This is a genomic window from Gluconobacter sp. Gdi (assembly GCF_014132155.1).
Lineage (GTDB): Bacteria > Pseudomonadota > Alphaproteobacteria > Acetobacterales > Acetobacteraceae > Gluconobacter.
The window spans coordinates 461,374-519,044 of record NZ_BLJQ01000001.1; the positions used below are offsets into that span (position 1 = coordinate 461,374).

Here is a 57,671-nt window from a genome sequence, read left to right on the forward strand (position 1 = left end):
TTGAAGATCTTCGGGCAGAGATTGCCCGTTTCGCAGATCCTGTTCAGACCTCAGGGGAAGGAGATGTCCGGCCATGAGCAAAAAGACCCACAGTGAAAAATTGCCGGAAATTCCCCCGGCCGTTAATATGGATGATGCCCAGCAGCAGGCTGCTATTCTTGCGAGTGCACTGCCATTTCTGCGCCGTTATGCCGGGGACACGATCGTTGTGAAATACGGCGGTCATGCAATGGGTGAGGGCAAGCTGGCCAGTGCATTTGGATATGACATTGCGCTTCTGAAGCTCGTAGGGATTAATCCGATCGTTGTGCATGGCGGTGGCCCGCAGATCAGCTCCATGCTGGATCGTCTCCACATCCGCTCACAGTTCGTGGATGGTCTGCGCGTTACGGATAGTGCCATGGTCGATGTGATCGAGATGGTTCTGGCTGGAAGTGTGAACAAGCAGGTTGCGCAGCTCATCAACAGTGCTGGTGCTATGGCTGTTGGAATTTCGGGTAAGGATGGAAGTCTTATTCAGGCTCGTAAACTGACCCGCACGCGGCGTGATCCGGATAGCCAGATCGAGAGTATTATCGATCTTGGTTTCGTGGGACAGCCGGAGAAGATTGATCCGCGCGTTCTTTATGCTTTGCTCGGATCAGGCCTTATTCCTGTCATTGCGCCTGTGGGTGCGGGCGAAAATGGCGAAACCTACAATATCAATGCCGATACGGCAGCAGGTGCCATTGCCGGTGCAGTTCATGCATCTCGCCTGCTGATGCTGACGGACGTTCCGGGCGTGCTGGATCGTGACGGCAAGCTGATTGAAGAGCTGAGTGCGGAAGAAGCACGCAATCTCATCAAGGATGGCACGATCTCCGGAGGGATGATCCCGAAGGTCGAAACCTGTCTGGATGCTGTGCAGAGCGGCGCCAAGGCTGCAGTTATTCTTGACGGTCGTGTTCCTCACACCTGCCTTCTGGAACTCTTTACCAGAGCAGGCCCCGGCACTCTTATCAAAGCCTGATCCGGCTTATGGCGCTTCGTGTGAGAAGCGCCATTTTTTTTGCTCTTCTTCTCCGGTCTGGAGAGCCTGACTGGCTCTTTCCAGAAGATTGTCTGCCGTGTTTTCCGGATCGTTCGCTTCTCGGCACATCAGTCCGATGTGTAGTGGAAGGTGCACCGGTGGGTTTATCAGGATCGGAATGCCATGCGCCGTCATCCGTTCGGCACGCTCAGCCATGGCAAAACGATCCCCTCCATCCAGCCAAAGCGCAAACATGTTGCCGCTAAGCCGCGCAATAGCGTCGGTTGGACGCACGGCCTTGCGGAGTAAAGCAATGCATTGTGTGAGCGCCTCTTCTCCTGCCTGAAATCCATGCGTTTGGGTTGTTTCGCTCAGGCCGGGAACGTGCGCGATCATAAGGGTCGCCGCGAGGCAGTCTCGATCCAGGCGCGGAATGCGCCGCTCCATTTCCTGTTTCAAGCCTTCCCAGTTCAGAAGGTTGGACGAGAGATCATAGTGAGCGCCCTTTAGGACGTTTCTGTGAAGCCCTTCAGCATCCTGCAACGTTGCAATGACTGTCAGCAGAGTGCGAAGAAGATCAGTTTCATCTGCTGACCATGATGTTTTTTTCCAGCATAGAAGGCCAAAAGGAGCCTGGCTTCTGATGGGTTCGCAGATCAGGAGCGCATGATGGACCCCTGAGGAAAACTGGATGACGTGTTGCTCGAGCATGAGCCCACATTTCTGTAATTCGCCTTGAAACCCCTCGGGAAGCGGGGCGGACTGATGCAAGGCCACGCTATGATCGGAAGGTGTAAAGGCGCTGAAGAGCAGGCAGTCCGCTTCAAGCGCTTCCTGTACCTTGGTGAGGGCTGCTGCGATGCCAAGTCGGGGAAGAATGGCGCTGCGCATGCAGGCCAGATTCTCTCTCAGGAGCTGAAAGGTTTGATGGGAAGTCGGCTCCGGCACCGGAGGGGGAGGGCTTTTCAGGCCAATGTCATGCATTGCCGCAAAGGATCCATGATTTTGCGGCTGAACGTGCCGCATCGTTGAAGCGATAAATGTGCTGCGTCGTGAATCGATGTGAGAACACGGTCTGGCGCCTTTGGCTTTCCGGATCTTTTCCGGAGACGAAAGAGCTTGGATTTTTCATAGGATCAAAAGGTAAACAAAGCCTTAACGTTGGTCTGGATGATGCTCACAGGGAAAGAGCCGTTGACAGTCGGGACCGGGGACCGCATGGTCCGGCGGTTTTCTGCTCCTTTTCCGGATTGGTCCTGATGCCTCACGATACGCTCCGCACCGCTATTGACGCTCTTTGGGAGCGTCGCGCTACTCTGAACGCCCAGACAGAGGGAGAGGACCGCGAGGTCGTCGAAACCGCTCTCAAAGGGCTGGACGCTGGTACGCTGCGTGTTGCCGAGCCGAGCGAAGATGGCTGGGTTGTTCATGAATGGCTGAAGAAGGCTGTTCTGCTCTCATTCCGTCTGTACGACAGCCGCGTGATGGTGGGTGGATGTGGCGGTCAACCTGCTTTTGATAAGGTCCCGCTGAAGTTTGAAGGCTGGGATCAGTTCCGGTTTGCTGAAGCCGGTTTCCGTGCCGTTCCAGGTGCCATTGTTCGTCGCTCCGCGTTCATTGCGCCGAATGTTGTTCTGATGCCGAGCTTCGTGAACGTCGGTGCCCGTGTAGACAGCGGCACGATGGTCGATACTTGGGCGACAGTCGGTTCCTGCGCCCAGATTGGCAAGAACTGCCATATCAGCGGCGGTGCTGGCATCGGTGGCGTTCTTGAACCGCTTCAGGCTGCTCCCGTCATCATTGAAGATGACTGCTTCATCGGTGCCCGTTCGGAAGTTGCTGAAGGCGTGATCGTGGAGAAGGGCTCCGTCCTGTCCATGGGCGTGTTTATCGGTGCCTCCACGAAGATTGTGGACCGTGCGACGGGTGAAATCTTCATGGGACGTGTGCCAGCCTATTCTGTGGTTATCCCAGGCACGCTGCCGCCTAAGGAGCCAGGTCAGCCGTCCCTCGCATGTGCTGTAATCGTAAAGCGCGTTGACGAGCGTACGCGCTCCAAGACGTCCATCAACGAACTTCTGCGCGACTGATCCATGCCGTCCCCATCTTTTCCGACTGATCCTGTTGCCCTTGCGCAGGATCTGATCCGTTGCCAGTCCGTTACTCCAGCCGATGATGGAGCGCAGGCTCTTCTGGTATCGGTTCTGGAAGGGATGGGGTTCGAGGTGGTCCACCTGCCATTCGGGCCAGCGGACGCTCCTACGCCGAATTTTTACGCTAAAATTGGTATCGGGCGTCCGGTTCTCTGCTTTGCGGGCCATACGGATGTGGTTCCTCCCGGTGAAGGATGGGCACACGATCCTTTCGCAGCGCAGATCCAGGATGGTCGGCTGTATGGCCGTGGGATCGCGGACATGAAAGGCGGCGTGGCCTGTTCCGTGGCAGCCATCGCACGTTTTCTTCAGAACAATACCCTCAAAGGGTCAATTTCCCTGCTCATTACGGGTGATGAGGAAGGCCCGGCTCATTTCGGCACAAAGCCTGTCATTGAATGGCTGGCAGCGCGAAATGATGTGCCGGATTTCTGCCTTCTCGGAGAGCCCACAAATCCTTCGGCTCTGGGGGATACGATCAAGATTGGTCGTCGGGGCAGCATGAATGCAGAGATCGTGGTTCGGGGCGTGCAGGGGCACGTTGCCTATCCGCATCTGGCCGATAACCCCATCCACCGTCTCCTTCCGGCACTCGGTGAACTGACCGGACGCTGCCTAGATGAGGGAACGGAATGGTTCTCCCCGTCGTCATTGCAGGTCACGAGCGTTGACGTCGGCAATCCTGCGACGAACGTCATTCCTGCCGAGGCCAAGGCGCGCCTGAACATCCGGTTCAATGACTGTCATACTGGTGCGGCCCTGTCTGAGTGGATCCGCGAAGTTATCTCTCGTCATGCACCTGACAGCGAAGTTACGGTTTCCATCAGTGGGGAGGCGTTTCTGACGCAGCCGGGACCGGCAGTTCAATGTCTTGAGCGGGCTGTTCAGGATGTGACAGGGCGGCAGCCGAAACTCGATACGGGCGGAGGAACGTCTGATGCGCGCTTCATTTCGCAATACTGTGCTGTAGCAGAGTTCGGTCTGGTCGGAGCGACAATGCATAAGCGGGACGAGCATGTTGATGTCTCGACGCTTGAAGATCTGACGCAGATTTATCTGACGTTCATGGAAAGATTTGGCCTGTGACTCCAGACCGTCCAACCGGTATTCCCCCGATTGGAGGAATGAGTATCCCACTGGGCGTCTGGCTGCTGGGGCGCGGACGTGCGGTGGGGATCAACTGTTTCTCCCCCGGGGTTCAGCCGCTGATGGCGGCTCTGGCGCCCACCATTGCCATAACTCTCATCGAACTGGTCAGTGTCTTCCTGTTGCCCGCGGATCAACGGGAATTGCAGGCCATACGAGCATTGGTTCAGCTGGTTTGTCCCTTGCTTCAGCTCGTCGTCTCGGAACGCTATGCCGTGTTTGTAGGCCGGAAAGGCTTGTGGACCCGCTATGCGACGGCCTCGCTCTGGTGTGCGTGGCTACCGGTGATCATGATGATCATGGCCGAAGGCATCATGAGGATCATCATGCCTGCTGCTGCCTCGTCTTCTGCAGCGCTGGCTGGCGTCGCAGTGGGCGTGTGGCTCTATAGCCTGTGGCTGACCTGGTATGTCACGCGTGTTGGGCTTGTGATGACGGCATGGCAGTCTGTCATCATGACGGTGTTGCAGACTGTCAGCGTATTCCTTCTGATCGGCCTGCTGTTGCTGGTCCCACCGCATTACAACGCAATAGCGGATCTGTTTGGGGCACCCTGAACTTAGGCGAACGGATCTTCCGGATAGCCGACGCCTGTAAGGCAGAGGCCATCTGGTGGAGAAGTCGGTCCCGCAGCGCAGCGGTTCCGGGCTTCCAACACTTCGCGCATCTTTTCCGGTGGCCACTGGCGAGAGCCCACCATGACCAGAGAGCCTACCATATTCCGGACCTGATGGTGCAGGAACGAGCGTGCCTTGGTGTTCACGATCACCAGTTCGCCTTCCCGGTGAATGGTCAGAACATCAAGGGTGCGCACAGCACTTCGGGCCTGACAGGCGATCGCCCGGAATGATGTGAAGTCGTGCGAGCCCAGAAGGTAGTTCGCGCCTTCCTGCATCAGGTCTACATCCAGCACGCGCTTGACGTGCCAGACGTGTGTCTCCTGCAAGGCTGGGCGCGCCTGACGGTTCAGGATCTTGAACTGGTAGCTGCGCCAGATGGCGGAGAAACGTGCGCTCCAGTCCAGGCTGACCTGTGCGGCCTCCAGAACTACAACCCTGTGAGGCTTGAGGTAATAACCCATGCCATCGCGGATCTGGCGCCCGTTGATCTTGGCGTCTCCCGGGAAATCGATGTGAATGACCATGCCGGAGGCATGGACACCGGCATCGGTACGGCCTGCGGTGATGCTGGAGACCGGACGATTTCCAACAAGTCGAGACGCTGCCGCCTCAATGAGGCTCTGGATAGAGACGCCGTCTTGCTGTTTCTGCCATCCCACAAAGCCCGTCCCGTCATATTCGAGACGTAACGCCCAGCGGGAGATATCCATTTCAGTCAAAGCGTGTGCCTGCCGGAATTTCTTGTCCGCGTACGAAATCTGCAGCGTCCATCATGCTGCGTCCTGGCTTCTGAATACGGTCAATGCGCAGTGCGCCGGTGCCGCAGACAATGGTCAGAGCATCATCCAATGCGCTACCGGCAGCGGGCCCTTCAATTTCGGGACGTGGCGTAGCGGCGCCAATTTTAAGGATGACACCGTTTAGCATCGTGAATGCGCCGGGCCATGGTGTCAGCCCCCGAATTTGGCGATCGATTTCTTCGCAGGACTGTGACCAGTCGATACGCCCGTTTTCGCGCTTCAACATATGCGCGTATGTCACGCCGTCTTCAGGCTGTGGCACAGGCTGAGGCTGCTCACTCAGTGCTCGAACAATCAGCCTGCCGCCAATTTCTGCCAGACGATCGTGGAGCGTGCTGGCGGTGTCTGACAGGCTGATTGGCGTGGCTTCCTCCAGCAGGACCGCGCCCGTATCGAGACCCTCGTCCATCTGCATGATGGAAACGCCGCTTCTGGTGTCTCCGGCCACGATGGAGGACTGGATAGGCGAAGCTCCGCGCCAGCGGGGAAGCAGGCTTGCGTGAATATTCAGGCATCCCATACGAGGGGCATCCAGCATGGCTTTCGGTAGGATCAACCCGTAAGCGGCGACTACTGCGGCGTCTGCATTGAGCGCGGCAAAGGCTTTATGCTCCGCTTCGTCCCGGCGAACGCGGGCAGGCGTACGCACTTCAATGCCTGCCGCTTCCGCTGCTTCATGGACAGGGGAGCGCCGTACGGCCTTGCCACGTCCTGCCGGACGAGGGGGCTGCGTATAAACGGCAACGATTTCGTGTCCTGCAGCCATGAGAGCATGCAGGGCCGGAACCGCGAAATCCGGCGTACCCATGAAGATCAGACGCATCAGAGATTAACGCCTTCTCAGCTTCTGCTCTTTGGCCAGACGGCGCATGATCATGTTGCGCTTGAGTGTGGAGAGGTGATCCACGAACAGGATACCCTCCAAATGATCCATTTCATGCTGGATGCATGTCGCCAGCAGGCCATCAGCATCACGCTCGATGATCTCACCCGCAAGGTCGCGGTAACGCACGCGAATCGATTCGGGGCGGATGACTTCCGCATACTGGTTCGGCAGCGAGAGGCAGCCTTCTTCCCGTACGGCCATCTGTTCGGAATCCGTGACGATCTCCGGATTGATGAGAACCATGGGTTCGCGGGGGGCATCTTCTTCAGCGACGTCCACGAGGGCGAAGCGCATATCAAGGCCAACCTGCGGGGCCGCTAGGCCAATGCCGGGAGCCTTGTACATGGCGGAAAACATGCCTGGAAGCTGCTCACGCAGGAACGCCATGTCCTCTGCGCGGACGTCACGGGTGACCTGACGCAGCACGGGCGCAGGGGCAATCAGGATCGGGGTCGGCGGCACCGCGTCGATGCCGGACAGGAAATCGAATTCGCTCATGCCTTGCGATGTAGCGAGCGACGACTGTTTATGCCAGTCCCGAGCAAGCATTTCCCGAGGCAGAACTTGCATAGAAAGCCTGCTCCACCATATCCTAGGGTCACGTCAGATGCCTCATGGAGGGTCTGGTTCCCGCTGTCTCGCTCATGGAGGAGGCTCTAGCCCTATGTCCGGTCGCTTGTTTACATCCCCGATGTTCCTTGGTTTTGATCATCTTGAGCAGATGCTCGAGCGTGCCTCCAAGTCTACGTCAGACGGTTACCCACCTTACAACATCGAGCAGCTAAGTCAGACGGCGCTCCGGATTACCCTGGCTGTAGCCGGGTTCGTGATGGATGACCTTCAGATCACGCAGGAAGACAACCAGCTGGTGATCCGTGGACGTCAGACCGATGATAGCCAGGGACGGATCTTTCTGCATCGTGGTATTGCTGCACGGCAGTTCCATAAGGCGTTTGTTCTGGCTGAAGGCATAGAGATTGGCGGGGCATGGCTTGATAATGGCCTGCTTCATATCGATCTTCTGCGTCCGGAGCCTGAAGTTCGTGTCAAACGGATTGCTATCACGCAAGGACGGCGGACTGGCGGAACCCCGCAGACGGTTCAGCACGAAGTGGTCCCGCCTGTGGTCAAGACAGCCCGGCGCACCCGGCCTGTGCGGGAACTCGACGACGAGTAAGTCACGTATCGACAGTATGAATGTTCCAACCTGACTGCGGCTGAAAAGGCCCTCAGGTGTCAGTAAGGATTATGAATTGAACAACCCGTTCGAAAACAGTGATGGGCACGAAGACGTACTCCCCGCAGATCTGAGGCGGATCACGGGGCCGCAGCTTCGGACGCTGGGGATGTCCCAGCTGGCCTATGTCAAATCAGTGCTGCATGACGGCGAGCTGATGGTGGCAATTCACGCCGCTGACGGCACGCCCATGGCAGTTGCCGAAGATGAGGAGAGCGCCATGGACGCAATCCTCGAACATGAATTGATTCCTACTCTTCTTCAGTAAGGTTCTGGCGTGAGCATCAATACAGATATTACCCGTCACCTCGAAGAGAACCGCTTGGCCGGCGTGGTGACACATAACGGTTTGGCTTATCTTGCCGGACAGGTTGCGGACGATGCCACGCTGGATACCGAAGGCCAGACGGCTGACATCTTGCGCCAGATCGACGCGCTTTTGGCTGATGTGGGGACGGACAAGACCCGTATTCTGTCTGTGCAGATCTTCCTGACCGACATCAACGAGATCGGGAACATGAACAAGGCTTGGGATGTTTGGCTGGATACGGGCCATAAGCCCGCTCGTGCCACGGTTGAGGCCAAGCTGGCCGATCCGGACTGGCGGGTAGAAATTACGGCGATTGCCGCCCTGCGCTGATCTCAACAGAGTTCCATAAAAAAGCGGTATGGCTTTAGTGGCCATACCGCTTTTTTTGTATCTTCCGACTTGTAGGGCTGCTGGCCTTATCTAAAGAACCGTTCGGCAAAGCTTGTGCGAAGATAGGTTCGTACAAGCCTTAAAGTGGGGCCCATCCGGCCTAAAGCATTGCATCGAAGACCACATGCTCGGCCGTTTCGTCGCCGCTTTTCATGCAGTACGCTGCGAACATCGCAATCACGACGAAGCATCCCATCGGCACAATATAGGCAAGCTGCATGTTTCCCCCTGTAGCGTCCGAGATGTAGCCTTGCAGAAGCGGAAGGATACCACCGCCGCTGATGCTCATGACCAGAATTGAGCCGCCATAAGCGCGGTCATGGCCGAGTTCATCGACGGTCAGGCCATAGATGGTTGGCCAGCAGGGGCCGAGCAGTCCACTGACGAGGATGGCCGCGTACACAGCCGTGAAGTCATGCACCATCACCGCATAACCCAGCGCCACGATGCAAAGCAGGCTGTAAACGAACAGAACCCGCGCCGGACGGGCGTGCCGCATAAAGAAATTGGCAACCAGCTTGCCGACGAAGAAGGCACAGAATGAGGCGATCAGGTATACGGAGGCCTGCCGTTCGTTGATGTGCCCTAGTCGCATGGAGAGGCGGATAATGAAGCTCCAGACGCCAACCTGAGCGCCGACATACAGAAACTGTGTCAGGATACCGAGGACAAAGCGCTTATTTGCGAACAGCCGTTTGAGGGCGCCGGCCGTATCCAGTTCGTGACTACGCTGCTGATCGCGCCCTTTGCAGGCCGGATAACGCGTGACGCCAATCGCGATCATGACGACCAGCAGAACCCCGAGAATGTAGACATACGGCTCAAGAGTGGCGTGGATCATGCCGAGCTGATGCTGCCAGGCCTGAGCGGCAGGCATGGCGGAAAGCTGCTCGCGTGACAGGTCGCCATCCTTGAAAATCAGGTAGGCCCCCATGCTGGAGCCGAGAATGGCGCCAATCGGTTGAAATGCACTGGCAAAGTTCAGGCGGTGCGTTCCGCGCCCCGGAGGGCCGAGCAGGGTGCAATAGGTATCGGCCGCAGTTTCGATGAAGACCAATCCCGCCGCGACAACAAAAAGGGCGACGAAAAAGATCTGGTATGTCGCGAAATGGGCAGCAGGGAAGAACAGGCAGCAGCCGATCAGATACAGGAACAGCCCGAGTTGGATCGACCATTTGTAGCTAAAGCGCTTGATGATCATGCCCGCAGGAATACCGAGCACAAAATAGCTGATGTAGAACGAAAATTGCACGAGCGCGGACTGAAAATCCGACAGCATGAATGCCTTGCGGAACTGCCCGATCAGCACATCATTGAGGCTCATCGCGCAGCCCCAGAGGGAAAACAGGCAACACAGAAGCCCGAAGGCCAAAAGGGGCGTGCGGTTCAGGTAAAAGCCGTCCGGGAGTTGGACGATAGGGTCAGACTTGGCCACGGATTGCCTCATGGAATTGGATTTAGCGCTAAAGACAAGAAAGAGGTCTCATGTTGGCTGAAGGGGGAGAGAGGATCTTCCTCGGCGTTATGTTTGTCGCGCATATCACATAAATAACGTTATAAAACGATATTTTTATCATTTCAAATGTTCTTGCAAAGGCAAAAGATCACATTGACTGGAGATGTCACATTCACACTGTCTTCTTGACCTTTACAGCCTCACCCCGCATCGGCACTCTTTGTTTCTAAAAGTAACATGCAAGGGTAGATGATGACACGCCGGGAGAAGTTGCTGAGTCTATTGCTGATGGCGTCTCTCGGTGCTTTGGGGTGTGTGTTGATCACGCCAAGCCTTCAGAAATCAGGACTTTTCGGCACATCTCAAGCTGCCAACACGCCTTCCGTTCTGGATAACGGGTTGAATGTTCCCGTTCGACCAGAGGCAGAGACGGGTTCTGATGTCAGGCAGGATGAACAGGCGCTGCGGAAGGATCTGGAGGTTTTTCCCTACCCTATTCCTCCCCAGCCCCCCAAGCGAATGTCTGTCGAACTGAGGAGTGATGAGTTTTACGCTTCGGACGTCCCTTACTATGCTATTGGTTACAATGACTTTTCACTGAATGGACTTGAAGCTGCGGCGGCTGAACAGAACCACAGACGGCGTGTCTTTCGCCATGACCTGAACTTTGGCGCGTATTCCATCCCGTTGCCTCCCGGGGATTGGACGACACTTGCAACCGTTCTGGAGAGGCCTGCGGCCGATGGAACGGTAAGGCGCGGTGCTTTTCTCGCGCGTATGGATGGTCATGAACCTACTGGCTATGTGCTGGTAAGGTCAGGAGAAAGTCTGACACCTCTTCAGCCAAATTCAAACTGTGCCTACGTGCGGCGTTATGCGCGGGGTGTTTTGCAGGAGCCGGAGGATGGGCAGGAAGAGTGCTGGTTCATCAACAGGGTCGCTTTTGCCTACTCGGATTGGGATCTGGATAAGGCTCCGCTCCCTTTGTTGATTGGGGAAAGAGCCATCAGCCAGAACAAGGATCATTTTCCGTCCACGATCGTCGGTGCAACCTATTTCCGGGCGATGGGTAAAGCCTGGGAGGAAGTCACATATTTCTTTGATACAGGGGCGAACGATGTCCAGATGCTTGGGACATCGGATATTTGGGCGCCGTGGAACATTGGTAACAATCGTACGCTCCAGCATTTTGTTATTCGGGATGCCGACTGGCTGAAGAAAGTCATTCCTGTCATTCGGGACAATTCCGCACATGACCTGTCACCGCAGGCCTATGACGCCATGAACGAAGGCGTGCCTGAGTAAGCTTTTTCTGGGGTTTCGCCCATGCGGGGATAAGGGTAAGTCCCGACAGCCCTTTATTTCCAGCTTCCAGTGCCTCTGAGGACCCATGATTCGTCTCGACAATATCAGCAAGCATAACGGCCAGCGCGTCATTTTTATTGAGGCCTCGGCCGCTCTTCTGAAGGGCGAGAAGGTGGGTCTTGTCGGTCCCAACGGTGCGGGAAAATCCACGCTGTTCCGCATGATCACAAAGCAGGAAGAGCCGGATGAAGGGAATGTCCTGACGGATCGTGGCGTCACTATTGGCTTCTTCAGCCAGGATGTGGGTGAAATGTCCGGCCATAGTGCTGTGGCGGAAGTCATGAACGGGGCAGGTGCCGTTTCGGAAGTGGCGGCTGAACTGGCCGAGTTGGAAGCCGCCATGGCGGACCCAGAGCGGATGGATGAACTGGACAGCATCATTGAGCGCTTTGGTGAAGTGCAGAGCCGCTTTGAGGATCTTGGTGGCTATGCGCTGGATGGCAAGGCGCGTGAGGTTCTACACGGCCTCGGGTTCAGTCAGGAAATGATGGACGGAGACGTCAGTCTGTTGTCTGGTGGTTGGAAGATGCGCGTGGCGCTGGGCCGTATTCTTCTGATGAAACCTGATGTCATGCTGCTCGATGAGCCGAGCAACCATCTTGATCTGGAAAGTCTGATCTGGCTTGAGCAGTTTCTTGCTGGTTACGATGGCGCATTGCTCATGACGTCTCATGACCGCGCCTTCATGAACCGTATCATCAACAAAGTGATCGAAATTGATGGCGGTAACCTGACGACGTTCTCTGGAAACTACGAATTCTATGAAGAACAACGGGCCTTGAACGAGAAGCACCAGCAGGCACAGTTTGAGCGCCAACAAGCCATGCTGGCCAAGGAAATCAACTTCATCGAGCGCTTCAAGGCCCGTGCGTCTCATGCCGCGCAGGTTCAGAGCCGTGTGAAGAAGCTGGACAAGATCGATCGTGTGGAGCCGCCGAAGCGTCGTCAGGCCATGAGCTTCGAATTCGCCCCCGCTCCGCGTTCGGGCGATGTGGTCGTGAATATTCAGGGCGTGGACAAGCGGTATGGAAGCCGCACAATTTATGATGGACTGGATTTGATGATCCGTCGGCGTGAGCGTTGCTGCATCATGGGTGTGAACGGTGCCGGCAAGTCCACATTGCTAAAACTTGTGACCGGTACGACAGAGCCTGATTCCGGAACCGTAACCGTCGGCAGTAATGTAAAGATCGGGTATTTTGCCCAGCACGCCATGGATCTTCTTGATGGCGACCGAACAGTCTTCGGGATGCTGGAATATACGTTCCCCCAGGCCAATCAGGGCGCTCTACGTTCGCTCGCTGGTGGTTTCGGATTTTCGGGTGACGAAGTGGAAAAGAGCTGCCGGGTTCTCTCTGGTGGCGAAAAGGCGCGCCTTGTCATGGCTCTGATGCTCTTTGATCCACCGAACTTCCTTGTACTCGATGAGCCAACCAACCATCTGGACATGGCCACGAAGGAAATGCTGATCACGGCCCTTGCAGACTATGACGGAACCATGCTGTTCGTCTCCCATGATCGTCACTTCCTGGCAGCCCTGTCTAATCGCGTTCTGGAAGTCACGCCGGAAGGTGTGCACCAGTATGGTGGCGGATATACGGAATATGTGGCGCGTACAGGTCAGGAAGCGCCGGGTCTGCATTAAGCTGGCTTGAGACGTCAGGAGGTTTTCCTCAGGCGTCGCCTCTGGCTGGATTTTGCGATCCCCATGCCTTCCCGATATTTTGCCACTGTCCGGCGCTGGATGGCGAACCCTTCTTTTTGAAGTTGGGTCGTCAGGGCATCATCTGACAGGATGTCATCGTCTTCCGAAGCGATCAGCGTTTTGATGCGGTGCTGAATGGCGCTGGCACTTTGCGTAGAGCCGTCGCTGGCCTGAAGAGCCGTAGAGAAAAACATACGAAGCGGAAGGATGCCGCGGGGTGTGTCTATGTACTTCCCGTTCACAACCCGGCTGACCGTGCTTTCATGGACATCTGCGCCGGTGGCGAGGTCGCGCATGGTGAGGGGGCGGAGAGCAGAGAGGCCGTCTTCAAAAAACGCCGCCTGCTGACGGACGATCTCGGCTCCGATCTTCAGAATAGTCTGGCGACGCATTTCCAGCGCGCGGATGACAGCATTGGCCTCGCTTGCATAAGCAAGAAGCTGTCGCCCAGCGTCTGTTGAACTGTCGAGCGCGCTTTGCATCTCTAGATCCACGTGACAGTGCGGCAGCAGACGGTGATTAAATGTCAGGCGGAACCCTGGACCATTTTTGCGGAGGATCAGGTCTGGCTGAATGGGGGAGACTGGCTGGCGCGGATCAAAGCCCGGCCTGGGGTTGAGGACCTGAATTTCCGCGAGCATATCGAGCAGGTCGTCCTGTTCGAGCTGACACTTCTGGCGGAGCAGCCGCCAGTCCCTTCGGGCTAAAAGATCGAGATTAGCCAGAAGAACTTTCATGGCGGGGTCTAGCCGGTTTTTCTGTTCCAGCTGGACCGCCAGACACTCTTCCAAGGAGCGTGTAAAAAGACCAGCAGGCTCCAGTCGCATCAGAACTTGGCGGATAGTTTCAAGAACAGCGGGCTCGACACCAAGTTCGACCGCAAGGCCTGAAACTGCTTCCGGCAATCGTCCGGCCTCATCGAGGCAAGCCAGAAGATAAAGAGCGGCGGCACAGTCCTGCTGAACGGGAAACCGGAGGTGGATCTGGGCAATCAGATCATCATGAAGTGTGGGGCCGGGGGCCGCAGTCTCTGGTCGTTCCGAACCCGAAGTAAACCGTTCAGGGTCATCGTCGTGCAAGTCAGATGCAGGATCTGCGGGCTCTGTGTTGGGAGCAGTGTCCGTGGATTCCAGAATCAGAAGGGGGTTCAGTTCCGCAATCTGCTGAAGTGATTGCGTCAGTTCCTGATGGCCCAGTTGCAGCATTGCAATCGCCTGACGCAACTGTGGCGTCATGACGAGCGACTGCGACTGGCGCTGTATCAGACCGGGACTGAGCATCCCGTCAGATTAGAGCGAGAAGTTCTCTCCAAGATAGACCCGGCGCACATCTTCGTTGGCGACGATGGCCTCCGGTGTCCCTTCCATCAGAACTTGACCGCCATGCATGATGTAGGCGCGGTCAATGACTTCGAGCGTTTCGCGGACGTTATGGTCCGTAATCAGCACGCCGATGCCACGATCCTTGAGGTGAGACACAAGATCGCGAATTTCGCCCACGGCAATAGGATCAATACCGGCCAGAGGCTCATCCAGCAGAATATAGTTCGGCTGGCTTGCCAGGGCGCGGGCAATTTCCAGACGACGGCGTTCACCGCCGGACAGGGCCAGGGACGGCGAGTGGCGCAGATGCGTGATGCCGAACTCGGCGAGAAGCCCGTTCAGCATGGTTTCGCGCTTTTCCGGATCGGATTCGATCACTTCCAGCGCAGCCATGATGTTCTGTTCGACGTTCAGGCCGCGGAAAATGCTGGCTTCCTGTGGCAGATAACCAACGCCCAGACGCGCCCGCCGATACATCGGCAGTTGGGTGATATCTGCTCCATCCAGCGTAATGGTGCCTGTGTCTGGCTGGACCAGTCCGACGATCATGTAGAAGCTTGTCGTCTTGCCTGCGCCGTTCGGTCCGAGGAGGCCAACAGCCTCACCGCGTTGAACCTGAATGGACACGTTCTTGACGACAGCCCGCTTCTTGTAGGTCTTGCCGATCCCGCTGGCGACCAGACCGGTCTGGAGCACGGGAAATGAGGGGGATGTGTCTGTCACTTTGGTGCCTGGCTGCTGTTGGCTTCGTTTGGAACGACTAGTCCCTGAATAGGAGAGTCAGATCCTGGCAGCATCGTGGCAATGCCGGTCTTCATATTGACGATAGCCTGAGACCCGTTGTTCTGGTTCTGGCCCTGCGTCACATGCACGTGGCCGATCAGGCGGGCGATCTGGCTGGCAAAGACATAGACGCCTCTGTCCCCGGTTGCTGTCTGGGTCGGGGTGCGCAGCACGACATGGCCCCAGCCATAAGCACGATCCAGTTTTGAAGAACCACCCCCAAGAGGGCTGCCGTCGCTTTTCGCAGGCTGGGCCTGTCCTGCGGGTGCAGGGGAGTCCGGTGCACTGAAGGAGACCAGCACGTCAGCCTTGATCTGGCGCCCGTCATTGGTGGTGACAGTTGCGTTTCCACGACCGACCGACATGCGGGTTTTGGAGTGATATTCCATGACGTCACGCGCAGTGAGCACATCCTGCGGCGTCGTAAGTTTCAGGTTCTTGCCAGTCATGACCATGACGGCCTGATCCATGTCATACAGGGCACGGTCGCCCCAGCCCTGGTCCGTCTGGTTATAGATATGGACGTGACCGCGAGCTTCGATGCGGTACAGCTCAAGGGAGCCACCCATCGGGTCGGCTTCACCCGTCTGTCCATTTGCCGACGGCGGCGGTGTGGCTGGCTGCCCCTGTGGAGCCGCTTTCTTGCGCAGATAGCCAATCAGCGTATCGGCATCGACCGTTACATCCCCTCGTACGGCGCGGGCACCGCCAGTCAAGGTAACTGTCTGGGCGTTCCGGTCGTAGATTTCCTCGCTTTTCCAGAACAGCTTAACGGCCTCGCCATGAGACATATCCAGCCCATCCGCATAAGCGGCAGGTGTGGCGGTAGTGGCGAGGAGAAGTCCTGCAACGGGAAGCAGTCTGGCGATGCGGCTCATCATTTCTCTGTCTTGGCTCCTTCCTGGCGGAGGCGGGCCGCCATGGAAGGGGGGCCGTTATCGTCGTTGCGGACCGTCAGACCCGGCCCTGTAAACTGCATGATACCTGCATGCTGGTCCAGGAAATAGCCCTGCGCGTCCTGCTTGCCAAATGGGCCTTCGGCATGGACCCAGTCGCGGGATGCAATAACGTCCTGCTTCAGGTCCATATCGGCGGAAGGGCCGTTCATGAGCGTCCCGTCATCGCGGTAAAGCACCACGTTGTCGTCCAGATTCAAGGTCTGCTCGTGCTGCATGTAGACGCCACGGTCCGCCTTGATATGCGCCCAGGAATTACCTGCCAGCTCGATATCCGCCACCGGATCAACCAGATCTACACGGTCCGGGCCTTCCTGATGCGTAACGCGTGCCGTGATCATGTACAGGTGGTTATGGGCGTCCAGACCGCGATAGACGGCATTTTCCATATTGCCGCTCTCAACGCGCAGGCGGGCCATTTCTTTCAGAGCGGCGCGGTTCTGATTGACGAGATGAGAGATCTCGGGCCACGCCGCAATTGAGCTCAGCAAAACAAGTGCAAGCCCCGGGAGTGCCCATTTGGCGAACCCCAGAAGAGAACGGCGGCGGGCCAGCTCTTCCGGATTTGGGGCGGTCCGTACCTTCTGGAATGCTGCACGGCGCAGGGCGTCAAGCTTGGCGAGGCTTTCGCTCCGGTTTCCTGAAAAGTCGTCCCGTTTGGGGCGTTTGTCATCCTTGGACGAGTCGGTCATGCCAGGCCCGCCCTCAGGAGATCGTGCAGGTGAATGATGCCCTGTGGGCGTCTGTCCTCTCCAACGACGAAAAGACTCGTGATCGGTTTGGAGCGTGCATTCATAAGGAGAAGGACGTCCTGTGCCAGGGTCGAGGGGGCTGTCGTGGTTGGAGAGAGATTCATGACCTCTTCCGCCGTGGTCGTGTCAAGATCGCTGTGGAGGGCCCGTCGGAGATCCGCATCCGTGATGAGACCGCACAGCACGCCATTTTCGTCTGTCACGCCCATGCAGCCAAAGGCTTTGTGCGTCATTTCCAGAATGACCGAACGAAGCGAGAGAGATTTTTCCCCGAGTGGAAGAGCCTCTCCGGTGTGCATGAGTTCCCGCACCGGGCGCAAACGCGCTCCCAGACGGCCGCCTGGGTGAAACACGCTGAAGTCGTTAGCTGTGAAGCCGCGTTTTTCCAGAAGAGCTATGGCCAGCGCGTCTCCAAGGGCAAGCTGAAGAAGCGTGCTCGTGGTTGGTGCCAGCCCCATGGGGCAGGCTTCTCTGGCGGGAGGGAGAACCAGAGTAATCTTGGCGGCGCGGGCCAGAGCCGAGGTTTCGACGGATGTTATGGCAATCACATCCAGCTGTCTGTGCGACGCATACGACAGAATTGCGGCAAGTTCTGTGGTTTCGCCGGAATTCGAGAGAGCAAGGATGACATCCCCTGCCGCCACCATGCCCAGATCACCATGCGCGGCTTCTGCGGGGTGAACGAAAAGAGAGGGAGTTCCGGTAGAGGCAAGGGTGGCTTGGATCTTGCGGCCAATATGACCGGACTTCCCGATCCCCGTGACAATCAGCCGGCCAGAACAGAGAAGGATCCGCTCAATGGCGTGGCTGAAAGCTTGACCCAGAGAGCCGCCGAGGGCGCTTTCGAGCGCTTCAAGCCCCTGTCGCTCGACAGCAAGAGTGTGCAGGGCCGAGGGAAGGGGCGAGGTAGCCGGGTTTATCATGTCGGGGCGCAGTGTAGGCGATTACGCGCGGTGTGCGAAGATGTCGGGCTCGTCGTAGCCCAGAAGATCCAGACGGGTGCGCGCTGAAAGGAAGTCGAAGCAGGCCTGAGCCAGCTCCCGGCGCTCTTCCCGGATCAGCATGGCCTCAAGCTTGTCCCACAGGGCATGGAGATAGAGCACGTCAGATGCAGCATAGCGCTTCTGGTCGTCCGTCAGGGTTTCAGCGCCCCAGTCCGAGCTCTGCTGGTGCTTGCTGATTTCGACGCCAAGCAGGTCGCGGCACAGATAGGCCAGTCCATGACGGTCCGTGAACGTATAGACGAGGCGGGCAGCGATCTTGGTGCAGATGACGGAAGAGATCGTGATGCCAAAGGCTTTCTGGAGCACGGCCACGTCAAAGCGGGCGAAGTGCATCAGCTTGGTGATCGAGTCATCCGAAAGGAAGGCTTTGAGATTAGGGCAATCATAGCCACGGCCACCCATGGAGACAGGCTTGATCTGCACGAGATGTGCTTCACCGTCACCGGCGGAAAGCTGCACAAGGCAGAGGCGATCTCTGTAGGGATTGAGACCCATGGTCTCGGTATCTATGGCGACAACAGGGCCAATATCAAAATCTTCCGGCAGGTCGCCGTCATGAAGATGGATGGCGTTCTGCTGGCTCATTTTGTTGTCACCGAATTTTTATGAACTCAGAGGGGAAGGTTCTTAATGAACCTGACCGTCTGTGGTGCCCAGAAGAAGACTCGAACTTCCACGTCCTTTCGGACACAGGTACCTGAAACCTGCGCGTCTACCAATTCCGCCATCTGGGCTCAGAAAGCACCGGGTTTTTTCAGTTTCCTGAGGCATCCCGGGTTGGTGAAGAGGCGTTTACATCGACTGAATGAGAGCGTCAACAGTTGGAATGAAAGAAAACAGGGAAATGGAAAAACTTTTTTCGGGTGCCGGGCAGCAGAAGGTCGCTGTCATTGGTGGTGGTGGTTTTATCGGGCGCAGCCTGGTGAGAAAGCTGGTTGCTACAGGGCATGTCGTTCGTGTGGGGAGTCAGGATCCCGAAAAAATTCAGGGGCTTGGAAAGGCGCGTGGAACAGGGCGCGTCGAGTTCCTGAAAACGTCAGTCAATGATGCACCGCAGCTTGATTGTCTGTTTGATGGTGTGGACGCTGTCATCAATCTTGTGTCTGTCATGACGCCAGATGTGCAGACTCTGCATCGCATTAATGTTGAGGGCGCTCGGCTCGCAGCTGTGCGGGCGCATCTGGCAGGTGTGAAGCACTACGTTCATATGTCTGCCATCGGTGCTTCTTTGACGTCTCCAGGGGCATATGGTCGGAGTAAAGCAGCTGCAGAACGTGTCGTACGGGACGTTTTTCCTGATGCGCGTCTGCTTCGCCCGTCTGTGGTGTTCGGGACGGACGACAGTTTCTTTAATCTGTTCGCCTTGATTGGAGCGCTGTCACCCGTCCTGCCAGTTTTTGCTGGTCGCACATATTATCAGCCGGTATTTGTGGAAGATGTTGCAGAAGCAGCGCTACGACTTCTGCAACCGGAGAATGCAGGTCTAACGGTTGAGGCCGGTGGTCCCGATATCCTGAGTATGCGTGAGCTTATGGCGTTCGTACTCGAAGCGTCGGGTCGTAAAAGAATCCTGCTTCCGATCCCGCAAGTGGTAGCCCGCCTTGAAGCGACTGTTCTAGAGAAGTTGCCCGGCCATCTGCTGACACGGGACCAAGTGGCCATGATGTCTGTCGATAATGTCGTTCAGCCGGGAGCTGAGACCTTGCAGACACTCGGAATCCATCCGGCATCAATGGGAATGGTGGTTCCGGGGTATCTGAATGGAAGCGTCTGTAAGCTTTATCGCCAGCTAAAAGCCTGATTGGTCCGTATCGGACCTATAAAATGTGACACTGACGCAAGAAAAGTGACGCTATGAGGCTGGTTTTTTTATATTGGTAAGTGTTGCTGACTATTATCGCGTAAACTGACGGAATAGCTGGTATTCCACAAATTTCGTACGCTTGGCGTGCGTTCTGTTTTTAGGAGGCACGGCGCATGGCCGAACGGATGTTGCAGTTCGTCAATCACCCACAGATCCTTCCGGAGAAGCGTGACGCTGCCGAGCGTCGTGCAGACTTTGGAGAGATTTACCGTGGGTTTGCGATGAGCCGCGCTGAAGAGCAGGCCTCTCGCTGCTCTCAGTGTGGAATTCCGTTCTGCTCCGTGCATTGCCCGCTGGGCAACAACATCCCGGACTGGCTGAAGCTGACGGCGGAAGACCGTTTACAGGAGGCCTATGAGATGTCTTCGGCTACCAACACCTTTCCGGAGATTTGCGGCCGCATCTGCCCGCAGGATCGCCTGTGTGAAGGCAACTGCGTGATCCAGAAGGGCTTCGAGAGCGTCACGATCGGTGCTGTCGAACGCTTTATTACGGAAAATGCTTTTGAGCAGGGCTGGGTGCAGCCGCGTCTGCCGGATCGTGAACTCAAAGTCAGTGTTGGCGTCGTGGGTTCCGGCCCCGCCGGTCTTGCCTGTGCAGAGCGTCTGCGGGCACGCGGGTATGAGGTTCATGTTTATGAACGTCAGGACCGTGTGGGCGGCCTGCTGACGTACGGTATTCCGAGCTTCAAGCTGGAAAAGCATGTCGTGGCCCGTCGTCACAAGCTGCTGGAAGAGCAGGGCATCATCTTCCACCTTTCCACACCAATCGGTGCGGGTGAGGGGGAGACCTCGCTGGATGATTTACGGACGCGTCATAACGCAGTGTTCCTTGGAACGGGCGTGTATCGTTCGCGCTCCGTGGATGTTCCGGGTGCAGACCTGAACGGCGTTGTGGATGCGATTGACTTCCTGACGGCCTCGAACCGTCGCGGATATGACGAAGACCCCGGCGAAGATGCAGCGCTGCATGCCAAGGGCCGTCGTGTTGTTGTCATTGGTGGTGGTGATACGGCCATGGACTGCGTTCGGACGTCTATCCGTCAGGACGCCGAAAAGGTCACCTGTGTCTATCGTCGTGACCGTGCGAACATGCCGGGCTCTCGTCAGGAAGTTTACAACGCTGAAGAAGAAGGCGCGAACTTCGAGTGGCTGGCTGCACCGGAAGAATTCTTGGGCGAAAGCACCGTTGAAGGTGTGAAGGTGCTGAAAATGCGTCTTGGTGCACCGGATGCCACAGGCCGCCGCTCTATCGAAGGCACGGGCCAGCATTCCATTATTGAAGGCGACCTTGTGATCCGCGCGCTGGGTTTCGATCCGGAAGACCTGCCGGGCCAGTGGCAGCAGCCGGAACTTGCCGTGACGCGTTGGGGCACGCTGACGGTTCCGCCGGGCGGCTTCCAGACCAGCCTGCCGGGCGTGTTCGCTGGCGGCGATATTGTACGCGGTGCCAGCCTCGTTGTCTGGGCCATCAAGGACGGCCGTGATGCGGCTGATGCAATTCACCTTTCTCTGACCGAGACCCTGGCGCTGGAGGCCGCGGAATGACACAGAACACCGATTTCATCCGCGAATACACTGAGAACGTCGAGCGCCTGAAAGGTCTGTATGACCCGACGCAGGAGCGCGATTCCTGTGGTGTGGGCCTTGTGGCAGCTCTGGATGGCAAGCCGTCCCGCGCTGTTGTGAAGGCCGGTATCGAAGCGCTGGGCAACATCTGGCATCGTGGTGCTGTCGATGCTGATGGCAAGACGGGCGATGGCGCAGGTATCCATGTCGAAATCCCGCAGGATTTCTTCGCCGAAGCCATCCATAACAGTTCCAGCGATGACACGATCGACGGTCGCATTGCCGTTGGCATGGTGTTCCTGCCGAAGACGGATCTGGCGTCGCAGGAAGCCGGTCGTCAGATCATCGAAACCGAGGTTCTGAACTTCGGCTATGGAATTTATGGTTGGCGTCAGGTGCCGATCGACACGGCCTGCATTGGCGAGAAGGCCAACCAGACGCGCCCCGAGATCGAACAGATCATGATCCGCAATACGCTGGCTCGCTCGGAAGATGAGTTCGAGCGTGACCTGTATGTGCTGCGTCGTCGCATCGAGAAGCAGGCGACAAGCCAGCAGGTGGATCTGTATATCTGTTCGCTGTCCTGCCGCTCTGTCATCTACAAGGGCATGTTCCTTGCCGAGAACCTGACGGACTTCTTTCCGGATCTTCTGGACGAGCGCTTCGTCTCACGGTTCGCGATCTACCATCAGCGTTACTCGACCAATACGTTCCCGACCTGGAAGCTGGCCCAGCCGTTCCGCAAGGTGGCGCATAACGGCGAGATCAACACGATCTCCGGCAACACTAATTGGATGCGGTCGCACGAAACGCGCCTGTCACACGCGGCACTCGATCCTTACATGGAGGATCTGAAGCCGGTCGTGCAGGCTGCCGGCTCGGATACGGCTGCGCTGGATAACGTCTTCGAACTCATGACCTTCGGTGGCCGCAGTGCTCCGATGGCCAAGATGATGCTGATTCCAGCATCCAGCGGTGCGAACTCTGCGATTTCTCCGGCAGCTCGGGCTATGTTCCGCTACTGCAATGCGGTGATCGAACCTTGGGATGGCCCGGCCGCAGTCTGTGCGACGGATGGTCGCTGGGTCATCGCTGGGCTGGATCGTGCGGGTCTGCGTCCGCTGCGGTACTCCATCACGAATGACAACCTGCTGATCGTGGGGTCGGAAGCGGGCATGGTCCGTGTGCCGGAAGCGCGCATTCAGCGTCGCGGGCGCCTTGGTCCGGGGCAGACACTGGCGCTCGACCTCAAGGAAGGTCGCCTCTACCAGCCGGATGAACTGCTTGAAATGCTGGCCTCTCGTCAGGATTTCCAGTCCTGGGTCAAGCGCATCCGCAATATCGAGCCGATCGTGCGTGATGTGGTCGAGCCGGAAGGTATGGCTGCGGACGTGCTGCGTCGCCAGCAGATGGCCGTCAGCCTGACGCATGAAGAGCTCGAAACCATTCTTCACCCGATGGTCGAGACGGCTGCTGAAGCCCTAGGGTCCATGGGTGACGACACGCCGCTTCAGGTTCTGTCCAAGATCTACCGTGGTCTGTCGCATTATTTCCGTCAGGGCTTCAGTCAGGTTACGAACCCGCCGATCGACTCCCTGCGTGAAACGCGGGTGATGAGCCTGATCACGCGTCTGGGCAATCTGGGGAACATTCTCGACGAGCGCCCGGAACAGTGCGATCTGCTTCAGCTTCCCAGCCCGGTTCTGACGGTTGGTGAGTTTGATGAACTGCGGAAAGTCTGCGGTGAGAATGCAGCCTCGATCGACTGTACTTTCCCAGTTGGGGACGGCGAGGAAGGTCTGCGTGCGGCGATCGCGTCCATCCGCGTTCAGGCGGAGGATCATGTCCGTGGCGGTTGCACCCATCTGTTCCTGACGGATGAGAACACTGGGCCGGATCGTGTGGCCGTGCCGATGATCCTTGCGACGGCTGCCGTGCATGTTCACCTTGTGCGTCATTCCCTGCGTACGTTCACGTCCCTGAACGTGCGGACGTCCAGCGCCATCGACGTTCACGCCATTGCCGTGACGATCGGTGTTGGTGCGACGACGGTGAACCCGGCTCTGGCCCAGCACAGCATCGCGGACCGTCTGCGTCGTGGCCTGTTTGGCCAGATGACGATGCGTGAGGCGATGGAGCGTTACCGCAAAGCGGTGGATAAGGGTCTGCTCAAGATCATGTCCAAGTTCGGGATTTCCATCATCTCGGCTTACCGCGGCGGTTACAACTTTGAAGCCATTGGTCTGTCCCGTGCGTTGGTGGCTGAGTTCTTCCCAGGCATGCCGTCGCGTATTTCCGGCATTGGCCTGCCGGGTATCGCCCGCAATATCCTGAAGGCTCATGCGGCTGCATGGGATCAGAAGGTTGAAGCGCTTCCGGTCGGTGGCCGCTATAAGCTGCGCCGTCAGGGCGAGACGCATGCGTTCTCCGGCCAGCTTGTGCATATGCTGCAAAGCGCTGTTTCGGCCAACAGCTACACGCTGTATCGCCGTTACGCGGATGCCGTGCGTCAGATGCCGCCGGTCGCCCTGCGTGACCTGCTGGACTTCAAAGCTCCTCATGCACCGATCCCGGTGGACGAGGTTGAGAGCATCACGCAGATCCGTCGTCGTCTTGTCGCGCCCGGCATCTCACTGGGTGCCCTGAGCCCGGAAGCGCATGAGACGCTGGCGATTGCCATGAACCGGATTGGCGCGAAGTCTGATTCCGGTGAAGGTGGCGAGGACGCCGAGCGTTCCAAGCCGCGCCCGAACGGGGACAATGCGTCTTCCGCGATCAAGCAGGTGGCGTCTGGCCGGTTCGGTGTGACCGCGCAGTATCTGAATGACTGCCGCGAGATCGAAATCAAGATGGCCCAGGGTGCGAAGCCGGGCGAGGGCGGACAGCTTCCGGGCTTCAAGGTCACGGAGCTGATCGGTCGCCTGCGTCATGCGACGCCGGGTGTGACGCTGATCTCCCCGCCGCCGCATCATGACATCTATTCGATCGAGGATCTGGCCCAGCTCATTTACGATCTGAAGCAGGTCAACCCAACGGCAACCGTCACCGTGAAGCTGGTTGCCCGGACGGGTATCGGCACGATTGCGGCAGGTGTGGCGAAGGCGAAGGCTGATGCCATTCTGATCTCCGGTCATTCCGGCGGTACGGGTGCCAGCCCGCAGTCTTCGATCCATTATGCGGGTCTGCCGTGGGAAATGGGTCTGTCCGAAGCGCATCAGGTTCTGATGCTCAACCGTCTGCGTCATCGTTTGGTGCTGCGGACAGATGGCGGCATCAAGACGGGCCGTGACGTTGTCATGGCGGCGATGCTGGGTGCGGAAGAGTTCGGTATTGGTACGGCCGCGCTGGTCGCCATGGGCTGCATCATGGTGCGTCAGTGCCATTCCAACACCTGCCCGGTTGGCGTCTGCGTTCAGGACGAAAAGCTGCGTGCGAAGTTCGAGGGCTCCCCGGAGAAGGTCATCAACCTTTTCACGCTGATTGCTGAAGACATCCGCCATATCCTTGCCGATCTAGGCGTTCGCTCCCTGAAGGACGTCATTGGACGGACGGATATGCTGCGTCAGGTGTCCCGCGGTGCGGACTATCTGGATGATCTGGATCTGAACTCCCTGCTGGTGCAGGCCGATCCGGGTGAACATGCCCGTTACTGCACCCGCGAGGGCCGTAACGAGGTTCCGGAAACGCTGGACGCACAGATCGTGGCCGATGCGATCCCGCTGTTCGAGCGTCGTGAGAAGCTGCACCTGCACTACAACGTGCAGAACACGCATCGTGCGATCGGGACGCGTATTTCCGGTATGATCACCCGTCAGTTCGGGATGCACGAACTGCCGGAAGGCCAGCTTACGCTGTCGCTCCGTGGGTCGGCTGGTCAGTCCCTGGGTGCCTTCGCGGTGCAGGGGCTGAAGATGATCGTGGAAGGCGATTCCAACGATTACGTCGGTAAGGGGCTTTCGGGTGCGACGATCGTTGTCCGTCAGTCTCCGGCGTCCACGTGGCGTTCGGAAGAAAATGCGATCATCGGCAACACGGTTCTGTACGGCGCAACGAGTGGCAAGCTCTTTGCGGCCGGTCAGGCTGGTGAGCGTTTCGCGGTTCGTAACTCCGGTGCGACGGCTGTTGTTGAAGGCTGTGGCTCGAATGGTTGCGAGTACATGACCGGCGGTAAGGTCGTGATCCTCGGTGAAACTGGCGATAACTTCGGTGCTGGCTTTACGGGCGGCATGGCCTATGTGCTCGATCCGAAGGACCGCTTTGAATCCCGCATCAATCCGGACACGGTGATGTGGAACCGCGTGCAGCCTGGCAGCCGCTGGGACGTGGAACTGCGCACGCTGGTCGAGCAGCATGTGGAAGAAACAGGCAGCACTTACGCCGCGGACCTGCTGCATTGTTGGGAACACACGCTGGAGCAGTTCTGGCACATCGTTCCCCGCGAATATGCCAAAGTCATTGGCTATGTGCAGGAAGATTTGTCCAAGCTTTCAGCCTGAGAGTTTCAGGTCTCATGGAAAAGTCTGTACCGGAAATCCGGTGCAGGCTTTTTTTTGTTTGAAGACCTACCGTTTCCTTCTTCTAACAATATCGATATAAAAACGATATTTGTGGGGAAAATAATGAAGAGATGGAGTGTTGTTTCGGCTGCGGCTGGTCTGCTGATGACCTTCTCTCTCGCAAAAGCAGGGAGCGTTTCATTTCCTTCCGAACTTCAGTCGTATGTTCATGACGGCCATTTTGAAGTCGGGGATTTTGCGTGGATGCGCGGCGCATTTCCCGGAGCCAATGATGAACAGAAAAAGCGCTGGGAACACTTGCAGGCTTATTCTACCGCTTGCCTTAAGGAGGCTACGAAGCAGGAAACTGAGGCGCTGCTGAGAGAGGGTGAAAAGGTAAGCGTGTCTTTGGAAGAACGGCCTTATATCCCATATGCGGATGAGAAGTGTTCGGGGCTCTGGTTCTGGTCCTCCTCACCTCAGAACGTCAAGACATGGCCTGAATTCAAAACTCTTGTGACAGAAGAGAGTCCCGTAATTCGTGCTTATCTGACGGCAGTTGAAGAAACGCAAAAAGCTGAAAATCTTATTGATGTAGACGGTAAAGAGCATGAATCTGAGAGATTGCTAATTCGTGGGGTAACGGATCAGACAATTCGTCGTCCTTTGATGAATGGTCTGGATCTAACAGGGGAGGGTCATCCTGCTTCAGTTCAGGTGAATGAATTTCGTACGATGTTTCTCGCAGAGCGGATGGAAGAGATTGACCACGCCAACACCCGTTGGCTGCAGAAAATTGTAGCATCCAAGAGCTGGCCCACTCTGACACAGGCTGGTTCTGTCACCTCGAAGGCTGCGTGGTTGCTGGTGCAGCATGCTGATGACGATATTGCCTTTCAGGCCAGGGCGCTAAAGCTCATGACCCAACTGGCGAAGAAAGGCGAAGTGAACCAATCCAATTATGCCCTGCTGACAGATCGCGTATCGATTGCCCTGACAGGGCATCAAATTTATGGATCACAGATGTCCTGCACCAAAGGGCGTCTTATTCCTTTGCCCATTGAGCAGCCCACTGACGTAAACCAGCGCAGGCATGCACTTGGCATTGGAACAATCGAACAGAAAATTTCCGAGATGAAAGAAGCGGGCATTTGCCGGTGAGCGGAGGCTCGGAGGCCGAGTTTTGTCTCTGCTCATGGCGGATGTTTTAGTGATCAGAACATGAGTTTCCGTGTCAGTTTTGCAAGTGCGTCAATCTGGCCGGTCAGAAATTTGCAGGTTGGTTCGTCCGTCAGTTTCAGCGTTTCCGGATCTACTTTACCCGTCACCATGCTAATCATGACTTCAGGGCGATTGAGAACATATGCGTCCAGAAAGACCATGTTCTGCCGGAGGTTGTATTGCGCTCTGGCACCTCCGATCATGCCGGGAGAGGCCGTCTGGATGGCGAGGGGTTTTCCGCTGAAAGGTTGGGGCGATACGCGGGAGAGCCAGTCGATTGCATTTTTCAATGCGCCAGGAATGGAATAATTGTATTCCGGGGTCACGATGATGACGCCGTCTGCGGCCTGGATCTGCTCGGCCATGGCCAGAACAGGGGCCGGGAAGCCTGCGTCCTGAACATCCTGGTCATAATGGGGAAAATCCCCGATCGATCCGAGCGCGGTAATGGAAATTCCTTCGGGCGCAAGCTCCGGCAAAGCACGAGCAACTGCCGCGTTGAAGGACGCTTTGCGCAGGCTTCCGAGCAGGGTGACGAAATGCAGGGGCGTATCGTTGGGCATGGACAGGTCTCCATCGAAGTGCCGGTCATGTCATGGCCAAAAGCTAGGGCAACCATGACATGACGTCAGAGTGAGTCAGGCTGCGGTTTTCAGCATTCCGTGAGGATCGAGAACGAATTTGCGCGGCGCGCCGTTGTCGAAGTCATGGTAGCCGCGTGGTGCGTCTTCGAGTGAAATCACGGTGGCGTTGACGATATCTGCGATGGGCAGGCGCCCATGCAAAATGGCCTGCATCAGTTGCCGGTTATATCTCAGAACGGGTGTTTGCCCGGTATGGAACGACTGGCTTTTAGCCCAGCCCTGACCCAGCCGGAGTGTCAGATTGCCTTTCTGCGCCGCAGCTTCATGGGCGCCCGGATCTTCCGTCACATACAGGCCCGGAATACCGATGGCTCCGGCCGGGCGGGTGACTTCCATGGCCTGATTGAGAATGACGGCTGGCTGCTCCTTTCCGTCATATCCTTTGGCTTCAAAACCGACGGCATCAATGAAGCTGTCGACTTCCGGTGTCCCGATGACCTGTTCGATGAGGTCTCCGAGCCGGTCATGGTTCTGGAGGTTGATAGGTTCAAACCCGACCGCCTTCGCGTGGGCGAGGCGCTCAGGATTGAAATCGCCGATCATGACGACTGCGGCCCCTAGAATGCGCGCCGACGCGGCTGCGGCCATACCGACTGGCCCGGCGCCCGCGATATAGACCGTTGATCCCACACCCACCTTGGCATTGATGGCGCCATGGAAGCCGGTGGGGAGAATATCGGTCAGCATTGTGAGGTCTTTGATGCGCTCAAGTGCCTGAGCCTTGTCAGGGAAGCGCAGCAGATTGAAATCGGCATAAGGGACCATGACGTAGCGGGCCTGTCCGCCGATCCATCCGCCCATATCAACATAGCCATACGCGCCGCCTGCGCGGCTCGCATTGACTGTCAGACATACGCCCGTGTGTTGTTCCCGGCAGCATCGGCATCGGCCACAGGCGACGTTGAAGGGAACGGAGACCAGATCGCCCTTCCGAACCATCTCGACATCCGATCCGGTTTCGATGACTTCGCCGGTGATTTCGTGGCCCAGGACCAACCCCGATGGGGCGGTCGTGCGGCCTCGGACCATATGCTGGTCGGAGCCGCAGATATTGGTGGAGACGACTTTGAGAATGACGCCGTGGTCAATCTTCCGGCCATCGGGTGTTTCCATTCGGGGGTCGTCGATCCGCTGGACTTCAACATGATTAGGGCCGAGATAAACGACCCCTCTGTTTTCGTCAGACATGGCTTCTCTCCAGGTTCGGGCAGCGGCCATCCCTTGCGGCCGGGGTCGCCCGGCACGACGAAATGTTGTCGTACAGAGGCCTCAACGTTCGCCGCGTGTTCTGGAACCGTGACATAGGGCTACAGACGCGCCTCTCGCCTGAAAGTGATGGGAAACATGTCTGTTGCTTGCCGTCCTCTTTCGAGGGTGGTTTGTGAACCGGGATATAACCGACTTTTCAGGGCAGACTTGAAGCTGGCCATATAACCCCCTTAACCTGTGGTCCATCTGTAGGCACGATGGTGCCAACTGCACGATCAACCGAGGGGTTCATGGAAAATCACGTCAATACGTTATGGGGCCAGTTTTATGGCTGGCTGCCCACGCTACTGAGCTATGTCGGACAGCTTGTTCTGGCGATTATTGTGCTGCTGGTGGGCTGGTCCATCATCAACATGATCACGCGCGGCATGGGCCGCATGATGGCCGCCAGCAACATTGAGCCAACCCTGAGGGGCTTCCTGCTCAGCGTCGTCGGGCTGCTGCTGAAGGCGCTTCTGCTGATCAGCGTTGCTTCGATGGTTGGCATTGCAACGACGTCCTTCGTCGCAGTTCTGGGTGCGGCTGGCCTGGCTGTTGGCATGGCGCTTCAGGGCAGTCTTGCCAACTTTGCGGGTGGCGTGCTGATCCTGCTGTTCCGTCCGTTTAAAGTGGGGGATTCAATTACGGCCGCGGGCAATACCGGCACGGTTGTCTCGATCGAGATGTTCCGGACTGTGCTACAGGATTCCACGAATGACATCGTTTACGTGCCCAACGGAACGCTTTCGAACAATGTCGTCATCAACAGCTCCCAGTCTGAGCGACTGCTGGCATCGGTCAGCCTGCTGATTGATTATAATGACGATATTGACAAGGCTCGTGCCCTGCTTCTGGGGCTGTTTGAAAATGATGCTCTGGTTCTCAAGACGCCCGCGCCATCCGTTTCGTTTCTGCCTCGTCCGGCCAATGTCGCCGTTACGCTGGGCTTCTGGTGTGCTCCGGGCAATGTAACGCCGCTGGTTGCGAAGTATTCTGAAGCATCCATTCAGGCGCTGAAGAAAGAAGGCTTCCGTCTGGGTGTTACGGCCCGTACTGCAGCCTGATCTTGGTGCGGCCTGTCTAGGACTATGCTGGGCTGGCCGCGTTTCAGTTTTTAAGTTTACCCAATTAAAAAACGCAGCATCGTTGGTTTCCGCAAGAAAAACCAAATCAATTAAAACAGCAATTTTTGAGATTGATGGTGGACCCGACGCGATTCGAACGCGTGACCTTTGCCTTCGGAGGGCAACGCTCTATCCAGCTGAGCTACGGGTCCGTCGGGTTTCCAATAGACGGTTCAGGACAGGCTTGCCAAGCCCTTAGTAGAATTTTGTTTGTTCAAGGTTGCGCGGTGGCTTTCCAGAGGGCGGCAGCGACGTCTCCTCCGGATGGAAGGGCGTGGTCGGGCGTCAAAATCCATGAGGTGACGTCCTGTGCTGTGATTCGTTTATCGCGGCTCAGCAGATGATGGGCCGTCGGAAATTCATCTAGTCGTACTGAGTTGGGAAGGCGTTTCAACAGACGTGCGGTGTAAGGCGGAAGAACGAACTGGTCCCGACCACCGAAAATCATAAGCATGGGCGTTCTGACCCGTGGTGCGTCGTCAAAAGCTGTTGCCATGAGGTGGGTCAGGCCAAAAAGCGGATGAATGGTCGAACTATGCTGGGTCAGCGGGTCAAAATACATGCGTCGCAGAGCATGGATGTTATCGCTCGCAACGCGCTCTCCGGGGACGGCTGATCCATCCAGTTTCCAGTGGGGCGCGACTGTATCGATGCCATCCAGAACGGTCTGCCAGAGCTCACCGAGTTTCATGATGGCTGGTGCGAGAAGAATGGTTCCGGACAGTTCTGGTGGCGGGTCGGTCGCAAGGAGCAGGGCGACGGCTCCGCCCATGCTTTCGCCCATGACATAGAGAGGCACGCCGGGATAACGCCTGCGGAGCCACGTAAGCTCTTCCCGCGTGTCCTGAACCATGCGCGTCGTGCTGCTCCAGCCACCTGCGTCCTGTGTTGCGCCGAACCCGCGCTGGTCTGGTGCGACTATTTCGATACCGGCAGCGCTCAGGGGCGGTGCAAAGAATTCCCAGGCATCCCGGCTGTCTCCGAAGCCATGAAGCGCCAGAATAACGGCCTTCAAGGGGTGTGCTGCGGGATAAGTTCTTGAAGGAATGTGAGCACCATCCGCCATGCTAAGCGTCACATCCGGGGGGATGAGGGCTGTTTCTTTCGCTGTCGGATGCAGGTCGGGCATTGGCCGGTGCGTGCAGGCACCGAGAAGCAGCGTGCAGGCCGCAAAGCAGGCCAAGGTGCAGGAAAGACGCCACAGGCGGTTTGAAACGGATGGGAATGAGCCTATCATCGCGAAGATTTTAGAACGTCCGGCCCTTCCGGGCGAGAAGGAGATATTCGTGCCGTCTGAAACGCCTCATCTGGTTCTGGTTGACGGGTCTGGGTTCATTTTCCGTGCATTCCATGCCCTCCCGCCTATGAGCAGCCCGGATGGTGTGCCGGTCAATGCGGTTTACGGCTTCACGAATATGCTGACACGGCTGCTGCGCGATCATGTCGGCACGCATCTGGCCGTTATTTTTGATGCTGGTCGTCACACGTTCCGTAATGAAATTTACCCGCAATACAAGGCGCATCGTCCGGAGCCGCCAGAAGACCTGCGCCCGCAGTTTGGTCTGATCCGGGATGCGACAGCGGCATTCAATGTGCCGTCGATTGAACTGGCTGGCTGGGAAGCGGATGATCTGATCGCCAGTTATGCCAAGGCTGTAGTGGCGCAGGGTGGGCGTTGCACGATCATCTCATCGGACAAGGATCTGATGCAGTTGATCTGCCCTGGTGTCGAACTGATGGACCCGATGAAGCAGAAGCCGATTCGGGAAGCTGAGGTTGAGGCCAAGTTCGGTGTGCGGCCAGATCAGGTTGTCGATGTTCAGGCCCTGATGGGGGACTCTACTGATAACGTGCCGGGTGTGCCGGGCATTGGTGCGAAGGGCGCGGCCCAGCTCATTAATGAATATGGCACGCTGGAAAAGGTTCTGGATGCTGCGGAGGGCATGAAGGCCTCCAAGCGCCGCCAGAACCTGATTGAATTTGCGGATGCCGCCCGGATGTCTCGCAAGCTGGTTCTGCTGGCCGACGATGTGCCGTTGCCTCAGCCGATTGAGGAACTGGGGTGCCGCGAGCCGGTTCAGGAAACGCTCCGGGACTGGCTCGACACGATGGGCTTCCATTCCACGATCCAGCGTATGGGTTTGGGGTTGGCGGCAAAGCCAAGGCCCACGCCTCGTCCCAAGGCAGCGCCAGCGGAGGGTGAGGCGCCGACAGTGACGCTCTCTGAAGCGTCTTATGGACCGTATGAAACGGTTACAGATTTCGAGACGCTGGATCGGTGGATTGCCGAGGCGCGAACGGCTGGGGTTGTCGCCGTTGATACGGAGACGGATAGCCTCAATGCGCGTCAGGCCAATATGGTCGGGCTGTCGCTCTCTGTTGCGCCGGGCAAGGCCTGTTATGTGCCGTTCCTGCATGAAGGCAAGCGGGATCTGTTGCAGGATGGGCGGGACGATCAGCCGATCGATCAGCAGCTTGATCGTGCTGCAACGCTGGAGCGTCTTGCCCCGCTGATGCGGGATGCGTCTGTCCTGAAGATCTTCCAGAACGCCAAATATGATCTGACGGTGTTCCGCAAAGCTGGTCTGCCTGAAATAACGCCGATCGACGATACGATGCTCATTTCCTATGCACAGTCTGCGGGAGAGCACGGGCAGGGCATGGATGAGCTGTCGCAGCTTCACCTTGGCCATACGCCGATCACGTATGATTCCGTAACGGGAACGGGGCGTAAGCGCATTCCGTTCGCTGAAGTGCCGCTGGATCAGGCGACGGCTTATGCAGCGGAAGATGCCGATGTCACGCTGCGGTTGTGGCAGGTTCTGCGTCCTCAGTTACGTCTTCGTCAGTCACTGGCTCTGTATGAGGAAATCGAGCGGCCTCTGATTGAAGTTCTGACGGATATGGAAGACGTCGGGATCAAGGTGGATGCCGTCGAACTGCGGCGTATGTCGGCCGATTTTGAAACGCGTATGGCAGTGATAGAGAAGGATATTCACGAGCAGGTTGGGCGCAGTTTCAATGTTGGTTCTCCCAAGCAGCTTGGTGAGATCCTGTTCGATGAAATGGAGCTTCCGGGTGGGAAGCGGACCAAAAGCGGCTCTTGGGGGACGGATTCCTCTGTCCTTGAGGGACTGGCGGAGCAGGGGCATGACCTGCCGCAGAAAATCCTGTCATGGCGTCAGTTAGCCAAGCTGAAATCCACGTATGCCGATGCGCTGGTTGAGCAGATGGACCAGGGAACGCAGCGCGTTCACACGTCCTTCCAGATGGCCATTACGACCACTGGGCGTCTGTCTTCCAATGAGCCGAACCTTCAGAACATCCCGATCCGGACGGAAGAAGGCGCGCTGATCCGTAAGGCTTTCGTGGCAGCTCCGGGGCATGTTCTGGTGTCTGCGGATTACAGCCAGATCGAACTGCGACTTCTGGCCCATGTGGCGAAGATCGAGCCTTTGCTGGAGGCGTTCCATCTGGGGCAGGACATTCATGCCCGCACGGCCTCCGAAGTGTTTGGTATTCCCATTGAAGGCATGGACCCTTTGACCCGTCGTCGGGCCAAGGCCATCAACTTCGGCATTATTTACGGGATTTCAGCTTTCGGTCTGGGGCGTCAACTTCAGATTTCGCCGGGTGAAGCACGTTCTTATATTGATGCGTATTTTGCCCGCTATCCCGGTATTCGCGCCTACATGGAGCGCACCAAGGAAGAGGCGAAGGAACATGGCTACGTTCTGACGCCGCTTGGTCGTCGCTGTTATGTGCCGGGAATCAAGGACAAGAACGGCGCTCGTCGATCTTATGCTGAGCGTCAGGCGATCAATGCGCCGCTTCAGGGCGGTGCCGCTGACATTATCAAACGCGCCATGGTGCGTCTGGCGAGAAAGCTGCCTGAGACGGGCCTGAAAGCGCAGATGCTGCTTCAGGTGCATGACGAACTGCTCTTCGAAGTTCAGGAGCAGGATGCGCAGGCATTGGCGGATTTCGTCCGTCAGGAAATGGGAAGTGCTGCCAAGCTGGATGTGGCACTTGAAGTTGAAACCGGTATTGGCCCGAGTTGGGCTGACGCACACTGAGAGACTGAACGACCATGGAAACCCAACACGAACGCCGCAAGCGGATCAGCAATCGCATCATCTGGGGGGTGCTGGCAGTTGCGGCAGTTCTGGCCGGGGTCGGCTTCCAGTTAGCCTCTCATGGTGGACCGGGGCTGCTGGTACAGTCCAACGGAAATGAAGTTGGCGGCAGCTTCCGTCTTGATTCCCTTGGGGAAAGCACGGTCACGGAAGGAGACTTCCACGGGACCTGGGTTCTGGTATGGTTCTTTGACACCAACTGCCCGGAAGATCGCTGCCAGCCGGTGCTGAAAAGCATGGAGCAGGCGTATCAGGCACTTCACGCACAAGGCGTCCGTGTCTCTCCGCTTGCTGTGTCTCTGGACCCGTTTGATGAAAACGAAGCCCTCAGAAACTATGTCATTCCGGTTGCTCCCCATGTGATGCCGTTCACGGGTACGCCGAACATGATCAAGGCCATGACGGCTGAGTATCATGCTCCGGATCAGAAAGAGGGTGATCATTACGTTCCGGCTCCGCGGATCGTTGTCATGGATCCAAGTGCCCGTTATGCTGGCACGATCGATGCGACCGGCGATGCAGATGCGTTGATTGCCCGCCTTCGTCAGCTGTCAAAGCGCTAAATGGCAATGCGTGTCCCGGCTTTTCTCCTCGCTCTTTCACTTGGCGTGGCCGGGACGGCGTTTGCTCAGGAGCAGACACCTCCTGACTGGGACGGGCAGACGCTGGGCAGCCCGCACAGAGGTGGAACGCTTCGGCTTACCGCTGATGGTCCCGGCGGGACGTTGGACCCGCAGGTTAATTACGGCACGCAGTACATGCAGGTGTTCGTCAATATGTACGATCCCCTGCTGACGTTTAGAGAGGCGCGTGGCCCCACCGGGCTGGAGGTCGTTCCCGATCTTGCGGACGCCATGCCGACTATCAGCCCTGATGGGCTGACATGGACACTTCATTTACGGTCCGGTCTGAAGTTTTCGAATGGGTCGCCGGTTCGTGTTGAAGACGTCGTGGCGTCTTTTCGTCGGATCTATAGGGTTGGTAGCCCGACGGCGGCCTCATTTTACGGCGGGATTGTCGGGGCGAAAGAATGCCTGAATGCGCCGGATCACTGCACGTTGCCGGGTGTGGAAGGGCGCCCAGATGGAACGATCGTGTTTCATCTGGCTCATCCGGATGGAGAGTTTCTCTACAAGCTTGCGTTCCCTCACGCAGTTATTCTGCCTGCGTCAGTGTCTGTGCACGATGTGGGGAATGAGACCGTGCCGGGCACAGGGCCTTATCGGATCACGCATTACGATCCCGAGCATGGCATTGTGTTAGAGCGAAACTCCTACTTTCATGTTTGGAACCCACAGGCCCAGACAGACGGGTTTGCTGACCGGATCGAGTATAATTTTGGCCTCTCTGACGAGGCGCAGATCACTGCGGTCGAACAGGGCCAATATGACTGGATGCTCGATGCCAAGCCCTCTGACCGATTGGGTGAGCTCGGCGCGAAATACACCTCGCAGGTTCATATCGAGCCGTTGCTGGGGCTGTATTATCTGGCCATGAATGTGCACGAAAAGCCGTTCACAGATCAGCGGGTTCGTCAGGCTGTCAGTATGGCTGTTAATCGACATGCCATGACCATTTTGTTCGGTGGTGGCGCGATTTCCGAACCTCTCTGCCAGATGGTTCCACACGGCATTCCAGGCGCTGATCTTGGCCTTTCATGCCCACAGGACCTGGAGAGAGCCAGAAAGCTTGTGCGTGAGGCCGGTGAAGAGGGGGCGACCGTAACGCTGGTGGTTCCCAACCGGGCCGTTGAGCTTGGGATGGGAACATATCTGCGAAATGTACTTCAGCAGATCGGTTTCAAGGCACAACTCCGTCCCATAACAGCTGGACTGGCAGAGTCCTACGAACAGAATACAGCCAACCATGTGCAGATTAGTCTGTCTTACTGGTTTGCAGATTATCCCTCAGCATCGACGTTTCTCGATGATCTGTTTGGATGCGATAATTACCATCCGAATTCAGCCATTTCTCCGAACTTTACCGGCTTTTGTGACCAGCGTATTCAGAGCCTGTTCGAGCAGGCCAAGGCACAGACCGATCCAGCCAAAGCCGCACCAATCTGGCAGGAGGCGGGGCATGAAATTATGCGGCAAATGCCGGGTGCTCCGATGATTCAGATGAAGACTATTGATTTCGTTTCGAAAAGAGTTGGAAATTATTTCTCTACGTTGCTAAGTCATGTAATATTTTCTCACCTTTGGGTACATTAGTGGTTATGAAAATTCTTAGTGAAGACAATCCTGGAACCCTTGTTATTAGTGAGGGAAGAGTACCCCATGGGGCATACCAAGCAATTTACCACAAATTAACAAAAAAAGTAGAAAAGACAGAGAAAAAATTTAAAGGAAATTATAACATAGGGGCGAGCGATATTATCGCTCTAAATCAAAAAATAGAACAATTGCTTGTTCAGTATAAAGTTCAAGGAGTCCGATGTGAGATAACCCATGTCGCAAAAAAAAGCGCATCGAACTCTTTTTCCTCTATAGAAAAATTCACAAGGCATAATTTTCAGACAAGAGACATTACATCTTCTATAAATTACCAGTTTGATTTTTTAGTTATAATTCCTACAGAAATTTCTACATTAGATGATATAGCTCAACGATATAAGATAGATATTAATGCCACTAGAAATGAAATAGACGATGATGATTATAGTGCTCCTTTTTTCTTGAGAGGATTTCGTGGTGAATCTACCATAAGAATGTCTCTCGAATACTCTGATTATGCGGTAGCTCAGGCTCTGGAAAGTGTTATATCTGGATGGGTTGACTCTTTACCGAATAAAAAAATACCAACTCAAATAAAATTTTTCTTAAGTCTGGAAAAATTTTCCACATTTTATTTGGATAAATTTGCAAAAATACTACCTCTTTCTTCGGGATCTTATTTAATTTACGAAAAAAATTTTCCTATGAATAAAGCGTTATCTTTAGTTTTGTTCTGTATATTCATGTCCTTTCTTGGTGAAATTATAACGGATAAGTTGGTTTCTATATTTTACGAATTTCTATATAAAATAATTCCACGGTTGGATTTGGTTTTTACATTAGGGGATCAAGATTATATAGAAAATAAAAAAAATAAATGTTCTCGATATATTTCAATTATGTCTTTAGTATTTGTAGGGATTTTTCTTTCTATATTTGTAAATATTTTTTCATCGTTTATTTATGACAAAATTTAGTCTGGCCTATTAAGGCCAGACTAATGAAATATTTCAATTACAGGCCAATATCCGTACGGAAAATCTTGTCTTCCCACTGGATGGCTGACGCGCCTTCATAAGCAAGACGACGTGCATCTTCTGGCGTAGCAGCCTTGGCGCAGACTGTCAGAACACGTCCACCATCCGCGACAAGAACGCCATCGACCAGCTTTGTCCCAGCATGGAAAACCGAAACGCCCGGGACGGCTTCGGCGCGTTCGATGCCCGAAATGCGACCGCCCTTTTTCGCGGCATCCGGGTAGCCATTAGCAGCCAGCACCAGTGAGATAGACGCTTCGTCGGAGAAGTCGGCAGCGGCATGATCGAGATTGCCGTCTGCGAGAGCTGCAAGAATAGGAAGCAGGTCTGACTTGAGGCGGATCAGGAGTGCCTGCGCTTCCGGATCACCAAAGCGGACATTGTATTCAATCAGCTTTGGACCTTCGTTGGTCAGCATCAGGCCAGCGAAAATCACGCCACGGAAAGGCGTCCCGCGACGCACCATTTCCGCCAGCATCGGGCGGACGCTGAGGTCCAGCGCCTTTTCCTGAGCCGCGCGATCAAAGCCGGGTGGTGGGGACATGGCACCCATACCGCCGGTGTTTGGCCCCGTATCACCATCGCCCAGACGCTTGTGGTCGCGGGCTGCGCCGATCAGAACGGCCTTTTCGTCCGAGCAGAACGCGAACAGCGAGACTTCTTCGCCCACCAGACATTCTTCAATGACAAGCGGCATGCCGAGCTTGCGAATGGCGTCTTCCGCTTCTTCGACACTCTGGGCGACGACCACGCCCTTACCGGCCGCCAGACCGTCCGCTTTTACGACGATCGGCGCACCGCGCCGTCGAACGAATTCAAGGGCTGGTGCCTCGTCTTCGAAGCGTTCCCATTTTGCTGTTGGAATGCCAGCGGCATCCGCAACGTCCTTGGTAAACGCCTTACTGCCTTCCAAAAGGGCCGCTGCCTTGGTCGGGCCAGCGCAGGGGATGCCAGCTTCGGCGCAGGCATCCGCCAGACCGACCACCAGAGGCGCTTCAGGGCCGGGAACGATCAGGTCGATGTTCTGCTCTTTGGCAAAGGCGACAAGCCCTGCAACGTCATCGGCTTTTAGCGGAACAAGCGTTGCTAGAGAGGCCATGCCGGGATTGCCAGGCGCCGCATAAAGGGCCGAAAGACTGGGCGAGCGCGCCAGACATGTTACAAGGGCGTGTTCGCGCCCTCCGGAACCGACCAGCAAAACGCGCATTCCGCTCTCCCTTTTTCATCTGCGGCTCCCTGAGATCAGGGCTTCGTCTGAAGGCGTGCGTAGCATAGACTGGCGCCATGATGGAGAGTGATGCCGCGTCTGCACGCGGGAATGTGCCGCAATATTCAGTTTCCGAGATTTCCGGAGCCATCAAGCGCACGCTTGAGACCGGATTCGGGCGTGTTCGTGTGCGTGGTGAGGTGACGGAACTCAAGCGTTACCCGTCCGGGCATATCTATCTGTCCCTGAAAGATGAGGGCGGAAAGATCTCCGGCGTCATCTGGCGTGGAACCGTTTCCCGGCTTGGCATGGCGCCTGAGAATGGTAACGAAGTCATCGCGACGGGCAAAGTCTCGTCCTATGGCGAGCGTTCCAGCTATCAGCTTATTATTGATCGGATGGAATTTGCGGGCGAGGGGGCTTTGCTCGCCAATATCGAGCGCCTGCGTCGCAAACTGCTTGATGAGGGACTGTTCGAAGCCGATCGCAAGAAGCCCATTCCGTTTCTGCCATCGCTTGTCGGTGTCGTGACGTCACGGTCCGGGGCGGTTCTTCATGATATTCGTACGACCATTGAACGTCGCTTTCCCCGGGATGTGTTGTTGTGGCCTGTTGCCGTGCAGGGAGAGGGGGCTGCAGGCCAGATCGCTGCGGCCATTGACGGTATGGCGCAAAGGCCGCGTCGGCCGGATGTTCTGATTGTCGCTCGTGGCGGTGGCTCTCTTGAAGATCTTATGGCTTTCAATGATGAGCGTGTTTTACGTGCCGTCGCAGCCTGTCCCATCCCGGTTATTTCTGCTGTGGGCCACGAGACAGACACCACACTGATTGATCTTGTCTCAGATCGGCGGGCACCGACGCCAACGGCTGCGGCAGAAATGGCCGTGCCCTTGCGCTCTGAACTGGTCGCGGATCTGGCACATCGGACGGCCCGTCTGGCAGGTGGTTTGAGCCGCATCATGCAGACATCCCGGGCAAGGCTGGAGCAGGCTACATCGCGACTGCCAGATCTGCCGTCTCTTCTCGAAACGGCTCGGATGCGGTTGGATGACCGGAGCCAGCGCCTTGATCTTGCTCTTCCAGCCTTTGTCATGCGCGCAAGAAGCCGTCTGGATGCTCCGGTACGGCAACTGCCGTCGCCGGAACTGATTGTCAGCCGGGCGAGGGCCGCCCTGACGGCGCCCTCAAAGCAGCTTCCGTCACCACGTTTGCTGATCGAACGGCGACAGAGCGCTCTTCGTGCGTCAGAGACCGCTCTTGTCACGGCATGGCAGCGCGCGTCCCAACGGTTCCACCTTAGGGTAGAACGACAGAGACTGTCTCCTGAGACGCTCAATAGCGCCATCCGGCTTCAGAAAGCGCGTCTTGATGGGTTGGGAAGTCATCTGGAAGCGGTCTCCCCGAGGGCGATCCTCAGCAGGGGATATGTGCTCGTCCAGGATAGCAAGGGGCGTCCCGTGACCCATTCCGACGCGGAACCTTTGAACGGACGTGTGGTTCTGTCTTTCGCTGACGGCCAACGTGGGGCAAAACTCGATACCCTTCTTACGTCCCAGGCCGATCTGGGTCTTTAATGGTGAAGTGTCCGGGCGTGGCCCGGTTTGTGATCCGGAGTTCACATGCGTTCGTTCTGGTTGAGCCTTGTTGTCCTGCCTCTTCTGGCAGCTTGTGCGGAGCAGCCTTCCGCCACGTCTTCTCATGCAGCCGTGCAGGCTCCAGCCCAAAAGATTCCCCCGCAGGATTTTGCTCCGGGATTGGCCGAAGAAGCTCCGACGGATGGTCATAAGGTGCTTCTGAATGACCCGTCTGCACCGTCAAATACGCCGCTTTGCGGGACAGCGCAGCGTGAAGCCAATCTGGCAGGATCAGCGCTCTATGCGCAGGGTTTGGCCACCACAACGTCGTCCTGCCCGCAGAATGCGTGTTTTGAACCTTTGACGGGAACGTTCATTGCGGCAAACGGTAACAAGAGCGTCTGCCGGTAAAAGTTTTCCGGGCAGATTGAGCTGGCGCATTTCCCTATCATCTTCAGTGCTTTAAAGTGGATCTCACGAAAGAGTGAGGTTTGACATGACTGATGAGCTGAAATGTCCCAAATGTGGGTCGGAGCATGTTTATCCGGATGGGACTCTGTGGGTCTGTCCGGACTGCGGCAATGAATGGAACCCGGAAGAGGGCGGTCAGGCCGACGCTGGCGACGCATCTGCGGAAATCAAAGATGCCAATGGCAATGTCCTTGTAGATGGTGACAGCGTTACGGTTGTGAAGGACCTGAAGGTCAAAGGATCTTCGTTGGTTGTGAAAAGCGGCACCAAGGTCAAGAACATTCGTCTTGTTGATGCGACGGACGGACATAATATTGCCTGTAAGATCGCGGGAATTGGCGCAATGAACCTGAAGTCTGAATTCGTAAAAAAATCCTAACGGGTTACGCCATTTAGTTACATCGTGTGTGCTTTCATCAGCCTTCGTGAGGTCTCCTTGCGAAGGCTGATGCCGTTCTGGGGCATACGCCTTTCGGCAATACAGGGGATGTAGGCATGTATGTCATTCTTGGCGGGACGGGCCATGTCGGCCGCGCTGTTGCACAAACTGTTCTGGCGGCTGGGCATGATGTCACGGTAGTAACCCGGCAGGTTGTTGCGGCCTCTGAACAACGCCACGCCGGCGTAGATTATGCGGCAGTGGATGTGAATGACACTGATACTCTGAGGGTGCTTTTTCAGAGGGCGCAACGCGTGTTCGTTCTCAATCCCCCTGCGGCAGTGTCTGGCAATACGGATGTGGAAGAACGCAAGACTGTGTGCTCCATTTTGAAAGCATTGCGGGGCGTTGCTCTGGAAAAGGTCGTCGTGCAATCCACCTATGGCGCGCAGCCTGGTGAGCACTGTGGTGATCTCGGCGTTTTGTATGAGCTGGAACAGGGTGCGCAGGCCCTGAACGTTCCGGTGTGTATTGTCCGCGCGGCCTATTACATAAGCAACTGGGCAGGGGCGACGAGCGCTGCGAAAGCTACAGGAGTGCTACAGACATTTCTGCCGGCAACACAGGCGTTTCCCATGGTCGCTCCAGAAGATGTTGGAGGTCTGGCAGGTAAGTTACTGATGTCTGATGTTGAACAGACGGGCATCCACAATATCGAGGGGCCGGAGAGCTATACGCCTTCAGACGTTGCTGCCGCCCTTTCCAGAATATTAGGGCGCGCCGTCCAAGTGCAGGTCATTCCCCAAGAGAGGTGGTATGAGGCCTATCGCGGAAATGGTTTCTCGAAAGAAGCCGCGCAGTCTTATGCGAACATGACCGGGCTCTTTATTCATCAACATTATGACCGCCCTGCAGACCCCGTGCGGGGCTCCACAAGCCTTGAAGCTTGCCTGAAGCGTTACGCATAAACCGGGCATAAAAAAAGCCGACCGGAAATATCCGGTCGGCTTTTTGTTGGGGTGAGAAGCGGATGTTACCGCTTCCACCAGCCCATGCGACGCGTCACCGGTGGCAACTCGTCAATGTTGATGGGCTGTAGCGTGTTTCCATCATCCGCTGCGGCATCGTCGGCTTTGACAGCCTTGGTTGCGCGACGGGCGCGAGTACGCTTCGGCTTGGCGGTTGCCTCTTCCTCGGCGACAGGAGCTGAGGCCTCCGAAGCCATTGCTTCCACAACAACGTCGTCTGCCTTGGCTTCTGTAGCCTTGGTCGTGCGACGGGTGCGTGGACGCTTAGGCTTGGCCGGAGCTTCCTCTTCCGTCGGAGCAGTCAGAGCAGCCACGACGACTTCTTCTGCGACTACCGGTGCCACTGCTTCAGCCTTCACAGCCTTGGTGCTGCGGCGGCCTCTGGTGCGCTTTGGTTTTTCCTGTTCTGCAGCAATCGGCTCGGCAGCGATCTCGGCAACGTCAACTACCGGAGCGCTCTCGACAGAAAGGCGGGCAGGGGTTGCTGTAGATGTCTGAAGCGGGCGGGAAGCCTGCTCCATTTCAGCCTGTTCGATCACATCGAAAATATCGAAGCTTCCACCGAACGGATCAGCCGGCGTCGGGCCTGCATATCCACGCGAAACAGGCTGGCGTTCTTCCCGGCGGCGCTGGGAAGGCTGCTGAGCCGGAGCGTGGCGTACTGGCTTAGGTGCTTCTTCCTGAAAGGACACCTTTTCCTGCACCGGGGCCTCTGCTGCGACTTCGTCTTCCTTCTGAACACGCTTGAAGCGCGTCCGACGACGACCCGGGATAAGACCGACTTCTTCGGTTTCATCGTCAGACCGGTGGACGGAAGGCTGTTCGCCGTTTGGTTCGGCAGCATTGCCCTGAACGGTCTCGTTCTCGCCGTTCTGATCACGACGACCACGACGACGGCGGCGACGACGACGACGGTTGCCGTTGTTGCCCTCTTCCTCGTCACCCGTGTTGACTTCGACGTCTTCACTCCGGGCAGGCAACTCAGCCCGCGCTTCAACCGCAGCAGCCTGAGGAACGACAGGTGCCTCGTCCTCAATGATTTCGATCGTGCGGACGTTGTGAGGCGCAGCAATCTGAGCCGGTACTGGCTCTGGTGCCGGTGCAGCCGTCTGCGGACGGATACGCTCGATACGCATGTCTGCTGCGGGCAGATCTTCTTCCGTGCGGAAGATCACGCGCATGCGGTGACGCTGCTCAATGTCAGACAGCCAGTCGCGCTTGTTGTTCAGAATGTAGAGGGCAATGTCCGATCCTATGTGAACATCGATCTCGGCAGCACGCTGGCGGGTGCCTTCTTCATCGATGGCACGCAGCACATGAAGAGCGGAGCTTTCCGTACCGCGAATGAAGCCAGTGCCCTGACAGTGCGGGCAAGGCGTCAGCAGTGATTCAGCGATGGACGGACGCAGACGCTGGCGGGACATTTCGAGCAGGCCGAAATGAGAGATATGTCCCACCTGAATGCGTGCGCGATCGGTACGCAGAGATTCCTTGAGGCGCTTCTCGACCTGAGCGTTATGGCGGCGGCTTTCCATGTCGATGAAGTCAATGACGACAAGGCCAGCCAGATCACGCAGGCGCAGCTGGCGCGCAACTTCTTCAGCAGCTTCAAGGTTCGTGCGGAGTGCCGTTTCCTCAATGTTGCGCTGTGACGTGGATTTACCAGAGTTCACGTCGATGGCGACGAGTGCTTCCGTCTGGTTGATGACCAGATAGCCACCAGACTTCAGGCGTGCAGTTGGGGAGAACATCGCATCCAGATGCCCTTCGACGTTGTAACGCGCGAAGAGGCTCTGTCCACGGTTCTGCCAGAGCTTCACCTTGCCAGCGTTGTGCGGCATCAGCAGGCGCATGAACTCACGCGCACTTCTCCACGCAGACTCACCGTCGACCATGATGTCTTCGATGTCTTTGGAGAACAGGTCGCGAATGGCGCGCTTGATGAGGCTCGCTTCCTCATAAACCAGCGTTGGAGCAACGGATGACAGCGCGTGTGAGCGAATGTCGTCCCAAAGCTGAAGCAGGTATTCACAGTCCCGAACGATTTCCGGTCCTGGACGGCCTGCACCTGCGGTCCGGACGATCATGGCCATCGTCTTGGGCAGGTTCAGTTCTGCGATGATGTCGCGCAGACGGCGACGATCCGTGTCAGACGTAATCTTGCGAGAGACACCACCACCACGCAGGGCGTTCGGCATCAGGACGCAATAACGGCCAGCGAGAGAGACGTAGGTGGTAAGGGCCGCGCCCTTGTTGCCACGCTCTTCTTTCACGACCTGAACGAGCAGGACCTGACGGCGGCGGATGACTTCCTGGATCTTGTAGTTGCGTAGGAAGCGGGCCGTACGACGCGAAGCCGCGCTTTCCTCACCTGTGTCGTGCTCGCCACCAACGGTTTCTGGCGCGCGACGATCCTGGTTGTCGTTCTCTTCCGTCTCGTCAGAGGCGGGCTCTTCCTCACTGTCCGGAAGTTCAGCGCGTTGTTCAGACGCAACTTCTTCTTCCTGGATGGCCAGAAGCTTCTCGCGATCTGCGACGGGGATCTGGAAGTAATCCGGGTGAATTTCGCTGAAGGCGAGGAAGCCGTGACGGTTTCCGCCGTATTCTACGAAAGCGGCCTGAAGGCTCGGCTCAACACGGATGACTTTGGCAAGGTAGATGTTGCCTTTGAGCTGTTTCTTGGACGATGTCTCGACGTCGTAATCTTCAACGCGGTCACCGTCCATGACCACAACACGCGTTTCTTCCGCGTGTGTGGTGTCGATAAGCATACGCTTGGTCATGGAAAACTGAACTCCACGATGCTCCAGTGTGGCGCTTTGGGCCAGAGGGAACACCTGATTGTACGGGGTGGAGGGGGCGGATCAGCCGGAATGCCAGACCGCGGGACGCATCTGGTCCCGTTTCGGTTAGGCTCCTGGCTGTGATCACGTCGCGTGACATTCGACCCCTGACAGACGTCCGGCCCGTGGTCTGGTGCCGGATGAAAACGCACTCCGGTCAGGTTGTGAGCCTGTGCCGGACTGAACTAATCCTGCCGGAGCAGCCCGATCAGGACATGGCGCAGAAAATGTCCGGCACATGTCAAACGATGGGGCGTCGCGGCTCGGACGATCGAGGCGGGAGCGTTGTGGGAAAAGGATAAAAGCCCACAAACGATCGGACCGCTCTCTTCAGGTCCTTGGCGCACAGGATGACTTAAAGAAGGGCCGCTGGCAAGCAGGGCTTTTTCCGGCTCTCCAAAAGGTGCTTTGCCTTGTTTCAGACATTGTCCTGTGTCTGTTATGACTGAAGGTCCAGATGATCGAAAAGACGCAGGGTAAACGGATGCTGACGCGACGCATGGTAATGGAAGGTCTTGCCTGCCTCTCCACGGTGGCTCCCTTGGGAGCCGTCGCCCGAACTAAGCATCTGACAGCGCATTCTCCCTCTGCCAAACCGCTTCAGGCCCCGGCCGTTCACCGAAATGCGCCGCCACCCAAACCGCTGGTCATGCTGGATCCCGGACATGGTGGAAAAGATCCTGGCGCAATCGGTATTTCCGGTACGTATGAGAAACATATTGCCGAAGCTGCGGCGACAGAACTGCGGCGCCAGCTTCTGGCATCCGGACAGTACCGCGTGGCTATGACCCGTTCAGAGGACCATTTCATTCCCCTGGAAGGGCGCGTGGAAATGGCCCAGCAGCATCAGGCGCATCTCTTTATCTCTATGCACGCCGATGCACTGCATGACCGTGATGTTCGCGGGGCGAGTGTCTATACGCTTTCCAGCGGAGCGTCGGACGCTCAAACAGCGGCTCTGGCACAGCGGGAGAATAGTGCAGACCGCTTTGGCGGCCCTGCGTTTCATGGCATGTCTCCCGACGTCCAGCAGATCCTTTCCAGTCTGGTTTCTGAAGAAACGCGGCGCGGGTCTGCGCACATGGCATCAAGTGTTGTAGGCGCATTTCGTAGTCGCATTGGGCTGCTGACGCATCCGTCGCGCCATGCGGCTTTTGTGGTGCTGAAGTCCGCAGAGATACCGTCAGTTCTGGTGGAAATGGGTTTCATGTCTAACCGGCTGGATGAAGCCGCCCTGCGGCAGGCTGTGCACCGCACACAGGTTGCGAGCGCTATGAAAACCGCTGTTGATCGGTACTTTTCAACTCGGCCCGGGGTGATGACGGGCTGACCCCATAAGAACGCAGGGCAGAGTTTTTAGTCATGTGGGTTGCGCATGACGAAAGAATCGGACATTTTCCGTGCCCATGACATTTCTTTCGATCCTCTCGCTTCGACTTATCGGCCCCTGAACGCCACATCAAGGCGGGCAGCGTTCCGTTGCGTTCAGGGGATGACAGACCAGAAAATTTCCTGACCAGCGAGATGATCAAGACATGACTTTCCAACATCCGTCCTTCGGTACGATTTCCGACGACCGCGTTATCATTTTTGATACGACGCTGCGTGACGGTGAACAGTCCCCCGGTTTCTCCATGAACCTCGAAGAGAAGCTCCGCATGGCTCATGCGTTGAGCGCTCTGGGCGTGGACGTTATTGAGGCTGGCTTTCCGGTCGCATCCAAAGATGACTTCGAGAGTGTTCGCAGCATTGCGGAGCAGGTGCGTGGCTCTGTTATCTGCGGTCTGGCTCGCAGTGGTGGCAAGCGCGACATTGAGTCCTGCGGCGAAGCTCTGAAGGGTGCTGAACGCTCCCGTATTCATAACTTTATTTCCACATCTCCACTGCACATGAAGTATAAGCTGCGGATGGAGCCTGAAACGGTTCTGGACATTATTGCGTCTGGCAACCAGAAGGCCCGTCAGTACACGGATGACGTGGAATGGTCTGCTGAAGACGGTTCTCGTACGGACCCTGACTTCCTGTGCCGTTGTGTCGAAGTCGCCATCAAGAATGGTGCGAACACCATCAACATTCCTGATACCGTAGGCTTCGCAACGCCGGAAGAAATGCGACGCATTTTTGATATGCTGCGTGAACGGGTGCCGGGTGCGGATCAGGTGATCTTCTCCACCCATAACCACAATGATCTGGGCTTGGGTGTTGCAAATACGCTGGCCGCTGTCGAAGGCGGTGCCCGTCAGATCGAATGCACGATCAATGGCATCGGTGAGCGTGCCGGTAATGCTGCGCTGGAAGAAATCGTCATGGCGCTGCGGACGCGTCATGACCAGTACGGCAAGGTAACGGGCATCGAGACGCCGAAGCTGCTGGGCATGTCCCGTATGCTGGCGACGATCACGGGCTTCGACGTGCAGCCGAACAAGGCCATCGTTGGCCGGAACGCTTTCGCGCATGAAAGTGGCATCCATCAGGACGGTGTTCTGAAGAACGCTGCCACTTATGAGATCATGACGCCGGAAAGCGTGGGTTGGAACAAGAGCTCGCTGGTGATGGGCAAGCATTCCGGCCGTGCGGCATTCCGCGACAAGCTGGCTCAGCTTGGCTACCCGCCGCTGGAAGACGAGGCTCTGAACGCTGCTTTTGCCCGGTTCAAGGATCTGGCTGACAGCAAGAAGGTCGTGTTCGATGACGATATCTGCGCACTGGTCGATGATGAGAGCCGCGACCACGAGCGCGTTCATCTGATTTCTCTGGAAGTTGCTTCCGGCACCAAGCAGAAGTCTCAGGTCAAGCTGGAAATCAGCGTTGATGGCGCCACCCAGTATGCGGCTGTCAGTGGAAATGGCCCGGTTGATGCGGCATTCCGTGCCATCGGTGAGGCATTCCCTCATTCAGCAGAACTGGCGCTGTTCTCGGTGGCTAACGTCACGGAAGGGACAGACGCTCAGGCCCGCACGACGGTTCGTCTGCAGGAGAATGGTAAGCTCGTAGACGGTCAGGGTGCCGATGCCGATACGGTTGTGTCTGCTGTTCGTGCCTATATCCATGCCCTGAATAAGCTGCTCACCAAGCGCGAGCGGACTGAGCCTGAAGCACTCTAAGCTTCGAACCATGAGAGATCACCAATAAACTAATTAATATAGTTTATTGGTGATCTAGACAAAAATAACACGATTGATATTGTCTCCTTCTGAATTTGGAAGGGGCAGCTATGCCGCATTCGTGGCTTTATACGGCGTCGGGTCTATTTGTAGGCTTTCTGGTAGGCATGACCGGAGTGGGGGGAGGGTCCCTCATGACGCCACTGCTGATCCTGCTGTTCGGGGCAAAGCCTCAGTCAGCCGTCGGAACAGACCTGCTTTACGCAGCCGTTACGAAAATTGTTGGTACTGGCCTCAACCGCCATATGGGCGTGGTGAACTGGAAGATTGTTGGCTGGCAGATGGCGGGGAGTCTCCCGGCAGGTCTGTTGTGCCTGATTTTCCTGCACCATGCGGGCATGTCCGACGCCGCGTCCCGTCTCATTCAGGTTGTTCTCGGTGTGGCACTGCTTCTTACGGCGCCAGCAATTTTGCTGAAGCCAAGGCTGAGAAAGTGGGCTGAAGGGCGTAAACCCCTGAGCGACCGGGCTGAAACGATTTTAACGGTTCTGCTTGGTGTTTTACTTGGGACGTTGGTGACGCTGTCTTCCGTGGGAGCTGGAGCTGTCGGCATGGCCGCCTTGACGATGCTTTATCCGCGCCTGACAACACGAACGCTCGTTGCAACGGATATCGCCCATGCAGTTCCGCTCACGCTGATTGCAGGGGGAGGTCACTGGCTGGAGGGCGCGGTGGATACCGCCGTCCTTCTGGCGCTTCTGATGGGATCCATCCCAGGTATTATTCTGGGGACGTTATGTGCAGGGAAATTGCATGAAGATACCCAGCGCTGGGTGCTGGGTATTCTTCTGGCCGTTATTGGTTTCCGGATGATCTGACATCCGGAAACCGTAAAGCTTAGTAGCCGTAGTTGCTCTGCTGAGGGTAACCGCCGTTGTTGTAGCCCTGCTGCTGAGGGTAGGGGTTCTGGCAGTTCGTGTTGGGTGGGCACTGATATTGCTGCTGCGGATAGGTCGGATACTGACCGTTCTGCTGCTGATATCCCTGAGGGTAGCCACCTTGCTGGGGGTAACCGTTCTGGTACCCGCCCTGCTGGTAGCTCGGGCGATTGGGCGCTGTAACGGCGCCCGTCGTTGCCCCAAGTGCGCCACCAGCAAGCGCACCAATGGCAGCTCCGCGACCGCCGCCGGCCAGTGCGCCGATGGCCGCACCTGCGCCGCCTCCCAGAAGACCGCCGCCAAGGGCGCGCGATCCCGGGTCATAGTTTCCCTGGCAACCGCCTAGGGAAAGAACGGTCGCAAAAGCGCCAATCAGAGCTACGCCCCGAAAAGCAGAGCGGTCGATAACGGACCTCATGTCACAAATCCTTAGAATTCATGGTCGCTAGCCCGATAACAGGCTCAGTAACCGTTCCGTGAACGCTGGCTTGGCGTGGTTGCTGCACCAACAGCAGCGCCTGTACCACCACCTGCGAGTGCACCGATAGCCGCGCCGCGACCGCCGCCAGCCAAGGCGCCGATTGCAGCGCCGGCACCTGCACCGACAAGGGCGCCAGAGCCTGCACGAGCTCCACTGTCGTACGGGCTACCGCAGCCCGCAAGAGCAGCGCCACAGAGGGTCAGGACGGCGATCAGGCGGGGAGTCTTGGTCATATTCATTTTTTATGTCCTGTTCTGTTTTGGTTTCTCCGACGCTTCCCCTGCTTTCGGAAAGGAATGTCGGATAAGACCATATAGTGGTAACGTGGAGAACGTGACTGAAGGGTGGCAAGATTGAGGCGCGGAAAGATTTTTTTCCATGTCCTGATCTCCCGTGATGAAAAGTTGTTCGTCGCTAATGACATTATCGGGACTGTTACCCTTGCTGAACGGCCTTTGCATCGTTAAGTCCACCCGCGGGGAGCCCGCCCCACCTTAACGATATATAATCTGTCTGCCGCACAGAGCCGCGCCAGGAGTTTTGGATGTTTTCTCGTCTGCTGGGTCTCATGTCTGCTGACATGGCGATCGACCTCGGCACTGCCAACACGCTCGTTTACGTTAAAGGCCGCGGTATTGTGCTCGATGAGCCATCTGTGGTTGCCATCGCTGAAGTGCGCGGCAAAAAGCAGGTTCTGGCTGTTGGTAACGAAGCCAAGCAGATGGTCGGGCGTACGCCTGGCAACATCACCGCCATCCGTCCGCTGCGAGACGGCGTTATTGCGGACTTCGAAGTCGCGGAAGAGATGATCAAGCACTTCATCCGTAAAGTGCATAATCGCCGGGCCTTCGCGAGTCCGCAGATCATCATCTGTGTTCCTTCTGGTGCGACGGCTGTTGAACGTCGGGCCATTCAGGAAAGTGCCGAGAGCGCGGGTGCCCGCAAGGTCATGCTGATCGAAGAGCCGATGGCAGCCGCAATCGGTGCAGGCCTCCCGGTCACTGAACCGTCTGGCAGCATGATTGTGGATATCGGTGGCGGAACCACGGAAGTGGCCGTGATCTCGCTCGGTGGCATCGTCTACGCCCGTTCTGCCCGTGTTGGTGGAGACAAGATGGACGAGGCCATCATCTCCTACATCCGGAAGACCTATAATCTTCTCGTGGGCGAAAGCTCTGCCGAGCGTATCAAGATCGAGCTTGGTGCCGCCATGATGCCGGATGATCCATCCAATCCGGATGGCCCCATCACGGAAATCAAAGGCAGGGATCTGATCAACGGCGTGCCGCGTGAAGTGATGGTCAGCCAGGCCCAGATTGCAGAAAGTCTGGCAGAGCCGGTCATGCAGATCGTGGATGCCGTGACGACAGCACTGGAAAATACGCCACCTGAACTGGCTGCCGATATCGTGGACAAAGGGATTGTCCTCTCCGGCGGTGGTGCGCTCCTGTACCGCCTCGATGAGGTTCTGCGTCTTTACACGGGGCTCCCTGTGACCGTGGCTGAGAATGCGCTGTCATGCGTGGCGCTGGGAACGGGTCGTGCGCTCGAAGAAATGCGCCGTCTGCGCAGTGTTCTGAGCAGCATGTACTGAACCCGGACACAGTCCAGTGTTCTCCATCCACACTCGGCAGGTGTTCGCAAGAGCAACTCTGCCGATCCTGATCCTCTTCGCCGTGGCACTGGTCCTGCTTGGGCTGGTCCGGCGGCCGGTAGTGGATGGGGCACGTCTGCAGGCTACCGATATTCTGGCGCCTGCTTATCAGGCTCTTGTTCTGCCGCAGACGAAATTGCGGGACTGGCTTGTGGATCTACGGGGTGCGACGGATCTTGCGCGGGAGAATTCCCGTCTGCGAGATGAGAACCGTGCTCTGCGGCACTGGTATGATGTGGCTGTGGCTCTGGCAGCCGAAAATGGCCGCCTGAAGAATAGTCTTCACTGGATTCCGGAAAGTATCCCCCAGTATGTGACCGGCCGTGTTACGCGTGATGATGGTGGGCCCTATTCACGCGCTGTTCTGCTGGATGTTGGCAGTGGGCATCAGGTTCATATGGGCGATGTGGCGTTGGATTCGTCTGGGCTGTTAGGGCGTGTCACAGAGGTCGGGCCTCATACGGTCCGTGTTCTGCTCATCAATGATGATGCCAGCCGAATTCCTGTCACGCTGGCGGCATCTCATGGAGATGCCATTATGGCCGGGGATGACACAGATACACCCCGACTGATTTATTACCCGCAGGACCATCATCCCATTGAAGGGGAACGTGTGGAGACGCGTGGGCAGAGCGCGATGCCTGCGGGCCTTCCAATTGGAACAGTTCATTACCTGGCTCCCAACCGGCCGGTTGTGATGCCGGACGCTGACTTGCGCCGTCTGGATATCGTGCGCGTCTTTGACTACGGAGACGACGGCGGCCAAGCCCCTGATGCGCCAGGGCGCGTCAAGATCCGGCGTCCTCCTTCAGAACCTGCGTTGCCGGGTGGATTGTCGTTCCCCAAATTACCGGGAATGTCTGAACCTCTGGGGAAGGGAGGGCAATAATCAGATGGTTGCCGAAAACTCCACCCCCCATTTGCATTCTGCCGTTGAGCCGAAACAGACGCTCCGCCGCCGGCTGGACATGTTTGTTCGCGCGGCGATGCCGTCTCTGTTCATCATTCTGGTTGCGGTTCTGCTGTCTGCACCGTTTGGAATTCCCGGGCAGGCAGAACTTCAGTTTGGCATCGCCATGTGTACAGTCTGGTTCTGGGCCTTTAGTCGCCCACGCTCCATGCCTGCTCTGGCAGTCTTTGTGTGTGGACTCGTTCTGGAGCTGTTCAGTTTTGGTCCGCCGGGTGCCATCCTTCTGTCATTGCTCGTGATTTACGGAGTGGCCCATCACTGGCGCTATGGGTTGTCCCGCTTGGGATTCGTAGCCTGCTGGCTGATTTTCAGCTTTCTGGCGGCGCTGGCATCCTTTTTTCAGTGGGCTCTCGTCTGTCTGCATGCATTTGCGCTATTATCGCCCGCACCGGGCCTCTTTCAGGCTGCGCTAACAATCGGTATCTATCCCAGTCTTACCGCGCTGTTTGTCTGGGGCCGCCGCACGTTTGCCAATCCCGATCAGGCCTGACGGCGCATTTTCGCGCTCTCCGCGCAAATCGCCGCTTTCTTTTCCGGACTTGAACGCCTGACCTGATGTTTTCCAGAAAACGCCCTTTTCGGACCCTGCTACGCTCGCGAAGCCAGGACGTGCCTGTTCGCTCCGGGCGTGGCGTCTTCACGCGTCGTGCCCTTGTAGTGATGGCGGTCCAGGCTGGTGTTCTGGGGGCTCTGGGGCGACGACTTTATAATATTCAGACAGTTGAGGGCGACCATCTCCGCCAGCTTGCGGAGCGTAACCGTACCAGCAAGCGTCTGCTGGCCCCCGCACGCGGAACCGTCCATGACCGCTTTGGTGTGGCCCTTGCTGATAACAAGGTCAGCTGGCGCGCGCTCCTGATGCCAGAAGAAACGACTGATATCGCTTCTGTCATCGAACGGTTTGCACAGATTGTGCCGCTGGATGAGCATGATCGGGCACGCATTGAGCGCGATCTGAAGCATGTTCATAAATATGTCCCGGTCACGCTCCATGAGTTCCTGTCATGGGATGACATGGCGCGGATTGAGCTGAATGCGCCTTCATTGCCGGGTGTTCTCGTCGATGTCGGGTCCACCCGGCTCTATCCATTTCAGGACCTGACGGCACATATTGTCGGTTATGTCGCTCCGCCGAATGAAGACGATGTGGCCAAGGACACGACGTTGTCTCTGCCTGGGATGCGCGTGGGGCGGGCTGGCATAGAGCAGACGCAGGAATCGGTTCTTCGAGGAGAGCCGGGATCTGTGGAAATGGAAGTCAACGCTCTTGGGAGAGTGATTGGCGAAATTGACCGGGTGGAAGGCCAGCAGGGGGAGGACGTTCGCCTGACTCTGGATGTCGGGCTCCAGTCAAAGGTCTTAGAACGTCTTGGTGATCGCGTCGCCAGCTCCGTGGTCATGGATTGCCGGAATGGTGAAGTGCTGGCGATGGTCAGTACGCCGTCTTTCGATCCCTCCCTGTTTGATTCCGGCGTTAGCCATGCGCAGTGGAATGAGTGGGCGAATGACCCGCGGACGCCACTCGTAGACAAGGCTGTTTCCGGGCTGTATCCGCCCGGGTCCACCTTCAAGCCAGCCGTGGCGATGGGCGCGCTAAAGGCCGGCTCGGTCACACCGCAAGACCGTTTCAATTGCCCCGGCTATTTCGACATGGGTGGCGTGCGGTTCCACTGCTGGAACAAATGGGGACACGGCATGATCAACATGCGTGAAGCCCTCAAATTTTCCTGTGACGTTTATTTTTACGAAGTAGCCCGCCGCTGTGGCATGGACCCGATCAAGGCCGTCGGGAACGCTATGGGGCTAGGTGTGAAACTCGACATTGAGCTGCCGCATGTCCGCGCTGGTGTCATCCCGACGCCGGAATGGCGACAGCAGCACGGCTTTCACTGGAATGGCGGTGATACGGTGAATGCGGGTATTGGTCAGGGTTTTGTGCAGGTCACGCCCTTGGCGCTTGCAACCTACGTATCCCGGATTGCTTCAGGTCGAAATGTTCAACCGCATCTGATCCGCGCAACGAATGACCAGATTTCCGGACTGGCTTCTTTGGATGCCGCTCCGGCAGTGGATATCCCGCAGGAACATTTGAATGTTGTCCGCGCAGGTATGTTCGCGGTCGTGAATGAGCAGCATGGTACGGCCCCAAAAGCCCGTTTGGATCTGCCCGATGTCCAGATGGCGGGGAAAACCGGGTCAGCTCAGGTGCGGCGTGTGTCCCGGGCTTTGCGTGAGTCAGGGCATTTTAATTCCATGAGCTTGCCGTGGGAGTATCGTCCTCATGCGCTGTTCATTTGTTTCGCCCCATATGATGACCCCCGATATGCAGTCTCGGTTGTGGTTGAACACGGCAATGCAGGCGCAGATGAAGCCGCTCCACTGGCCAAGCAGATCATGACAGACACTTTGCTTCGTGATCCATCCAATCAATCCAGACCTCCCGGGCAGACTGTGGCGCAGGCAGAACCGGAGCAAGGGTGAGGGGCGGTGTCATGAATACATTTGGCTTTCTGAAATCTGATAAACGGCTCCTGCGTGCTGAGCCAGATTTCCGCCCTATGGCCCGGCTACTTCAGGTCAACTGGCTGTATGTGCTGCTGGTCTGTTTGCTGGCAGGTGTTGGGTATGTGGCGCTGTATTCGGCTGGTGGCGGATCTGCCAAACCTTTCGCTGGGCCGCAAATGGTTCGGTTCGGTTTTGGATTGGTCATGATGATTGCCGTGGCGCTGGTCAGCCCACGCATTCTGCGCATCATGGCCGTTCCCGTCTATTTGCTGTCCATTCTGCTGCTCGGGCTCGTGTTGCGAATGGGGCATGTGGGTAAGGGGGCCGAACGCTGGATCAATCTGGCAGGAATGCAGTTCCAGCCCTCAGAGTTCGCCAAAATCGGCCTGATCCTGATGCTTGCTACGTGGTTTCACCGGATTGGTAACGAGCGGATGGGGAACCCGCTGCGTCTGATAATGCCTGCCATCTTGACGCTTCTGCCGGTCGTTCTGGTGCTCAAGGAGCCCAATCTTGGGACTGCGACGATTATTGGCGTTATTGGTGCAACGCTGTTTTTCGCTGCAGGCATGCGGCTATGGCAAATCATCGTTCTCGTCGCGCCAATTCCGTTTCTTGGGAAATTCATTTACGGCCATTTGCATGACTATCAGAAGGCCCGGATCGATACCTTCCTGCACCCGGAGCATGATCCTCTGGGGGCCGGCTACAACATCATCCAGTCCAAGATTGCGCTTGGCTCGGGCGGAATGTGGGGGGAAGGATATCTGCATGGCAGCCAGGGGCAGCTGAACTTTCTTCCGGAAAAACAGACAGACTTCATTTTCACCATGATCGGCGAAGAATGGGGTTTTGCAGGGGGCATCGCAGTCATTGGATTGCTGACCACCCTCACACTGGGAGGAATGCTCATTGCCATGCGGAGCCGCAATCAGTTCGGGCGACTGCTCGGGCTCGGCATCGCAATGGATTTTTTCCTGTACTGCGCCGTCAATCTGTCGATGGTGATGGGGGCCATTCCGGTAGGCGGTGTGCCGCTGCCGCTGATTTCCTATGGCGGCTCAGCCATGCTGACGATGATGTTCGGTTTTGGGCTTCTGATGTCAGCCTGGGTCCATCGCAACGAGCGGGACCCAGGCTTTGAAGACGAAGACGATTGATTCTTTAGAGTTCCAGAAGAACCTTGGAAGAGCTTTTCCGGTCCAGCGATGCGTCGAAAGCGTCTTTGTACTGAGCCAGCGGAAAGCTGTGGGTGATAAGGCCGTCCGCAATCCAGGGATTGTCCGCAAGGATTTTCAGCGCCTCTGCAAACTCCTCATCGAAGCGGAATGTCCCCCGATAGTCGATTTCCCGCGCGATAATCTGTCCCAGAGGGGCTGGCACATCGCCCGGTGGGAAAATCCCTACCTGTACGAGGATGCCGCCTTTCTGCGTGCGCGCGATGGCAGTGGGAAAAGCAGGGATAACGCCTGTTGCTTCGAAAACGATTTCGTATTCCCGATCGTGACTGTCGCGGCCGGTGTTCACTGTGGCAGTTGCCCCCAGTTTGACGGCGATATCCAGTGCAAAGTCTTGCAAATCGGTTGCCACGATCTCCGCCGCCCCGGCCACTTTAAGCCCGGCAATAATCAGGGCGCCAATCGGGCCGGCTCCCTGAACCATGATGCGTTTACCCTTAACGTCGCCGGCGCGAGCAATCGCATGGAGAGCGACAGAGAAAGGTTCGGCAAGGCTGGCACGTTTCACATCCAGGCCTGAAGGCAGTGGATAGAGCTGGGATGTTTCGACAACCATATCCCGCCGGAAACCGCCATCCGTATGCGGAAGGAACGCTGCACTCCCAAAAAAGCGCATGTTCCGGCACAGGTGCTTCGCGCCTCGTTCGCATTCAGGGCAGTGCCCACACGGACGAGCTGGATGGATGGCGACAGCGTCCCCGATCCTGAAACGTGTTTCGTCCGGGCTGACAGCTTCCACAATTCCGGAAACCTCGTGGCCAAGAATCATCGGCTCCCGCAGAACGGATGCTCCCGCACCGCCATGCAGGAAGTAATGCATGTCCGACCCGCAGATTCCCCCCCAGGCTGGACGGACCAGCACCTGACCCGCCTTAAGCGGTGGGACGGCAACGGTCTCTAAACGCAGATCACCCTTTTCATGAATAACCAGAGCGTCGGTCGTCTGAGGGGCGGAAATGCTGGACATGACTGTGCCTCTTTCATCTGAACAGCGTGAATGACGTTACTCAGATATGGCCGATCTTGTGCGCTAAAGGCAGTCACGTTTGGGAGACGCGGGTCGCCTGATTATTCCTTCATACATCCAGAAGGCATCTGTCGACTGTTTGAAGAGTTTCCGCACCTTTTAAGGGGGCAATGCCACACGCCAGAAGAAAGTCAGCAATGCCATTCAGTGTGTCAGGGCAGCGCGTCGGATCATCAGGATTACCTTCCGGCACCCAGATGACGGTCTCATAGCGCGCACGGGTCAGCAGCACGCGATAGGTATTGAGGGACCAAAGGGCTTTTTCCGAGGATTTAACGGTCTGCCATGTGGTTCCGCTAAAGCGCCGGGACTGCCAGCGTTGTGGATAGCCTGTACGGATGAGGTCTCCATCCCAGCAAAGGCCGACAAAATCCAGTTCCAGTCCCTGAATGGCAAATTGAGTGGCGACGGTTTCAAGTGCATCTGAGGCTCGAACGTCCTTGTCAGGAACCCAGCGGTTCAAAAACCATTGAGCGACCGCGTTGGAGTCCATGTGAGCCAGTTCTGCACCGAGGCCCTCCGCGCGCAAGCGTTTTGCCTGAGAGCTGGCAATCAGACCGCAGCGATAGGTCAGGCGACTTCGTTCTCGCAGGGCTTTCCGTAGCTCCGGCAGGCTTCGTGTCAGACAGAATGGAAGACTGGCGTTCTCCGCAATATTGCGCGCGAGAGAGACATTTCCCTCCAGTACGGCATTCACCCATTTGGGCGTTGCAGTGTCCCGAAGGGAGCGAACCGGCACTGTGAGGTGCAGAGAGGGCTCTTTTTGAACCGGCAAGGACGGAGGCAGAGTGGTGAGGCCAGGGG

At 56.9% G+C, this 57,671-nt stretch carries 52 protein-coding genes and 2 tRNA genes (2 of these 54 only partly in view); 32 read left to right on the plus strand and 22 right to left on the minus strand.

Translation table 11 applies throughout. The annotated features are described in order from the left end of the window. Together yihA and argB are read left to right on the plus strand one after the other, a co-directional pair. Positions 1-77, plus strand: the 3' portion of a protein-coding gene (gene yihA, locus JN414_RS02090; RefSeq protein WP_064273916.1) for a ribosome biogenesis GTP-binding protein YihA/YsxC. 604 nt of this gene lie to the left of the window's left edge; only the last 77 of its 681 coding nucleotides appear in the window; its start codon lies beyond the left edge, outside the window; its stop codon occupies positions 75-77. Continuing rightward, the gene (gene argB, locus JN414_RS02095; protein WP_202206481.1) at positions 74-1,009 is read left to right on the plus strand and encodes an acetylglutamate kinase; all 936 of its coding nucleotides are present in this window, start codon (positions 74-76) and stop codon (positions 1,007-1,009) included. Before yihA ends, argB begins: the two co-directional genes overlap by 4 nt. A gap of 6 nt (positions 1,010-1,015) precedes the next feature. Here the strand turns inward: argB and JN414_RS02100 are convergent, their stop codons facing one another. After that, positions 1,016-1,900 (minus strand): diguanylate cyclase domain-containing protein, encoded by an 885-nt coding sequence (locus JN414_RS02100; RefSeq protein WP_237389831.1) that lies wholly within the window; start codon positions 1,898-1,900, stop codon positions 1,016-1,018. A gap of 368 nt (positions 1,901-2,268) precedes the next feature. On the opposite strand from JN414_RS02100, the gene dapD reads away from it, so the two are divergent. Genes dapD through JN414_RS02115 form a run of 3 tightly spaced genes read left to right on the plus strand, consistent with a single transcriptional unit; the run spans position 2,269 to position 4,865 of the window. Continuing rightward, positions 2,269-3,099: a 2,3,4,5-tetrahydropyridine-2,6-dicarboxylate N-succinyltransferase gene (dapD, locus tag JN414_RS02105; RefSeq protein ID WP_099211095.1), complete on the plus strand. Its 831-nt coding sequence runs from the start codon at positions 2,269-2,271 to the stop codon at positions 3,097-3,099. A 3-nt stretch (positions 3,100-3,102) separates the two neighbouring features. Then, positions 3,103-4,248 (plus strand): succinyl-diaminopimelate desuccinylase, encoded by a 1,146-nt coding sequence (gene dapE / locus JN414_RS02110; RefSeq protein ID WP_202206483.1) that lies wholly within the window; start codon positions 3,103-3,105, stop codon positions 4,246-4,248. A 38-nt stretch (positions 4,249-4,286) separates the two neighbouring features. Continuing rightward, positions 4,287-4,865, plus strand: a complete 579-nt coding sequence (locus JN414_RS02115; protein WP_202206484.1) for a hypothetical protein — start codon at positions 4,287-4,289, stop codon at positions 4,863-4,865. Between the two features lie 2 nt (positions 4,866-4,867). Here the strand turns inward: JN414_RS02115 and truA are convergent, their stop codons facing one another. From truA to def, 3 genes are read right to left on the minus strand one after another with little or no spacing between them, the layout of a single operon-like run. Beyond that, complete coding sequence (truA, locus tag JN414_RS02120) at positions 4,868-5,638, minus strand: tRNA pseudouridine(38-40) synthase TruA (protein ID WP_046899768.1); 771 nt, start codon at positions 5,636-5,638, stop codon at positions 4,868-4,870. Between the two features lies 1 nt (position 5,639). Continuing rightward, a complete protein-coding gene (gene fmt / locus JN414_RS02125; RefSeq protein ID WP_202206485.1) occupies positions 5,640-6,551 on the minus strand; it encodes a methionyl-tRNA formyltransferase in 912 nt (303 codons plus the stop codon). Positions 6,552-6,557: 6 nt separating this feature from the next. Beyond that, a complete protein-coding gene (gene def / locus JN414_RS02130) occupies positions 6,558-7,112 on the minus strand; it encodes a peptide deformylase (protein WP_046899880.1) in 555 nt (184 codons plus the stop codon). 166 nt (positions 7,113-7,278) lie between these two features. Here def and JN414_RS02135 point away from each other — a divergent pair, with 166 nt between their 5' ends. From JN414_RS02135 to JN414_RS02145, 3 genes are all read left to right on the plus strand, one after another. Beyond that, entirely contained in the window at positions 7,279-7,791 is a 513-nt protein-coding gene (locus JN414_RS02135; RefSeq protein ID WP_202206486.1) for an Hsp20 family protein, read from the plus strand. Positions 7,792-7,867: 76 nt separating this feature from the next. After that, entirely contained in the window at positions 7,868-8,119 is a 252-nt protein-coding gene (locus JN414_RS02140) for a DUF1150 family protein (protein ID WP_202206487.1), read from the plus strand. 9 nt (positions 8,120-8,128) lie between these two features. Beyond that, positions 8,129-8,491 (plus strand): RidA family protein, encoded by a 363-nt coding sequence (locus JN414_RS02145; protein WP_202206488.1) that lies wholly within the window; start codon positions 8,129-8,131, stop codon positions 8,489-8,491. A gap of 160 nt (positions 8,492-8,651) precedes the next feature. Here the strand turns inward: JN414_RS02145 and fucP are convergent, their stop codons facing one another. Beyond that, positions 8,652-9,986: an L-fucose:H+ symporter permease gene (gene fucP, locus JN414_RS02150; protein WP_202206489.1), complete on the minus strand. Its 1,335-nt coding sequence runs from the start codon at positions 9,984-9,986 to the stop codon at positions 8,652-8,654. A gap of 270 nt (positions 9,987-10,256) precedes the next feature. Between fucP and JN414_RS02155 the strand changes: the two genes are divergently transcribed. Next, positions 10,257-11,312, plus strand: coding sequence for a hypothetical protein (locus JN414_RS02155; RefSeq protein ID WP_202206490.1), 1,056 nt, complete (start codon positions 10,257-10,259; stop codon positions 11,310-11,312). A gap of 85 nt (positions 11,313-11,397) precedes the next feature. Continuing rightward, positions 11,398-13,017, plus strand: a complete 1,620-nt coding sequence (locus JN414_RS02160) for an ABC-F family ATP-binding cassette domain-containing protein (protein WP_202206491.1) — start codon at positions 11,398-11,400, stop codon at positions 13,015-13,017. Positions 13,018-13,031: 14 nt separating this feature from the next. On the opposite strand, the gene rpoN is transcribed toward JN414_RS02160, so the two are convergent. The 7 genes from rpoN to JN414_RS02195 form a co-directional block, all read right to left on the minus strand. Further along, positions 13,032-14,357 (minus strand): RNA polymerase factor sigma-54, encoded by a 1,326-nt coding sequence (gene rpoN / locus JN414_RS02165; RefSeq protein WP_202206492.1) that lies wholly within the window; start codon positions 14,355-14,357, stop codon positions 13,032-13,034. Positions 14,358-14,366: 9 nt separating this feature from the next. Further along, positions 14,367-15,122: an LPS export ABC transporter ATP-binding protein gene (lptB, locus tag JN414_RS02170; RefSeq protein WP_046899759.1), complete on the minus strand. Its 756-nt coding sequence runs from the start codon at positions 15,120-15,122 to the stop codon at positions 14,367-14,369. Then, the gene (locus JN414_RS02175) at positions 15,119-16,063 is read right to left on the minus strand and encodes an LptA/OstA family protein (protein ID WP_202206493.1); all 945 of its coding nucleotides are present in this window, start codon (positions 16,061-16,063) and stop codon (positions 15,119-15,121) included. Before JN414_RS02175 ends, lptB begins: the two co-directional genes overlap by 4 nt. Continuing rightward, on the minus strand, positions 16,060-16,830 hold the full coding sequence (gene lptC / locus JN414_RS02180) for an LPS export ABC transporter periplasmic protein LptC (RefSeq protein WP_202206494.1): 771 nt from the start codon (positions 16,828-16,830) through the stop codon (positions 16,060-16,062). Before lptC ends, JN414_RS02175 begins: the two co-directional genes overlap by 4 nt. Beyond that, positions 16,827-17,813 carry an SIS domain-containing protein gene (locus JN414_RS02185; protein ID WP_202206495.1) on the minus strand — a complete coding sequence of 329 codons (987 nt, stop codon included), beginning with the start codon at positions 17,811-17,813 and terminating at the stop codon, positions 16,827-16,829. Before JN414_RS02185 ends, lptC begins: the two co-directional genes overlap by 4 nt. Before the next feature lie 21 nt (positions 17,814-17,834). Further along, positions 17,835-18,479, minus strand: a complete 645-nt coding sequence (locus tag JN414_RS02190) for a ribonuclease D (RefSeq protein ID WP_202206496.1) — start codon at positions 18,477-18,479, stop codon at positions 17,835-17,837. 62 nt (positions 18,480-18,541) lie between these two features. After that, a tRNA-Leu gene (locus JN414_RS02195) sits at positions 18,542-18,628 on the minus strand. 110 nt (positions 18,629-18,738) lie between these two features. Between JN414_RS02195 and JN414_RS02200 the strand changes: the two genes are divergently transcribed. From JN414_RS02200 to JN414_RS02215, 4 genes are all read left to right on the plus strand, one after another. Next, positions 18,739-19,695 (plus strand): complex I NDUFA9 subunit family protein, encoded by a 957-nt coding sequence (locus tag JN414_RS02200; RefSeq protein ID WP_237389832.1) that lies wholly within the window; start codon positions 18,739-18,741, stop codon positions 19,693-19,695. A gap of 176 nt (positions 19,696-19,871) precedes the next feature. Beyond that, positions 19,872-21,305, plus strand: coding sequence for an NAD(P)-dependent oxidoreductase (locus JN414_RS02205; protein WP_202206498.1), 1,434 nt, complete (start codon positions 19,872-19,874; stop codon positions 21,303-21,305). Beyond that, a complete protein-coding gene (gltB, locus tag JN414_RS02210) occupies positions 21,302-25,822 on the plus strand; it encodes a glutamate synthase large subunit (RefSeq protein WP_202206499.1) in 4,521 nt (1,506 codons plus the stop codon). The genes JN414_RS02205 and gltB overlap by 4 nt, the downstream gene beginning before the upstream one ends. A 123-nt stretch (positions 25,823-25,945) precedes the next feature. Next, a complete protein-coding gene (locus tag JN414_RS02215) occupies positions 25,946-26,983 on the plus strand; it encodes a DUF6624 domain-containing protein (protein ID WP_202206500.1) in 1,038 nt (345 codons plus the stop codon). Positions 26,984-27,036: 53 nt separating this feature from the next. Here JN414_RS02215 and JN414_RS02220 read toward each other — a convergent pair whose 3' ends face one another. Both JN414_RS02220 and fdhA read right to left on the minus strand, forming a co-directional pair. Further along, positions 27,037-27,606 (minus strand): NADPH-dependent FMN reductase, encoded by a 570-nt coding sequence (locus JN414_RS02220; protein WP_202206501.1) that lies wholly within the window; start codon positions 27,604-27,606, stop codon positions 27,037-27,039. 75 nt (positions 27,607-27,681) lie between these two features. Further along, positions 27,682-28,875, minus strand: coding sequence for a formaldehyde dehydrogenase, glutathione-independent (gene fdhA, locus JN414_RS02225; RefSeq protein WP_202206502.1), 1,194 nt, complete (start codon positions 28,873-28,875; stop codon positions 27,682-27,684). Positions 28,876-29,186: 311 nt separating this feature from the next. On the opposite strand from fdhA, the gene JN414_RS02230 reads away from it, so the two are divergent. After that, positions 29,187-29,999: a mechanosensitive ion channel family protein gene (locus JN414_RS02230; RefSeq protein ID WP_202206503.1), complete on the plus strand. Its 813-nt coding sequence runs from the start codon at positions 29,187-29,189 to the stop codon at positions 29,997-29,999. Positions 30,000-30,134: 135 nt separating this feature from the next. Here JN414_RS02230 and JN414_RS02235 read toward each other — a convergent pair. Together JN414_RS02235 and JN414_RS02240 are read right to left on the minus strand one after the other, a co-directional pair. Continuing rightward, positions 30,135-30,211 (minus strand) — tRNA-Arg (locus tag JN414_RS02235). Between the two features lie 62 nt (positions 30,212-30,273). Next, positions 30,274-31,296 (minus strand): alpha/beta fold hydrolase, encoded by a 1,023-nt coding sequence (locus JN414_RS02240; protein ID WP_237389833.1) that lies wholly within the window; start codon positions 31,294-31,296, stop codon positions 30,274-30,276. Positions 31,297-31,345: 49 nt separating this feature from the next. Here JN414_RS02240 and polA point away from each other — a divergent pair, with 49 nt between their 5' ends. Genes polA through JN414_RS02260 form a run of 4 tightly spaced genes read left to right on the plus strand, consistent with a single transcriptional unit; the run spans position 31,346 to position 37,388 of the window. Further along, the gene (polA, locus tag JN414_RS02245) at positions 31,346-34,135 is read left to right on the plus strand and encodes a DNA polymerase I (RefSeq protein ID WP_202206504.1); all 2,790 of its coding nucleotides are present in this window, start codon (positions 31,346-31,348) and stop codon (positions 34,133-34,135) included. Positions 34,136-34,149: 14 nt separating this feature from the next. Continuing rightward, a complete protein-coding gene (locus JN414_RS02250) occupies positions 34,150-34,758 on the plus strand; it encodes an SCO family protein (protein WP_202206505.1) in 609 nt (202 codons plus the stop codon). Next, on the plus strand, positions 34,759-36,408 hold the full coding sequence (locus JN414_RS02255; protein WP_375781675.1) for an ABC transporter substrate-binding protein: 1,650 nt from the start codon (positions 34,759-34,761) through the stop codon (positions 36,406-36,408). It abuts the gene before it with no gap. Positions 36,409-36,413: 5 nt separating this feature from the next. Further along, entirely contained in the window at positions 36,414-37,388 is a 975-nt protein-coding gene (locus tag JN414_RS02260) for a hypothetical protein (RefSeq protein ID WP_202206506.1), read from the plus strand. A 37-nt stretch (positions 37,389-37,425) separates the two neighbouring features. On the opposite strand, the gene purD is transcribed toward JN414_RS02260, so the two are convergent. Continuing rightward, positions 37,426-38,655 carry a phosphoribosylamine--glycine ligase gene (gene purD / locus JN414_RS02265; RefSeq protein WP_202206507.1) on the minus strand — a complete coding sequence of 410 codons (1,230 nt, stop codon included), beginning with the start codon at positions 38,653-38,655 and terminating at the stop codon, positions 37,426-37,428. Between the two features lie 77 nt (positions 38,656-38,732). Here purD and xseA point away from each other — a divergent pair, with 77 nt between their 5' ends. The 4 genes from xseA to JN414_RS02285 all read left to right on the plus strand — a co-directional run bounded on the left by xseA (position 38,733) and on the right by JN414_RS02285 (position 42,047). Further along, entirely contained in the window at positions 38,733-40,229 is a 1,497-nt protein-coding gene (gene xseA, locus JN414_RS02270) for an exodeoxyribonuclease VII large subunit (protein WP_202206508.1), read from the plus strand. A 45-nt stretch (positions 40,230-40,274) separates the two neighbouring features. After that, positions 40,275-40,640: a hypothetical protein gene (locus JN414_RS02275; protein ID WP_202206509.1), complete on the plus strand. Its 366-nt coding sequence runs from the start codon at positions 40,275-40,277 to the stop codon at positions 40,638-40,640. An 85-nt stretch (positions 40,641-40,725) separates the two neighbouring features. After that, entirely contained in the window at positions 40,726-41,079 is a 354-nt protein-coding gene (locus tag JN414_RS02280) for a zinc ribbon domain-containing protein YjdM (RefSeq protein ID WP_046899740.1), read from the plus strand. Positions 41,080-41,195: 116 nt separating this feature from the next. After that, a complete protein-coding gene (locus JN414_RS02285; RefSeq protein WP_202206510.1) occupies positions 41,196-42,047 on the plus strand; it encodes an NmrA family NAD(P)-binding protein in 852 nt (283 codons plus the stop codon). 65 nt (positions 42,048-42,112) lie between these two features. On the opposite strand, the gene JN414_RS02290 is transcribed toward JN414_RS02285, so the two are convergent. Beyond that, on the minus strand, positions 42,113-44,890 hold the full coding sequence (locus tag JN414_RS02290) for an Rne/Rng family ribonuclease (RefSeq protein WP_202206511.1): 2,778 nt from the start codon (positions 44,888-44,890) through the stop codon (positions 42,113-42,115). 200 nt (positions 44,891-45,090) lie between these two features. On the opposite strand from JN414_RS02290, the gene JN414_RS02295 reads away from it, so the two are divergent. The 4 genes from JN414_RS02295 (at position 45,091) to JN414_RS02310 (ending at position 48,932) form a co-directional block, all read left to right on the plus strand. Then, positions 45,091-45,252: a hypothetical protein gene (locus JN414_RS02295; protein ID WP_202206808.1), complete on the plus strand. Its 162-nt coding sequence runs from the start codon at positions 45,091-45,093 to the stop codon at positions 45,250-45,252. Positions 45,253-45,434: 182 nt separating this feature from the next. Further along, complete coding sequence (locus JN414_RS02300; RefSeq protein ID WP_237389859.1) at positions 45,435-46,280, plus strand: N-acetylmuramoyl-L-alanine amidase; 846 nt, start codon at positions 45,435-45,437, stop codon at positions 46,278-46,280. A 205-nt stretch (positions 46,281-46,485) separates the two neighbouring features. Then, entirely contained in the window at positions 46,486-48,054 is a 1,569-nt protein-coding gene (locus JN414_RS02305) for a 2-isopropylmalate synthase (protein ID WP_202206513.1), read from the plus strand. Positions 48,055-48,164: 110 nt separating this feature from the next. Then, on the plus strand, positions 48,165-48,932 hold the full coding sequence (locus tag JN414_RS02310; RefSeq protein WP_202206514.1) for a sulfite exporter TauE/SafE family protein: 768 nt from the start codon (positions 48,165-48,167) through the stop codon (positions 48,930-48,932). A 19-nt stretch (positions 48,933-48,951) separates the two neighbouring features. Here JN414_RS02310 and JN414_RS02315 read toward each other — a convergent pair whose 3' ends face one another. Both JN414_RS02315 and JN414_RS02320 read right to left on the minus strand, forming a co-directional pair. Further along, positions 48,952-49,410, minus strand: a complete 459-nt coding sequence (locus JN414_RS02315; RefSeq protein WP_202206515.1) for a hypothetical protein — start codon at positions 49,408-49,410, stop codon at positions 48,952-48,954. Positions 49,411-49,454: 44 nt separating this feature from the next. Then, entirely contained in the window at positions 49,455-49,712 is a 258-nt protein-coding gene (locus tag JN414_RS02320; RefSeq protein WP_202206516.1) for a hypothetical protein, read from the minus strand. A gap of 305 nt (positions 49,713-50,017) precedes the next feature. On the opposite strand from JN414_RS02320, the gene JN414_RS02325 reads away from it, so the two are divergent. The 5 genes from JN414_RS02325 (at position 50,018) to rodA (ending at position 55,762) form a co-directional block, all read left to right on the plus strand. Further along, complete coding sequence (locus tag JN414_RS02325) at positions 50,018-51,067, plus strand: rod shape-determining protein (RefSeq protein WP_007283695.1); 1,050 nt, start codon at positions 50,018-50,020, stop codon at positions 51,065-51,067. Positions 51,068-51,083: 16 nt separating this feature from the next. Continuing rightward, positions 51,084-52,016, plus strand: coding sequence for a rod shape-determining protein MreC (mreC, locus tag JN414_RS02330; RefSeq protein WP_202206517.1), 933 nt, complete (start codon positions 51,084-51,086; stop codon positions 52,014-52,016). Positions 52,017-52,020: 4 nt separating this feature from the next. Further along, positions 52,021-52,587 (plus strand): hypothetical protein, encoded by a 567-nt coding sequence (locus JN414_RS02335; RefSeq protein WP_046899733.1) that lies wholly within the window; start codon positions 52,021-52,023, stop codon positions 52,585-52,587. A 65-nt stretch (positions 52,588-52,652) separates the two neighbouring features. Then, complete coding sequence (gene mrdA / locus JN414_RS02340; RefSeq protein WP_202206518.1) at positions 52,653-54,578, plus strand: penicillin-binding protein 2; 1,926 nt, start codon at positions 52,653-52,655, stop codon at positions 54,576-54,578. Between the two features lie 11 nt (positions 54,579-54,589). Next, positions 54,590-55,762, plus strand: a complete 1,173-nt coding sequence (rodA, locus tag JN414_RS02345; RefSeq protein WP_202206519.1) for a rod shape-determining protein RodA — start codon at positions 54,590-54,592, stop codon at positions 55,760-55,762. Between the two features lie 4 nt (positions 55,763-55,766). Here the strand turns inward: rodA and JN414_RS02350 are convergent, their stop codons facing one another. Then, complete coding sequence (locus JN414_RS02350) at positions 55,767-56,807, minus strand: L-idonate 5-dehydrogenase (protein WP_202206520.1); 1,041 nt, start codon at positions 56,805-56,807, stop codon at positions 55,767-55,769. Positions 56,808-56,916: 109 nt separating this feature from the next. Further along, positions 56,917-57,671 carry the 3' portion of a DUF2075 domain-containing protein gene (locus tag JN414_RS02355; protein WP_202206521.1) on the minus strand. The gene runs 1,267 nt beyond the window's last position, so only the last 755 of its 2,022 coding nucleotides appear in the window; its start codon lies off the right edge, out of view; its stop codon occupies positions 56,917-56,919.

Bases quoted from the DNA above. Each gene is read 5' to 3' on its own strand.
- argB (WP_202206481.1), top strand. From the start codon at position 74: ATGAGCAAAAAGACCCACAGTGAAAAATTGCCGGAAATTCCCCCGGCC.
- JN414_RS02100 (WP_237389831.1), bottom strand. From the start codon at position 1,900: ATGCGCAGCGCCATTCTTCCCCGACTTGGCATCGCAGCAGCCCTCACC.
- dapD (WP_099211095.1), top strand. From the start codon at position 2,269: ATGCCTCACGATACGCTCCGCACCGCTATTGACGCTCTTTGGGAGCGT.
- dapE (WP_202206483.1), top strand. From the start codon at position 3,103: ATGCCGTCCCCATCTTTTCCGACTGATCCTGTTGCCCTTGCGCAGGAT.
- JN414_RS02115 (WP_202206484.1), top strand. From the start codon at position 4,287: ATGAGTATCCCACTGGGCGTCTGGCTGCTGGGGCGCGGACGTGCGGTG.
- truA (WP_046899768.1), bottom strand. From the start codon at position 5,638: ATGGATATCTCCCGCTGGGCGTTACGTCTCGAATATGACGGGACGGGC.
- fmt (WP_202206485.1), bottom strand. From the start codon at position 6,551: ATGCGTCTGATCTTCATGGGTACGCCGGATTTCGCGGTTCCGGCCCTG.
- def (WP_046899880.1), bottom strand. From the start codon at position 7,112: ATGAGCGAATTCGATTTCCTGTCCGGCATCGACGCGGTGCCGCCGACC.
- JN414_RS02135 (WP_202206486.1), top strand. From the start codon at position 7,279: ATGTCCGGTCGCTTGTTTACATCCCCGATGTTCCTTGGTTTTGATCAT.
- JN414_RS02155 (WP_202206490.1), top strand. From the start codon at position 10,257: ATGATGACACGCCGGGAGAAGTTGCTGAGTCTATTGCTGATGGCGTCT.
- JN414_RS02160 (WP_202206491.1), top strand. From the start codon at position 11,398: ATGATTCGTCTCGACAATATCAGCAAGCATAACGGCCAGCGCGTCATT.
- rpoN (WP_202206492.1), bottom strand. From the start codon at position 14,357: ATGCTCAGTCCCGGTCTGATACAGCGCCAGTCGCAGTCGCTCGTCATG.
- JN414_RS02175 (WP_202206493.1), bottom strand. From the start codon at position 16,063: ATGATGAGCCGCATCGCCAGACTGCTTCCCGTTGCAGGACTTCTCCTC.
- lptC (WP_202206494.1), bottom strand. From the start codon at position 16,830: ATGACCGACTCGTCCAAGGATGACAAACGCCCCAAACGGGACGACTTT.
- JN414_RS02185 (WP_202206495.1), bottom strand. From the start codon at position 17,813: ATGATAAACCCGGCTACCTCGCCCCTTCCCTCGGCCCTGCACACTCTT.
- JN414_RS02190 (WP_202206496.1), bottom strand. From the start codon at position 18,479: ATGAGCCAGCAGAACGCCATCCATCTTCATGACGGCGACCTGCCGGAA.
- JN414_RS02200 (WP_237389832.1), top strand. From the start codon at position 18,739: ATGGAAAAACTTTTTTCGGGTGCCGGGCAGCAGAAGGTCGCTGTCATT.
- JN414_RS02205 (WP_202206498.1), top strand. From the start codon at position 19,872: ATGGCCGAACGGATGTTGCAGTTCGTCAATCACCCACAGATCCTTCCG.
- gltB (WP_202206499.1), top strand. From the start codon at position 21,302: ATGACACAGAACACCGATTTCATCCGCGAATACACTGAGAACGTCGAG.
- JN414_RS02215 (WP_202206500.1), top strand. From the start codon at position 25,946: ATGAAGAGATGGAGTGTTGTTTCGGCTGCGGCTGGTCTGCTGATGACC.
- JN414_RS02220 (WP_202206501.1), bottom strand. From the start codon at position 27,606: ATGCCCAACGATACGCCCCTGCATTTCGTCACCCTGCTCGGAAGCCTG.
- fdhA (WP_202206502.1), bottom strand. From the start codon at position 28,875: ATGTCTGACGAAAACAGAGGGGTCGTTTATCTCGGCCCTAATCATGTT.
- JN414_RS02230 (WP_202206503.1), top strand. From the start codon at position 29,187: ATGGAAAATCACGTCAATACGTTATGGGGCCAGTTTTATGGCTGGCTG.
- JN414_RS02240 (WP_237389833.1), bottom strand. From the start codon at position 31,296: ATGATAGGCTCATTCCCATCCGTTTCAAACCGCCTGTGGCGTCTTTCC.
- JN414_RS02250 (WP_202206505.1), top strand. From the start codon at position 34,150: ATGGAAACCCAACACGAACGCCGCAAGCGGATCAGCAATCGCATCATC.
- JN414_RS02255 (WP_375781675.1), top strand. From the start codon at position 34,759: ATGGCAATGCGTGTCCCGGCTTTTCTCCTCGCTCTTTCACTTGGCGTG.
- JN414_RS02260 (WP_202206506.1), top strand. From the start codon at position 36,414: ATGAAAATTCTTAGTGAAGACAATCCTGGAACCCTTGTTATTAGTGAG.
- purD (WP_202206507.1), bottom strand. From the start codon at position 38,655: ATGCGCGTTTTGCTGGTCGGTTCCGGAGGGCGCGAACACGCCCTTGTA.
- xseA (WP_202206508.1), top strand. From the start codon at position 38,733: ATGATGGAGAGTGATGCCGCGTCTGCACGCGGGAATGTGCCGCAATAT.
- JN414_RS02275 (WP_202206509.1), top strand. From the start codon at position 40,275: ATGCGTTCGTTCTGGTTGAGCCTTGTTGTCCTGCCTCTTCTGGCAGCT.
- JN414_RS02280 (WP_046899740.1), top strand. From the start codon at position 40,726: ATGACTGATGAGCTGAAATGTCCCAAATGTGGGTCGGAGCATGTTTAT.
- JN414_RS02285 (WP_202206510.1), top strand. From the start codon at position 41,196: ATGTATGTCATTCTTGGCGGGACGGGCCATGTCGGCCGCGCTGTTGCA.
- JN414_RS02290 (WP_202206511.1), bottom strand. From the start codon at position 44,890: ATGACCAAGCGTATGCTTATCGACACCACACACGCGGAAGAAACGCGT.
- JN414_RS02295 (WP_202206808.1), top strand. From the start codon at position 45,091: ATGAAAACGCACTCCGGTCAGGTTGTGAGCCTGTGCCGGACTGAACTA.
- JN414_RS02300 (WP_237389859.1), top strand. From the start codon at position 45,435: ATGCTGACGCGACGCATGGTAATGGAAGGTCTTGCCTGCCTCTCCACG.
- JN414_RS02305 (WP_202206513.1), top strand. From the start codon at position 46,486: ATGACTTTCCAACATCCGTCCTTCGGTACGATTTCCGACGACCGCGTT.
- JN414_RS02310 (WP_202206514.1), top strand. From the start codon at position 48,165: ATGCCGCATTCGTGGCTTTATACGGCGTCGGGTCTATTTGTAGGCTTT.
- JN414_RS02315 (WP_202206515.1), bottom strand. From the start codon at position 49,410: ATGAGGTCCGTTATCGACCGCTCTGCTTTTCGGGGCGTAGCTCTGATT.
- JN414_RS02320 (WP_202206516.1), bottom strand. From the start codon at position 49,712: ATGAATATGACCAAGACTCCCCGCCTGATCGCCGTCCTGACCCTCTGT.
- JN414_RS02325 (WP_007283695.1), top strand. From the start codon at position 50,018: ATGTTTTCTCGTCTGCTGGGTCTCATGTCTGCTGACATGGCGATCGAC.
- JN414_RS02335 (WP_046899733.1), top strand. From the start codon at position 52,021: ATGGTTGCCGAAAACTCCACCCCCCATTTGCATTCTGCCGTTGAGCCG.
- mrdA (WP_202206518.1), top strand. From the start codon at position 52,653: ATGTTTTCCAGAAAACGCCCTTTTCGGACCCTGCTACGCTCGCGAAGC.
- rodA (WP_202206519.1), top strand. From the start codon at position 54,590: ATGAATACATTTGGCTTTCTGAAATCTGATAAACGGCTCCTGCGTGCT.
- JN414_RS02350 (WP_202206520.1), bottom strand. From the start codon at position 56,807: ATGTCCAGCATTTCCGCCCCTCAGACGACCGACGCTCTGGTTATTCAT.